The following is a 57,671-nucleotide window of genomic DNA, read 5'->3' on the forward strand; positions in this document are numbered from 1 at the left end:
CAAGAGGGCCACCGAACGCAAGGCAGGCCGGGAGCCTCAGGAGTCGCTGAGCGCTCCAACATCCCGACCTGCCACCACCAAGTCTAGGAGCCCTCAGGCAGCTTGACTTTCCTTAGGAACTCAAAGTAGTGCTTTCTGCCCGGCTGGGCGACGACAGTCGCGAACGAAAACCGCCCAACCAGACCCAGCAGAGCCTGACCCGACCTGATGCGCACACCTCCCGGCCGCCAAGACAACCCCCAACAGGCAACCACACTTGGCCAAGCAACTCAGCGCCATCCCGCCGTGGGGAATACGTGGGGAACAGGCCCCCACGTGGGGAACCAACCCCCCACCCATAGCACCGCTCAGGACCCGGGCCATCCGAGCATTCGCCCTTGCCAGCCGCACGTCACACTACCGGGACAGTGAAAAGGCGAGAGGTTCTTGCCTCCCGCCTTTTCACTGTATAACCCGTAGTCAGGGGAACTTTTTGTGCGCGAGAGAGGAGTTGAAGCTTTCTTCTATCAACCGATAATGGCCCCCTGACAAGGTCTGATGACCGTCGATCGACATTGCGACACCTTGCTGTGGGGAATACGTGGGGAATAGCTCTGCACCTGAGACCCGCGCGGATCTCGCGTCCAGGGCTGCCCCTCAGCATATTCGGCTCGCACCCACGGACCACCGCCGAGAGCCTCACGGTTCACTGCAGCACTGCCAGCACGTCGAGGGAAAGGGCCGCGAGCGTGGGAGCCCCCGCAGCCTCGCCGCCTGCGACCGACGACCCCAGGTCGCGCTCCGGCCACCAAGTGACGTGGCGTGCGGGCCCAGGTGCTCGGTCTCATCGGCAACGTCCGCTGCGTTCCGCGCTCCCCCGCGCCCGGTCCGTCCGAACTGGCCGAAGGAGTCAACCAGCCGCAGCAGCCGGAAGGCGCGCAGGGCATCAATCTCCTTCACGTGGTCGGGCAGGGTGACCGCGACCGAAGAGTCTGCAGTGGCACTTCTCGAACTGCATCGCGGCCTCCCATCACAGGCCCAGACAAGCCAGTCACCCCGCATTACGGGTGCCGACTGCAGCCGGTGGACAGCTCCGGACACCACCGGGTCCTCCGCCCCGCCCTCTTGCCACGCTCAAGATGGCACACCAAGAGCGTTCATGTTTGCTAGGTTTGGCTGTTCGCGTTTGCGTAGTACACAGCGTCACGTCTGCTAGGTTGCGCCCATGGTCCTCGACTCGCTGGTCCCACGAAGGGTGGGTCTACTTCTGACGGGGCTGGTCGCGGAGGAGCCGGTGATCGCTCTGCACGGCCCGCGATCGGTTGGGAAGTCGACAGTGCTGCGCAGGTTCGCTGCCGATGTGGGGGGAACGGTTCTCGACCTGGACGACGTCGAGGTGCGCGAGGCGGTCGTGGGGAATCTGGCCTCGGTCGTCGGTGGTGCGGCGCCGGTGTGTGTCGACGAGTACCAGAGGGTGCCCGACATCTTGGACGCGCTCAAAGCGAGGCTGAACCGCGAGGGCAGCCTGCCCGGAACCGCCGTGATCACGGGATCGACCCGGCAGGACGCCCTGCCCGTCACGGCGCAGGCCCTCACGGGACGGTTGCACTCCCTGACCATCTGGCCGCTGTCCCAAGGTGAGATCGCTCGGGTGAGCGAGAACCTCCTGGAGGTGTTGCCTGTCGACCCCGCGGGTGTGGTCGGCCGGATCCCGTCCTCAACGACCACGCGCCAGGATTACGTGGAGCGTGTCTGCGCCGGAGGGCTACCCCTGGCCCTACGACGTTCCGGCGCGGCCCGAGCACGATGGTTCGATGACTTCGTGCGGGCATCGGTCGAGCGGGATGCTCTGGAACTGGGACGCATCCGGGAACGACAGGCAATGACCGACCTGCTGGGTCTGATTGCGGCACAGACGGGGCAACTGCTGAACGTCTCTGCTGCTGCGGAGAGGCTCGGCGTCAGTCGCGCCACCGTGGAGGGTCACCTTCGGCTACTCGAGGACCTCTTCCTCGTGGTTCGGCTGCCGGCGTGGGGCAAGACCCTGCGCTCACGGGTCAGTGTGAAACCCAAGGTCCATGTTGTCGACTCCGGGCTGGCTGCCCGGCTGCTGCGGCTCACGCCGGACAAGCTCACCCGACTCGACCCGGCATCACTCACCGACTTCGGGCACCTGCTGGAGACCTTCGTCGTCGGGGAGATCCGCAAGCAGGCTTCCTGGCTCGACGAGCCCGTGACTCTGGGCCACTGGAGGACCAGTGACGGCGCAGAAGTCGACGTGGTCATCGAGTACGACGACGGCACCGTCGTTGCGATCGAGGTCAAAGCCAGCGAACGGGCCCCAGGCGGCGACTTCCGCGGTCTCGGTCAACTCCGCGCCGCCCTCGGACCACGGTTCGCCGCCGGGATCATCCTCACCACCGGAACCCGCTCCTACACCTACGCCGACCGTCTCCACGTCATGCCCATCGACCGGCTGTGGACCCCGGTCACACTCGGAGCCCCGCGCTGACCCCGCCACAAGGGAGCTTCCACACGCCGCGCCGGGTGCGTTCCAGCGGGTGACCTACAAATGCGCTCCGGCGGAACGAGGCTCAGGTGGAGGGTCTGATTCAACGGAAGGATGCAGGGTCAGACCATGCCAGCACCGAGGAAGTACCCCCAAGAGTTGCGGGACCGCGCCATTCGTCTGGTGCAAGAGGCGCGCCAGGAGGAGCCGGAGTTGTCGGTCACCGCGGCGGTGACGCGGATCGGCGCCAGGATCGGCGTGAATCCCGACACCCTGCGCGGGTGGGTGAAGCAGGCCGACATCGACGCGGGTAAGCGTCCCGGCACGACCACCGAGGATGGGAAGCGGATCAAGGAACTTGAGCGGGAGGTCCGCGAGTTGAAGCGGGCGAACGAGATCTTGTTGGCGGCGTCGAGTTTCTTCGCGCGGGAGCTCGACCCGCGTTTGCCGTGGTAGTCGGGTTCATCGACGACTACCGGGTCCGGTTCGGGGTCGAGCCGATCTGCCGTGTGCTCAGCGGGCACGGTGTGCAGGTCGCCCCGTCGGGCTACTACGCCTTCAAGGCCCGCACACCATCGAAGCGGGCCTTGTCGGACGCCTATGTGTGGGAACGGATCGAGGCACTGCAGGCCGACAAGACCAAGGGTCGCGGGGTCGCCGGCTACCGCAAGATGTGGCACTTGCTCAAGCGGGACGGCGTCGAGGCACCGCGGTGTCAGGTGGCCCGCCTGACGCGGGCCCGCGGCATGCAGGGCGTTGTCAGGGGCAGGAAGTTCGTCACCACCACGTCGGACTCCTCCGCGCCGCGGCCGCCCGACCTGGTGCAACGCGACTTCACCGCGACCCGAACTGGAGGCCAAGGCCCGCACCCTGGCAGGCTGGAAGGGCTACATCACCAACCTGGCCACCCCGACCCCGGAGTACGTGATCGGGGCCTACCACCAGCTGTGGCAGGTCGAGAAGTCCTTCCGGATGTCCAAGTCGGACCTGAAGGCCCGGCCGGTCTACCACCACCTGAAGGACTCGATCGAAGCCCACCTCACCATCGTGTTCGCCGCCCTCGCCGTCGCCCGATGGCTCGAGAGCACCACCGGCGCCAGCATCAAGGCCCTCGTCAAGACGCTGCGTCGCCACCGCACAATCGACATCCAAGCCGGCGACACCATCGTCACCGCCGAGAACCCCCTACCCGACGACGCCCAAGCCTGGCTGGACGCGATCCACCAAGCGCGCAGGCGACACTAAATGAGCCAAGTCGGGGCACCTCGAATGGGCCTACCGAAGGCTGAATGGCCGGCTGGAACACCTCCGCGGCAGCGCCCTTGGCTTCCGGAACCTCACCCACTACATCGCACGATCGCTGCTCGAGACCGGCGGATTCAGGCCGCGGCTACACGCTCGATTGTGAAGAGCCTCTTATGGAGCTTGAAGCCACTTCGTCACCTTGTGGTGGGGAACGCGTGGGGATTTCGTGGACTGCACCGCCGAGGCGCGTGGAACCGACTTGAGCGTAGCTCAGGCGTACTGGCCGAGCGCCCTCCCTTCCTCACCGGGCCGACTTCCGGGCTGGCGACGATCCAGTTCGTCGATCTGTTAGCCACAACTCCCAGCATGCAACCTTAGACCTCTATCATTACGAGAACCCGGGACGCGCGAAACGAAAGCAGACACATGGCGACATGGGAACAAGACGAATGCGCGTCCTCGATCGAATCAGGTCTCCCCCGGCGAGATCGACGCTCGGGCACGTATCGTCGCTACGTTCCGGACACGCTGCTGGGGAGCCCGCTGCTGCTGCCGCCCGATGTCGACCAGTTGGTGGGCCGAGCCGAGCAGGCGGTCCGGGGCCTGTCCGGAGATGCCCGCGACCTGGCCGGCATTGCCCGCTTCCTGCTGCGTTCCGAAGCCATCGCCTCATCACGGATCGAGGGCATCGCACCGTCGGTCCAGCAGGTGGCCCTGGCCGAACTCGGCGCCCAGGAGGCCGTCCCCGACGTGTCCGCCCAAGCCCAGCTGGTCGCCAACAACATGACGGTCCTGCACGAAGCCCGGACCGTCCTTGTTGCAGCACCACAGGTGACGGTCGAGCACCTGCTTGAACTGCACTCCGCGTTGTTGCCCGACGAGCCGCAGCACCGCGGCGTCCGCACCGTGCAGAACTGGATCGGCGGCTCCGACCACCACCCCCTGGACGCCGACTTCGTCCCCCCCGCCCCGGAACACGTTCCGGCGCTGCTCGATGACCTCGTCGGCTACCTCAACGGAGGTGGGCACTCGCCCATTGTCCAGGCCGGCTTCGCGCACGCCCAGTTCGAAACGATCCATCCGTTCACTGACGGCAACGGACGCGTCGGCCGCGCCCTCATCCACACCGTGCTCACCCGACGCGGGCTCACCACCGAGGCGGTACTGCCGGTCAGCCTGATCCTGTCGACTCTCCGCAACGAGTACGTTGAAGGGCTCACTGCCTACCGGCACCCTGACCCGGTCGGCTCGGACGGGCTCCACACCGCCCAAGCCGCCTGGCTCCGCGTGTTCGCCTCCGCCGTCCTCACCGCCACCGAGCAAGCCGGACGCCTCGCCGCAGACCTGGCCGACCTTCGTACCGACTGGGAAGACAGGCTCAACCGCGCTAGATCCGACCAGGGCAAGGTCCGCGGCGTCCGTAGCGACTCGGCCACCGCACACATCGTGCGCGACCTGCCCGCCACGCCCGTCATCACCAGCGCCACCGTGCAACGCATCCACGGCGTGTCCCACGTCGCCGCCGACCGTGCCCTCGCCGAGTTGGTCGCAGCGGAAATCCTCCACCCCCACGAGCGGCGCGGGGTCCGCTACTACCAGACCCGTGACGTGCTCGACCTTGTCACCGTCACCGAGCGACGCCTGGCCAGCACCAAGTTCGACACCCTGGCCGCGCGCCCATCCGAGCCGTCCCCGCCCGCCCAGACAGCTGAGCCTGCGGGAGACGCCTGCCTTGGCGCGATGGGCATCTGGGCGGTCAACGAACCGCGCTTGGATGAAGGGTTTCCGACCACGAAGCCGCCGTGACATGCGGTGGCATACGCGAGACGTCGGAACACAGGGGACTCGGGGTCGCCGCCGATCGAAGCAGACCACCCAGCATCACCCGTTGCCACCAGCGATCCAGCCCTAGGAACAGGGAATCGGCGAGAGGTTTCACCTCTCGCCGATTCCCTGTATTTGCACTACTCAAAAACACTTTTGTGCGCGAGAGAGGAGTTGAACCTCCACGTCCTTTCGGACACACGGACCTGAACCGTGCGCGTCTGCCATTCCGCCACTCGCGCGTGGCCCCCTCGCGGGGACAGCCTGAGTACCTTAGCACGCACCTTCCCGCAGGTCATATTCGGGACTCACCAGGCGGGAGCCGAGGCATCGAACAGGCGCCCGATGGGAGTCTGGCCGTTCACTTTCTGGTCACCTTGACTCGTCAACCAACTCCGGCGTTGCCCTTTTCGACTAGGGGTGATGCTCCCCACACAATCCACAGCGGTGGACATCCCTGTGGACAACTGCGTGGATGTGAACGCGGGACGACCGCCATGCGAACGGGGAATGGCCCTCCCGGCGGCCGCTCAGAGCAGGACGGCCAGCAGCGCCGAGAGCGTGAAGAACGACACCATCGTCGTGACGAGCAGCACCGCCGGCGGGACGTCGCGCTCACCGTAGCGGGCGGCGAACACGACCGACGAGGTCCAGGCCGGCATCGCGCCGCTCAGGACGATGGCGGCGAACAACTCCCCGTCCAGCGGTGGCATGCCCAGCAGCGCCAGTCCCGTGGCCGACGCCCAGGCCACCGCCGGCATCAGCGCCAGCTTGGCCACCGTGACAGCGATGAGCCGGCGGACGTTGCCCCGGATGGACAGCCCCACCAGCAGCCCTCCGACGGAGAACAGAGCCGCGCCGGTGCTAGCGCGGCCGAGCAGGTCGAAGGACGTCACCAGGACATCGGGGAGCCTGAGTCCCGTCGCCGCGACAACGATGCCGGCGAGGAGCGCGATGAACACCGGCATGCGCAGCATCGACCCCACCGAACGGCGGATGCTCCGGAGCAGGCCGGTGGCGTCCTCGCCTCGCTCGGCCCAGAAGAAGCACAGTGGCACGGTGATCAGGGACTCGACGATCACGTTCATGCCGAACACGACCCCGGCGACGGAGGGCATCACGACCAGCAGCAACGGGAAGCCCACGAACCCGGAGTTCGCCCCGCCTGCCCCGAGCGCATCGAAGGCGGCCGCAGCCCGCGGCGTCCGGTTCATGCGCCGGGACCACAGGTAGGCCGCCACCAAGACGACCACGCTGGTGATCGCGTACGCCAGCAGGTACGTGGGGTTCGCGACCTCGGTGAGCGGTCTCTGGGCGACGGACAGGAACATGAGGGCTGGCAGGGCGATGTTCATGACGAAGCCGCCGATGATGTCCATGTCGGAGCGACGGAACATCCCGAAGCGCGTCGCCGCCCAGCCCGCCAGGATGCACAGGTAGAGGGGCGCGGTGATGACCAGGATGTCGAGCACCGCTCCCCCTTCCTCTGCGACGTCGCGACCAGTGTCGCGCGTCGCCGGGGACTCAGCCGCGCACGACCACGGCCTGGAGTTCGCCGACCGGGAGGTCTCGCCTACCCGACATCTGTGTGGCGAGGGTTCCCGAGTAGCCGCCGGCGGTCCAGTCGACCGACCAGTTCGTCGTCGCCGTCACCGTGTACGTCCCCGGCTGCTGGTGCGCGGAGCTGGCCGCGCCGGGCGACCTAGGCGCCACCTGGTAGGTGTGCCCGCACACGGGCGACGGAGTGCCTGGCGCGACCGCATCGCGCACGTACGGCTTCGTCGTCGCACACGTGACCGTCGTGCCGTCACCCATCTGGAACGTGGTGCTGACGTGCGTGGCGTCGAGCGACACCGCAAGCCCGGCATCGCTGTTGGACGCCGTCAGGTGCGAGTCGCCCTCCACCCACAGCCAGAGCGGGATGCCGATGACCGCCATGTGCCACTCGTTCCAGTCCGGGTCGGGCCCGACCTGCGGGTAGGCCTGCGGCAGTTGCAAGGACGCCGTGACCCTGCGCACGTAGTTCTCGACCGCCTCCCGCGGAGGCCTCTGCGTGCCGCCTGCCTCCGGCGGCGCCCAGGCGCACCACTCCTCCGGTGTGCCCAGCTCAGGATTGCACTCTGGGAACACCCTCACCCGGTCCTCGTGCTCACGGCGCAGTCCGTCCATATAATCCCGGTAGGCGTCACGGCGTGCGGCTAGTTCCGCTGCAGTTGGCTTTCCGTTCTGCTTCTTCTGGCCGGAATCCTTTGCCGACACCTTGACAGTTCCGTCGCCCTCGTCCCAAGCCTCGTCGGCAACGGCCGGCGACGGTGTGATCAGTGCGGCGAGGAGGCTGGCCAGCAGAACCGACCGCAGCTTCAGCACGACTCGACCTCCCGGTTCTGGGCCGCCACGATCTTGAGTCCGTCAGGAGTCTCGCCGAAGAAGTAGCGCTGCTCGGCAAACCTGCCCTGGCCCAACACTTCGCCATCCTTTGTGATGGTGATGGTGGAGGAGTCAGAGCACAGTTCCAACGCCACTACGGATCCGGCGCGCGACTCACCCACGAGTCGTCGGGGAGCAGTAGTCCGGTACGTCCCACCCTCGAACTTGACCCTTTCGGCGAGTTCGTCCTCAGTTGCCTGTGTGTAGGGTCCCGAGGTCATTGACAGAAGTTCTTTCGAAGCTCCAGCACCGGCACGCACTAGACGTTCGTACTCAGTCTTGTACTTCGCGAGCAGCGCCTTCGCCTCGTCGTACAGCTTGTCGCGAGCGATCATCGCGTCGTACTCAGCCTGGGTGCAGGGAGATGCGGTCCCCCCCTCTTCGGGCGTGCACATCAGCTGCAGGGTGGGCGCAGCGACGGTGGGAACCGGGGTGGCGCTGGGCGTCGGCTGCGCAGCCGGAGTGCATCCTGCGACGAGCGCGGGCACGACGGCGGCACAGGCGAACAGGATCCGCCTCATGGGGGGTGCCTCCTTGGGTGGGTGGTGTTCCGAGGGTGCCACAACACGGCGTCGGATGGGGAACCGTCCCAGAGTTGTCCACAGGCTTCCGCCCGCGGCGTCCGAGTTGTGCACCCCGACTGGCACCTGACAAGGGGTGGGAATTTGTCCCCAGCGCCCCTAGGGTGGCCAGATGAGTACTGCAGCGAGCGAGAACCAGTCGCACGAGGACTGGTGGGCGGGCCTCTCCCAGGAGGAGCGGTACATGGCGATCGAGACGGTCCGGCTGGATCAGGACCCCGACTACCCCCTCGGGCAGGTGGGCGAACGCCCCACAGGCGAGCGCGCCGAGTGGCTGCGCCAGCGGCCCGAGTACATGGAGCGCTGGGCGGGTGCCGAGAACATCGCCCAGAAGGACGACATCGGCATCGGCCTCGACCCGGTTCCGGACGCCCACGCCGACACGGAGCCGCTGACCGAGGCCTGAGGGCAGGACAGGCTGTCGGCGCACGGAAGGCGGGCTGTCGGCGGTTCAGGGTAGGTTGGTGGTAGCCACTGCACCCGGACGACAAGGACAACCTTGACCACCACCACCGCAGCGAGCGTGGCGACCCCCCGCCCGCACCTCCCGTCGACCGGACGCCGCACGCCGGTGTCCACGTACCGCCTGCAGCTGGGTCCCGACCTCAGCTTCGACCAGGCGGCAGCCCAGCTCGACTACCTGGAGGACCTGGGGGTCACCGACCTGTACCTCAGCCCGATCCTGCAGGCGGCACCGGGCAGCACCCACGGCTACGACGTGGTCGACCCGACCCGCATCAGCGAGGAGATGGGCGGCCGCGAGGCCTTCGAGCGCCTCGCCACGGCCGCCCATGACCGAAACATGGGCGTGATCGTCGACGTCGTCCCCAACCACATGGGCGTCCCGACGCCGATCCATCACAACACCGCGCTGTGGAGCGTCCTCAAGGAGGGCCCCGACTCCCCCTACGCGAACTGGTTCGACGGCACCGCCGGGGGCGGTGACGGGGACGGCATCCTCATGCCGGTGCTCGGCGCACGCATCGGCACGGTGCTCGCCGACGAGGAGATCACCCTCGAGCGGCGCGTCATCCCCGGCCACGAGGCCGACGGCGAGCAGCCGGTGCTGGTCTACTACGACCACGTGTTCCCGGTGCGGGCGGGCACCGAGAACCTGCCCATGCACCTGTGCGTGAAGGAGCAGTACTACCGGCTCGCCTACTGGAAGGTGGCCGCCGAGGAACTCAACTTCCGCCGCTTCTTCGACGTCGACACGCTCGTCGCCGTCCGCGTCGAGGACCCCGAGGTCTTCGACGCCACCCACGCCCTTCTCCTGGAGCTGTTCCACCAGGGCCACATCGACGCCTTCCGCATCGACCACCCCGACGGCCTGGCCGACCCGCGCGGCTACATGCGCCGGCTGTCGAAGGCCACCGGCGGGGCGTGGATCATCGCCGAGAAGATCCTCGAGGGCGACGAGCACATGCCCGACGACTGGCCCGTCGCCGGTACCACCGGCTACGACGCCAGCTGGCGCATCTCGGCGCTGCAGTGCGACCCGAACGGCTACGGCGACCTCGGCACCGTCGCGCACCTGGTCACGGGTGACATCCCGGGCACCCTGCCCGACGTCATCGACCAGGCCAAGCGCGAGATCACCACGACGAGCCTGTTCGCCGAGGTGCACCGCACCGCCACGCTCGCCAACGACATCTGCCGCGACGACATCATGCTGCGCGACCACACCTTCGGCTGGATCCGCACCTGCCTGACCGAACTCGTCATCGCGTTCGACCGCTACCGCGCCTACGTCGTGCCGGGCGAACCCGCCCCCGACGACGCCGTCGAGCTCGTCCGGCACGCGGCCGAGAAGGCCAACCAGAAGCTGGACGCCGAGCTCCACGACACCATGGACGTCGTCGTCGACCTCATCCTGGGCCGCGAGGTCGGCTCTGAGGGCCGCGCCCAGCGCGCGATGCGCGACGAACTGGTGGTCCGTTTCCAGCAGGTGTGCGGCGCGGTCACCGCGAAGGGTGTCGAGGACACCGCCTTCTACCGCTGGACCCAGCTCGTCGCCCTCAACGAGGTCGGCGGCTCCCCCGCCACGTGGAGCATCAACCCCGACGAGTTCCACCGGTGGTGCGCGAACATGGCCACCCAGTGGCCGGCCACGATGACCTGCGGCACCACCCACGACACCAAGCGCTCGGAGGACGTCCGCAGCCGCATCGGCGTCATCGCCCAGTACGCCCCCGAGTGGCGTGCGCTGGTCGCCAAGCTGCACCCGTACGCCGAGGGCGTCGAGGGCCACACCGAGAACCTGTTCTGGCAGATCCTCGCCGGCACGTGGACGCCCGACGGCCCGATCGAGCGCGAACGGCTCGAGCAGTACATGCTCAAGGCATCCCGCGAGCAGAAGATCTGGACGTCCTGGACGGGGCAGGACGCCGCGGCCGAGGCGTCCCTGCTCGAGTTCATCGGCAGGGTCTACGCCGACGGCGACCTCATGGGCGCCTTCCAGGACTGGTACGACTTCACCGCCGACTCGGTGCGGGTGTCGATCCTGTCGCGCAAGACCATCCAGCTGACCTGTCTCGGCGTCGCCGACCTCTACCAGTCGTGCGAGACCCTGCAGAACTACCTGGTCGACCCCGACAACCGCGCCCCGGCCGACTTCGCGGCGCTGGCCGACCTCGGCAGTTACCTCGACCGGCGCGACCCTCTCACGCTCGCCGAGGAGAAGTTCCACGTCACCCGCGAGATCCTGCGCCTGCGGCGCCGGGTGCCGGACGCCTTCGTGGGCCCGACGGCCGCGTACCGCCCGCTGCCCAGCAGCACCGGCCACGCCCTGTGCTTCGCGCGGGGCGACGACCCGCAGGTCGTCACGATCGCGGCCCGCCTGCACCGCGACCTGGCCAAGCAGGACGGCTTCACCGAGCACATGGTGGTGCTGCCCGAGGGCACATGGCGCGACGTCCTGACCGGCACCGAGCACGCCGGCGGCAGCGTCCTGCTGGCCGACGTGCTGCGCCGCTACCCGTGCGCGGTCCTCGAGAAGACCGCCGGGCCCGACGGCACCGCCCAGGCCGAGCAACTCGCCGATGCACTCGACAACGGCGACCCGATCTTCCGGGCCACGCCGCGCCAGGACCCGTCCGGCCGGCCCGCCCCGGCGTCCGGGTCGACCGACGAGGGCGAGACCGAGACCACCGGCCTGCTCGGCTGGCTGAGCAAGCGCTTCTTCGAGCGCACCAACGGGGAGGGTGGGAATGCCTGACGTCACCGTCTGGGCCCCGCTCGCCGAGTCGGTCGAGGCCGTCCTCGGCGACGAGCGGCGGGCCCTCACCCGCGCCGGGGAGCACTGGACGATCGACCTGCCGGTCGGCACCGACTACCTGCTCAGCGTCGACGGCGGTGAGCCGCGCCCGGACCCGCGCAGCCCGCGCCAGCCGCACGGCGTCCACGGCCCCAGCCGGGTGTGGGACGCCGCGGGCTTCCGCTGGTCCGACACCGAGTGGGCCGGGCGCGAGGTCCTCGGCGGGGTGTTCTACGAGCTGCACGTCGGCACGTTCACCCCCGAGGGCACCCTCGACGGGGCGATCGAACGACTCCCCCACCTGGTCGAGCTGGGCGTCGACACGGTCGAACTGATGCCGGTCGTCCCGTTCCCGGGCGAGCGAGGCTGGGGCTACGACGGGGTCAGCTGGTACGCGGTGCACGAGTCCTACGGCGGCCCCGAGGCGCTGCAGCGGTTCGTCGACGCCGCCCACGGACTGGGGCTGGCGGTCTGCCTCGACGTGGTGCACAACCACTTCGGCCCCGCCGGCAACTATGCCGCGGTGTTCGGCCCCTACTTCACGATCAAGCACCACACCCCGTGGGGCGCGGCGATCAACCTCGACGACGACCACGCCGAGGGCGTCCGGGCGTTCATCGTCGACAACGCGGTCCGCTGGTTGCGCGACTTCCACCTCGATGCGCTCCGGCTCGACGCCGTGCACGCGCTGATCGATGACTCGCCGCGGCACGTCCTGTCCGAGATGGCCGACGCGGTGGCCAGCCTCGGCCGCGAACTCGGGCGTCCCCTCACCCTGATCGCGGAGTCTGACCTCAACGACGTCACGATGTTCACTCCCACCGCCGAGGGCGGCCTGGGCATGGACGGCCAGTGGGCCGACGACGTGCACCACGCCCTGCACAGCTGGCTCACCGGCGAGACGTTCGGCTACTACGTCGACTTCGGCGCACCCGAGACCCTCTCGCACGCGTTCGAGCGGGTGTTCGTGCACGACGGCTCGCACTCGACGTTCCGCGACACGGCCTGGGGCGCCCCCGTCCCCGACGACGTCGACCGCCGCCGGTTCGTCACCTTCACCCAGAACCACGACCAGGTCGGCAACCGCGGCCTGGGCGACCGGCCCGACGAGCGCCTCCCCGCGGGGGCCGTGGCCGGCGGCGCCGCCCTCCTCCTGCTCGGCCCGTTCACGCCGATGCTGTTCCAGGGCCAGGAGTGGGGCACGCTGCGCCCGTTCCGCTTCTTCTCCGACCACGAGCCCGACCTCGGCTCCCTGATCAGCGCGGGCCGTGTGCGCGAGTTCGCCGACCACGGCTGGAGCGAGATCTACGGCCCCGACGCCGACATCCCCGACCCGCAGGACCCGGCCACATTCGAGGCGTCCCGACTCGACTGGGACGAGCCGACGCAGGAGCCGCACGCCGCGATGCTCGCCTGGCACCGCACACTCATCGGCCTGCGCCGCGAACACCTGGGCGCAGGGTTCGACGCCCCGCGGCACCCCGTCTCCACGCGGCACGAGGACGACTGGTTCGCCCTCACCCACGGCCCCCTCACGGTGGTCGCGGCACCGCGCGCCGGCGCCGAGGTCAGCTGTCCGGGGGAACTCGTCGCCCGGTTCGGAGAGGTCGAGCACGCCGCCGACGGCACACTGAGCCTGGACTCCGCATCCGTGGCCGTGGTGCGGAGCGCGTCTGGCACCTAGACTCGAGACGGTTCACCCGCAGGGGGGAGAGGAGATGTCCCCTCCCCTGCGAACACCGGTCACCCGCACGGGGGCGTGCGAGCTACGCTTGTCCCGATCCGCCCCGTGCGCACACGCCCGTAAGGAGGTCACGTGGGAGTCTTCGACAACCTCGAGCGCAAGCTCGAAGGTGTCGTCAACGGTGCCTTCGCGCGTGCCTTCAAGGGCGACGTGCAGCCCGTCGAGATCACCGCGCGCCTGCAGAAGGAGCTGGACGCCGAGGCCCGCCTGCTCTCGCGCGACCGCCGGCTGGTGCCCAACGACTTCACGATCGGGCTCTCGCGGCACGACTACGACCGGCTGGTGCCGTACAGCCGCACGCTGAACTCCGACATCATCCCGCAGCTGCGCGAGTACGCGGCGAACGCGGGCTACGTCTTCAACGGCCCCGTCACCATTGCCTACGAGCTCGAGGCGAACCTGCCGGTGGGCCGCTTCACCGTCGAGAGCCAGGCGGTCGCCGCCGCGGCGACGCCGGCGACGACCACGGCCATCCGGCGGGCGGTGCTGGTGCTGGAGGTCAACGGCATCCGCCACCCGCTCTCCCCGCCCGGGTTCACGCTGGGCCGGGGCACCGACGCCGACGTCCGCATCAACGACCCCGGGATCTCCCGCCTGCACGCCCGCGTGAGCGTGCGCGGCGCCGAGGACGCCCCCCAGGTCACCATCGAGGACATGGGGTCGACCAACGGCATCGTCGTGGACGGGCGCCGCGTGCAGACCGCCACCCTGACCGCAGGGTCGCGGGTCGAGCTCGGCAGTACGCGCATGCTGGTCAGGTCGCCGGTGAGTGATGTCTGAGCTCCTCGTCCTCGCCCTCAAGTTCGCCTTCCTCGCCCTGTTGTGGGTGTTCATCCTGTTCACCGGCGCGGTGATCCGGTCCGACCTGTTCGGCCGGCGGGTCCCCACGGCAGCCGTGCAGGCCGCGCCCGCGGCGTCCGGCACCGCGCAGCCGGCGCGCCGGAACCGCCGCGCCCGCCGCACCCCCACCACGCTGCGCATCACCAAGGGCAAGCAGGCCGGCCTCACGATGGGCCTGGGCGAGCACCTGAAGATCGGGCGCAGCACCGACTGCCAGCTGATCCTCGACGACGACTACGTCTCGACGCGGCACGCCCGCATCTACCGCAGCGGCGAGGGCTACCTGGTCGAGGACCTGGGCTCCACCAACGGCACCTACCTGAACAACGAGCGCCTGAGCTCGCCGGCGCCGTTCACGACCTCCGACACCCTGCGCATCGGTCGGACCCTGCTCGTCGTGGAGGCCTGACCCCATGGCCCTGACGCTCAGCTACGACGCCCACTCCGAGATCGGCCTGGTCCGCAGCAACAACCAGGATTCGGCCTACACCAGCCCGCGCATGCTCATGGTGGCCGACGGCATGGGCGGCGCCGCCGCCGGTGACCTCGCCTCCGCGGTCGCGACATGGGAGCTGCGCCGCACCGACGAGAACCTCGATGACCGCATCGCCACCGCCCGCGCCGAGCGGCTGGGCGACACGGACGCCCCCGTGCCCGCCTCCCACGACGGGGAGGACGACCCCGGCGACCTGGTCGACGTGCTGACCGTGCTGGCCGGAACGCTGGCCCGCGCCAACGAGCGGCTGGTCGAGCTGGTCGAGGACGACCCCGAGCTGTCCGGCATGGGCACCACGGTGTGCGGCTTCGTGCTCGACGACGACCGGCTCGCGGTCGTCAACATCGGCGACTCCCGCGCCTACCTCGTGCGCGACGGCGAGCTGCACCGGGTGACGCGCGACCACAGCTGGGTGCAGACCCTCGTCGACGACGGCCGGCTGACCGAGGAGCAGGCGCTCGAGCACCCCCACCGCTCGCTGGTCCTGCGGGTGCTCAACGGCTCGACCCAATACGAGCCCGACCTGGGCTGGCTCGACATCGTGCCCGGCGACCGGCTGCTGGTGTGCTCCGACGGGCTGTGCGGCCTCATGACGGATGCCGAGATCGCGGCCGTGGCCGCTGCCGGCCTCCCCCGCCAGGAGACCATCGACCGCCTCGTCGACCTCGCCCACGCCGCGGGGGGCCACGACAACATCACCATGGTGCTGGCCGACGTCGAGGCCGACGGCGCCCCCGGCGAGGTCGCCGTCCTCGGTGCCGCCGCCTCGGTGACCGACCCCGGCCGGATCGAGCACACGGCGTCCTTCGCCCCCCTCGAGACCGAGGCGCCGATGGACGAGCTCGAGGCGTCCGAGCGTGCCATCACCGAGGAGGAGCGCTACGCGCTCACCGGGCGCCGGAAGGCGTCCACGTGGGCCAAGATCGCGCTCTCGGTGGTGCTGCCGCTCGCCCTGCTCTGCGGCGGCGCGTTCGGCTGGTACCAGTACACCCAGACGCGGCTGTTCATCGGCCCGGCCGACGCCAATGTCGCGCTCTACCGCGGCATCCCCGACCGGGTGCTCGGCCAGGACCTGTCGACGCTGCTCGAGACCGACACCACGCAGATCGCCGACCTGCCGCCCTACTACGCCGAGAAGGTGCGGGCGAGCATCCCCGTCAACGACATGGCCGCCGCCCGCTCGACCCTGATCGAGCTGCGCGACAAGGCCAACCAGTGCATCGCCCAGCGCAAGGCACGGGCCGAGGCGAGCGCCGCCCCGACGCCCGACCCGTCGACGACCCCGGCTCCGGCCACCCCCGGCGGCACGCCCGCCCCCGTCGACCCGAGCGCCTCGCCGGCGCCGTCGGTGTCGGCGTTCACGCCCGTGGGGACCCCGTCGCCGGGGTTGACCACCCCGGTCACGGCCCCCGAGGAGTGCTGAGCGTGTCGGAGGTGGTGGTCTACCGCCGGCGCACGGTCGTGTCGCTGGTGATGATGCTGTTCGCGCTCGCCCTGGGCGCGGGCGGCTACCTCCTGACGAGCCTGAACCAGAACGGCACCTTCCCGGCCGACTGGCTGATGTCGGCCGGCCCGCTCCAGTTCGGCGGACCCTGGTACCTGGGCCTCGCCGCGTGGTTCGCGCTCGGCCTGGCCTGCTGGGGCGTCACGGCCTGGCGCCTGCCCTACGCCGACCCGCTCATCCTTCCGACGGCCTTCCTGCTGGCCGGGCTCGGGATCTCGATGATCTACCGCCTCGACCAGGCCGACGGCAAGCGCAGCGCCGAGCTCCAGATGCTGTGGCTGTTCCTCGCGGTCGCTGCGTTCATCGCGCTGGTGGTCTGGTTGCGCGACCACCGCCGCCTGCAGCGCTACACCTACCTCTGGTTCCTCGCCGGCTTCCTGCTGCTGCTCGCCCCGCTCGTTCCCGGGCTGGGCAAGGAGAACCACGGCGCGCGCATCTGGATCGAGGTGGGGCCCTTCAGCTTCCAGCCCGCCGAGATCGCCCGCATCGTGCTGTCGATCGCCTTCGCGGCCTACCTCGTCGAGAAGAAGGACGTGCTGGCCCTGGCCGGACGCCGCTTCCTCGGCATCGACTTCCCCCGCGCCCGCGACCTGGGCCCCATCCTCATCGCGTGGGGCTTCTCACTGGTGATCCTGGTCTTCCAGAAGGACCTCGGCACCACCCTGCTGTTCTTCGGCCTGTTCGTCGCGATGCTCTACGTCGCCACCGAGCGGCCCAGCTGGGCGATCCTGGGCACCCTGATGATCCTGGGCCTGGGCGTCCTGGGCTACAACGCCTTCGGCCACGTCCAGACGCGCTTCGAGTCGTGGCTCAACCCCTTCACCGACTACGACCGCAACGGCCAGGTCATCAACGCGCAGTTCGGCTTCGCGTGGGGCGGCCTGTTCGGCTCCGGGTGGGGTGACGGACGCCCCTACCTCACCCCGCTGGCCAAGAACGACTTCATCGGCGCCGCCATCGGCGAGGAGCTCGGCCTGTTCGGCCTGTGCGCCATGGTGCTGCTGTTCGGCGTCATCGTCGCCCGGGTGCTGCGCGCGGCGCTCGGCTCCGCCGAGGGCTTCGGCAAGCTGCTCGCGACCGGCCTCGCGTTCGTGTTCGCCCTGCAGGTGTTCGTCATCCTCGGCGGCATCACCCGCCTGCTGCCCCTGACCGGCCTCACCACCCCGTTCGTCTCGCAGGGCGGCAGCTCGCTGGTCTCGAACTTCCTGCTCCTCGGGCTGATGCTCACCGTCACCCACCAGGTACGCCGCCCGCACGTCGAGCACGCCGGCTCCGGCGAGTACGTGTCGCTGTCCGCCGAGGCGACGCAGGCGCTGCCGGTCGTCGTCGGCCCCCGCACCGGGGCCACCGCGGCTGGGGCCGCAGCCGAGGTGCCCGTGACGCCGGACGAGGCCCCCCTCCCCGCCGGGCCGGCCGCCGAGCCGCGCCCCGACCCGGTCGACTTCGGCGGCGAGGCACCCGAGCCGCTCCCCAGCCACGCGGAGCCCCCGGCCCCCACCGAGGACGGGGAGGAGCCACGATGAACGGGCCCATCCGCCGCGTGTCGGTCGTGATCATGCTGATGTTCCTGGCGCTCATGGTGAACGCCTCCTACGCCTATGTCTTCCGCACCCAGTCGCTCAACAACGACCCGGCCAACCGGCGGGTCCGCGACGCCGAGTTCGGCACCGACCGCGGCGACATCCTCGTCGGCAACACCCCGATCGTGACGTCGACCCCGGTCGACGACCGCTTCGGCTTCCAGCGCAGCTACCTCCAGGCCGAGCTGTACGCCCCGGTCACCGGGTACTACTCGTTCCTCTTTGGCGGCTCGGGCCTGGAGCGGTACTACTCCTCCCAGCTCGCCGGCACGTCCGACGTGCAGTTCCTGCAGAACATCGTCGGCCTGGCCACCGGCAAGCGGCCGCAGGGCGCGAGCCTCGAGACGACCCTGGACGCCCGCGCGCAGCAGGCCGCCGCGAACGCCCTGGGCGACCGGCCCGGTGCCGTCGTCGCGCTGGACTACTCCACCGGCGCCGTCCTCGCGATGGTGACCTCACCCACCTACGACCCCAACCGGCTGGCGTCCCACGACATCGCGGCCACGCAGGAGTACTGGACCGCCCTGAACGACGACCCCGCCAAGCCGCTGGTCAATCGCGCCGCCCGCGAGGTGTACGCGCCGGGGTCGACCTTCAAGCTCGTGGTCAGCGCCGCCGCGCTGGAGTCGGGGATGACGCCCGACACGGTGGTCTCGTCCCCGGCCAGCCTGCGGCTGCCGAACTCGACCTTCGAGATGACCTACAACTGCGGCGGCGAGGAGATCTCGCTGCGTCAGGCGCTGCAGGTCTCCTGCAACACCGCCTACGCGCTGATCGGCGACCAGCTCGGCGACGATGCGCTGCGCGAGCAGGCCCGCAAGTTCGGCTTCGGTTCCCCGCAGCTGCCCGAGCTGGGTGGGGTGGCCTCGAGGTTCCCCGAGGACCCCGACCGCGCGCAGACGATGCTCAGCTCGATCGGTGGCTTCGACGTGGCGGCGTCCCCGCTGCAGATGGCCATGGTCGCCGCAGGCATCGCCAACGACGGGGTCGTGATGACCCCCTACCTCGTCAGCCGCGTGCGCGGGGCCGACCTGAACGTGATCAGCTCCACCTCGCCCCGTCCGCTGTCCACGGCCATGTCCGCCGTGAACGCGCGCGCACTACAGGACATGATGGTGAGCGTGGTGGAGAACGGAACCGGCCGCCGCGCCCAGATCCCCGGGATGCGCGTGGGCGGCAAGACCGGCACGGCGCTCGCCTCGGCGGTCGCCGGTGAGGGCCGCGCGCCCTACGCCTGGTTCGTCGCGTTCTCCGAGGAGCCGAAGGTCGCGGTCGCGGCGTTCGTGCAGGACGCCGGGGTCGACGGGTCCGAGGTGACCGGCGGGCGGTACGCTGCCCCGATCGCCCAAGCCGTGCTGGAGGCGGTGCGATGACAGACGAACACATTCCCCGTCGGGCCAAGCCGGGCCCCGACGACACAGCGCAGGACCGCGGCCCGTACGCCGACGGCCCGCACAACAGGGAGGCAAGGATGTCCGACCAACCCAGGGTCCTGGGTGGCCGCTACGAACTCGGCCGCATCATCGGCCGAGGGGGCATGGCGCTCGTCAGCCAGGCCCGCGACCTCCGGCTGGGCCGCGACGTGGCCGTCAAGGAACTGCGCATCGACCTCGCCACCGACCCGACCTTCCAGGCGCGCTTCCGCCGCGAGGCGCAGGCCGCCGCCGGGCTGAACCACCCCAACATCGTGTCGGTCTACGACACCGGCGAGGAGATGGACCCCGCCAGCCGCACGCCGGTCCCCTACATCGTGATGGAGCTCGTCGAGGGCCGCACCCTGCGCGACATCCTGCGCGAGGGACGCCCCATCCTCCCCCGCCGTGCGCTCGAGTTCACCGTGGGCGTCCTCGAGGCCCTGGCCTACAGCCACAAGGCCGGCATCATCCACCGCGACATCAAGCCCGCCAACGTGATGCTGACGTCGACCGGCATCGTGAAGGTGATGGACTTCGGCATCGCCCGGGCCGTGGCCGACACGAGCTCGACGATGACGCAGACGGCCGCCGTGATCGGCACCGCTCAATACCTCTCCCCCGAGCAGGCCCGCGGCGAGACCGTGGACGCCCGCTCCGACATCTACTCGGCCGGCTGCCTCATGTACGAGCTGCTCGTCGGCCGGCCGCCGTTCCAGGGCGACTCCCCCGTCTCGGTGGCCTACCAGCACGTCCGCGAGCAACCGGTCCCGCCGTCGTCGCTCGACGACGAGATCACCGCGCCCATGGACGCCGTGGTGCTCAAGGCCCTCGCCAAGGACCCCGACGACCGCTACGCCACCGCCGGCGAGATGCGCGACGACGTGCAGCGCATCCTCGGCGGGCAGCGGGTCAACGCGACCCTGCCCCCGCCCGTGCCGCCGCTGGTGGCGGGGGCGTCCGGTGCGGCCGCCGCCTCGGCGGCCACCACCGTGCTGCCCAGCGCGGGCGCGCCCTACGACACCGCCGACCAGACCCTGGGCGGGGTCGGCGCCACGATGGGCGGGACCATGGGCACCGGCCAGATGGCCCCCGTGCCGCCCCCGCGCAAGAGCCGGGCCGGGCTGTGGTGGACGATCGCGATCGTCGCGCTGCTCGCCGTCGGCCTCGTGGCCGGGTGGCAGCTGATGATGTCCCGCGATCAGGAGCCGGCCGTCCGTGAGGTGACGGTTCCCTCCGGCCTGCTGAACAAGACCGAGGCGGTCGCCAGCCAGACGGTGCTCGAGGCGAAGCTGGTGCCCAAGGTCGAGCACGAGCAGACACCGGACACGACCACCGTCGGCCAGGTGATCCGCACCAACCCGGCCGGCGGGGCGCTCGTGCCCGAGGGCTCCGAGGTGGTGCTGACCATCAACGCCGGCCCCGAGATGAAGACCATCCCCGACGACCTCGTCGGGATGGACGCCGACGCGGCGCTGAAGGTGCTCGAGGCGGCGGGGATCACCGGTGCCACCGTCGACGCCACCGACGAACCCGTCGACGCCAAGAAGGGCACCGTCCTGGAGGTAACGCCCCGGGGTGGCACCCAGATCCCGGTGACCGCGACCGTCACGCTGACCGTGGCGACCGGCAAGGGGCGCGTGCCGAGCCTGCTGGGGATGACCAAGGAACAGGCGACCGCAGAGCTCACCCGCCTGGGCTTCACCAACTACTCCTTCCAGGGCCCTGACGACGGCAAGGTGTCGAGCTCGTCCCCGCAGCCCACCGAGAACGTGGACCGCGAGGCCACGATCACCGTCTACCTGCAGGGGCCCGAGACCCCATCGCGACCGCCCACCCTGCCCGTACCGAGGCTGGAGGGCTTGACGCGGGACGACGCCGAGTCGGCCGCCCAGGACGCGGGGTTCACCAACCTCGTCTTCCGGGGTCCGGCCAACGGTGTCGTGGCCCGGACCGACCCCCCGGCCGGGGAGCGCGTCGACCCCGAGAGCCCGTTGACGATCGTGCTCGAGGCGCAGGACCAGCCTTCCCCCGACCCCACCGAAACCCCCGGCGGCTGACCGACGTATGCTGGGGTCCTTCCACCACGAACATGGAGTGAATGCACGTGCCTGAGTCCAAGGGCCGCAAGGAGGCCGCGGCGAAGAAGAAGACCGCCCGCAAGGCGGCGGTCGCCGAGGAGCGGGCCGAGAAGCAGCGCCTCGGCAAGGCCGGCCTGGCCGACAACCGCGCCTGGGTGGTGCCCACGTTCATCACGCTGATGCTGCTCGGCGTGCTGTGGCTCGTGGTCTGGTACCTGACCGCCTCGACCGGCATCGCCGTGCCCGGCATGTCGTCGCTCGGCAACTGGAACCTGCTCATCGCCATGGTCCTCATGGGCGCCTCCTTCGGCGTCGCGACCCTCTGGAAGTAGTGGACGCCGGCCGCACCCCCCGGCCCGCACCCCGGCGCGCCCTGCGCCGTAAGCCCTCCCTGCGGGTCGCCACCGTCATCGTCTGCGTGGTGGCGGGCTTCATGATGGCCACCAGCGCGCTCGCCTCGCGCGGCAACGACCTCCGCCCCGACCGCACCACCGAGCTGGCGTCGCTGGTCCAGGCCGAGGCCGACCGGGTCGACCAGCTGGGGCGCCTGGCGTCCGGCCTGCGGGCCGAGGTGGACGCCCTCAGCGCGCGTGGGCAGGGGGCCGGGTTGCCCGACCTGGGCGCCGCCGCGGAGCGCGCGGACTCGGTGGCCGTGACCGGGCCGGCCGTGACCGTGGTGCTGACCGACGCACCCGCCTCGGTGCAGCCCGCAGGCGTCGACCCCGACCTGCTCGTGGTGCACCAGCAGGACATCCAGGCCGTCGTGAACGCCCTGTGGGCCGCGGGCGCCGAGGCCATGACGATCCAGGGCCAGCGCGTCTCGTCCCGGACGGGGATCAAGTGCGTCGGCAACACGGTCGTGCTGCACGGCGTCCCGTACGCGCCGCCCTACCGGATCACCGCCATCGGCGACGTCCCGGCCCTGGAGCGGGGGCTGCGCGAGAGCGACTACCTGCGCCTCTACCGCACCTACGTGGACGCCTACCGCCTGGGCTATGAGGTCTCCCGGCAGGCCCGCGTCGAGATGCCCGCCTACGCCGGCCCGGCCGAGTTCGAGTTCGCGCGCGTCCCGCGCTGAGCGCCGACCACCTGCCTTCCGGGCGCATCAGGGAGAATGGCCCCATGGCCCGGATCCTCGTCGTCGACAACTACGACTCGTTCGTGTGGAACATCGTCAGCTACCTCGCCCAGATCGGCGCCGAGGTCGAGGTGTGGCGCAACGACGACGAGCGCTTCGGCACCGACGGATGGGCCGACGACTTCGACGGGATCCTGATCTCCCCCGGCCCCGGCACCCCCGAGGCCGCCGGCGTCAGCATCGACGTCGTACGCACGCAGGCGGGCCGCCTGCCGATCTTCGGCGTGTGCCTGGGGCTGCAGTCCATCGGGGTCGCCTACGGCGCGGTCGTCGACCGGGCGCCCGAGCTGCTGCACGGCAAGACCTCGCTGGTGCACCACGACGGTCGCGGCGTGTTCACCGGGCTGCCGAACCCGTTCACCGCGACGCGCTACCACTCGCTGGCGATCGAGCCGGCCACGGTGCCCGACGAGCTCGAGGTGTCGGCCACCACCGAGTCGGGCGTGATCATGGCCGTGCGCCACCGCGACCTGCCCGTCGAGTGCGTGCAGTTCCACCCCGAGTCGGTCCTCACCGAGGGCGGCTACCAGATGCTGGCCAACTGGCTCGCTGCGTGCGGGGACGCCGACGCCCCGGCCCGCGCCGCCGGCCTGGCCCCGCTGATGGCTGCCCCGGACTGAACCCTCGAAAACCCAAGCCCTCGGCGCCCGAAACCCAAGCCCTCGGCGCCCGAAACCCAAGCCCTCGGCGCCCGAAACCCAAGCCCTCGGCGTCAGCCCTGGGGCTTGAGCAGCGGGAAGAGGATCGTCTCGCGGATGCCCTTGTTGGTGAAGAGCATGATCAGGCGGTCGATGCCCAGGCCCAGGCCGCCCATCGGCGGGGCGCCGAACTCGAGGGCGTTGAGGAAGTCCTCGTCGAGCTGCATGGCCTCGGGGTCGCCCTTGGCGGCCAGCAGCGACTGCTCGGTGAACCGCTCGCGCTGGATGACCGGGTCGATGAGCTCCGAGAAGCCGGTGCCGCGCTCCATGCCGCCGATGATGAGGTCCCAGGCCTCGACCAGGCGCGGGTCGTCGCGGTGCGGGCGGGCCAGCGGCTGGGCGATGGCCGGGTAGTCGCACACGAACGTGGGCTGGATCAGCGTGGGCTCGACGACCTCTCCGAACAGCTCCATCGCGAGCTTGCCGTCGGAGAGCTTGGGGTCGAACTCGACCCCGTGCTGCTCGGCGAGCTCCTCCAGCTCGGCGCGGGTGGTGTCGGGCGTGATCTCGCGGCCGAACGCCTCCGACAACCCGGTGTAGAACGGCAGCCAGAGCCACTCGCCGTCCAGGTCGATGACCCCGGCGTCCGTCTCGACCTGGCGCGAGCCGACGGCGTCCGCGGCGTCCACGATCACCTGCTGGATGACCGCGGCGATGCCCTTCTGGTCGATCCAGGCCTCGTAGCACTCCAGCATCGTGAACTCGGCCGAGTGCGAGCTGTCGATGCCCTCGTTGCGGAAGATCCGGCCCATCTCGTAGACCTTCTCGGTGCCGCCGACCATGGCGCGCTTGAGGTACAACTCCAGCGCGATGCGCAGGGTCATGTCGATGTCGAACGCGTTGAGGTGCGTCGTGAACGGGCGCGCCGCGGCGCCGCCGTGGATCAGCTGCAGCGTGGGCGTCTCGACCTCGATGTAGCCCAGCCGGTGCAGCGTCTCGCGGACGCTACGGGTGATCGCCGCGCGCGTGCGCACCATCGCGCGGGCCTCGTCGCGCACGACGAGGTCGGCGTAGCGCTGGCGGACGCGGGTCTCCTCCGACAGCTCGTTGTGCAGCGTCGGCAGCGGGCGCAGCGACTTGGACGCCAGCACCCAGTCGGTCGCCATGATCGACAGCTCACCACGCTTGGACGCGATCACGCGGCCCGTCACCGAGACGAAGTCGCCCAGGTCGGTGTCGGCCTTCCAGGCGTCCAACGACTCCTGGCCCACCTCGGCCAGCGAGAGCATGACCTGCAGGCGGTCGCCGTCGGCGTCCTGGGTGAACTGGTCGGCCAGCGTCGCGAAGCACAGCTTCCCGGTGTTGCGCTGGAACATGATCCGCCCGGCGACGCTGACGACGACGTCGGTCTCCTCGCCCGGCGCGAGGTGGCCCCACTCGGCGCGCACCGCGGCGAGCGCGTGCGTGCGCGGCACCTCGACGGGGTACGGCTGGCGGCCCTCGGCCAGCAGCCGCTCGCGCTTGGCCAGGCGCACCTGGACCTGCTCGGAGACGGACGGCTGGGGGGCGGCGGACGCCGCGCGCTGCTGGGAATCACTCACCGGGACACCCTATCGAGAACCCCCCGCGGCTCCCGAGTCGGGTTGCCACCGCGGCGTACCGTGGGTCCGTGACCTTCTCCCGCCGCACGGGCCTGGCCGGCGGCCTCGCCCTCCTCGCCTCCGCGCTGGCCGGCTGCACCCGGACGCCCCCGCCCGCGTCCCCCTCCCCCCAGCCCCCGTCCCCGGTGCCCACCCCGGCCGCGCCGACGGCGTCCGCGACACCGAGCCCGAGCCCCACGCCGACCTGGACCGACCCGCTGCCCGCCGGTCCGTTCACCGCGCTGCTGCTGGGCACCGACACGTGGGAGGACCCTGCCACGGGCCGGCCCGACGCCATCCTCGTCGCCCAGCTCACCGCGGCCCGCGACCACCTCGCGCTGGTGTCGCTCCCGCGCGACGCCTGGGTGCCCATCGATGGCGGGCGCGAGGGCAAGGTGAACTCGGGCTTCGGCGGGGACGTCGGGCGCATGACGCGGACGGTGTCGTCGGTCCTGGGCGACCTGCCGATCCACGCGACCGCGCTGACCGGCTTCGCCGGGTACACCGCCATCGTGGAGGCGCTCGGCGAGTTCCACGTCGAGAACGCCATCGAGTCGACGTTCATCGACCCCAACAACGGGCGTCCGTCGCACTTCCCGAAGGGCCGCATCACCCTCACCCCCGAGGACTGGCTGGTGTACGCCCGCCAACGCAAGGAACTGCCCCGCGGCGACCTCGACCGCACCGCCCGCCACCGGGCGATCCTGCTCGGCATGCTGGCCCGGGTGCGCGAGCTGGCCACGGGCCCGGACGCCGCGGGCCTGGCCGGGCTCGCTGCCGCGGCCCTGGCCCACGTCCGGGTGACCGGGCAGATCGGGCCGGAGGCCCTGCTGGCGTACGCCCCACGGCTGGCGGGCCTGGGGCTCGATGACGTGACGGCCCTCATGGTCCCGGTGTCAAGCTTCGGCACGAAGTCCGGCCAGTCGGTGACCCTGCTGGACGCCGCCCTGACCGCCGACCTAGCGGCGGCGCTGGCGTCCGGCGACGTGCGCGAGTACGCCGCGCAGACGGCCGGCAACCCCCGGACGCGCTGATCCCCCGCCCCGACCCCGAGGAGTCCCTCGCCTTCGTGGACGCGCTGGCGGATGGGCCCGCCACGGGCGACGGGCGACGGGCCGCCATGGAGGAGTGGGTCTGGCTGCAGCTACGCCACCGCGGGGCGACCGACGTGATGGCCGCCAACCCCCAGCTCGCCACGCTCCTGCTGGAGCGCTTCCCGGGCACCGGGATGGCGGACCTCGGCCCGCGGGCGTCCGACTGGCTGGTGGGGGCGGACGCCGACGACCGCGCCCGGCTGCGCGCACTGGCCGCCCTCAGGATCCTCCACGTCGACTACGTGGTGAAGGTCGGATACGACCACATGGCCCGCGCGACCCTCGTCCGCGAACTCGTGGACGCGGCCGAGGGCGTGCTGGACGGCCTCGCGTAGCCGGGTCGGGGGCGATCCACCCTGACCACCACGGGGATTGACTAGGGTTGACCCGCTGACCACGTAAGGAGCGCCATGTCGGACAACCAGCCCGTGACCCTCGTCATCCTCGGCGCGTCGGGTGACCTCACCCACCGCCTGCTGCTGCCCGGGCTGGGCACGCTGCTGCGGACCCGCCCCGACCTCGACGTGAAGCTGGTCGGCGCAGCCTTTGAGGCGCTCGACGAGGCGGAGTGGCGCAAGCGCGTCAGCGAGGCGCTCGCAGACGGCGGTTGCCGAGTGGAGCGGGCCGAGCGGATGGCGTCCGAGACCCGCTACGCCCAGCTCGACGTCACCGACCCGGCCGCGATGAGCGCGTTCCTGGCCGAGGTCGACGAGGCCGGACGCCCCATCGTGCTGTACTTCGCGCTGCCGCCGGCCATCAGCCAGAAGGCGTGCGGCGTGCTCGCCGGGCTGGACCTGCCTGAGGGGCTGCGCCTCGCGATCGAGAAGCCGTTCGGGTCGAGCCTCGCCTCGGCGCAGGAGTTCAACAAGCTGCTGGCGTCGGTGGTGCCCGAGGACCAGATCTTCCGCGTCGACCACTACCTGGGCAAGGCGACGGTGCTCAACCTGCTGGGCATCCGCTTCGGCAACCGCATCTTCGAGCCGGTGTGGAACGCCAACAACATCGAGCGCGTCGAGATCATCGCCGACGAGCAGCTCGCCCTCGAGGGCCGCGCCGGCTACTACGACGGGGCGGGCGCGCTGAAGGACATGATCCAGTCGCACCTGCTGCTGGTGATGGCGATCTTCGCCATGGAGGAGCCGGCCAACATCGACGCCGTCGAGCTGCGCGACCTCATGGTGCACAGCCTGCGGGCCACCAAGGTGTGGTCGGGCGAGGGCGAGGTGCCGTCGCGGCGCGCGCGCTACACGGCCGGGTCGATCGACGGGCGCGAGGTGCCCGACTACACCGCGGAAGAGGGCGTGGACGCCTCGCGCAACACCGAGACGCTGGCCCAGGTCACAGTGGAGATCTGCAACGCGCGCTGGGCGGGCGTCCCGTTCCGGCTGCGCTCGGGCAAGGCGCTGGGCGACGGCTTCCGCGGGATCGTGGTGAAGTTCAAGCCGGTCGCGCACCTGCCGGGCGGGTTCCACAACGGGGCCGAGCCCAACCTCATGGTCATCGGGTTCGCCCCCGAGACCATCGGGCTGTCGGTCACCACCAACGCCGAGGGCGACCGCTGGGACCTCGAGCAGACCACGCTGGGCACCGAGCTGTCGGAGTCCCCGATCCGGCCCTACGGCGAGATCCTGGACGGCATCCTGTCCGGCGACCCGCTGTTGAGCGTGCGCGGTGACATCGCCGAGGAGTGCTGGCGCATCCTCACCCCGGTGCTGGACTCCTGGGCATCGGGCGAGGTGCCGCTGGACGAGTACACCGCCGGCTCCTACGGCCCGACCGCCTGGAACTGACGCCCCCGAACGCGCTGAGAGCCTGTGTCGACATGCGACACAGGCTCTCAGCGTCCTGACGGCAGGCTCTCGGCGGATCAGCCCTTCACACCACCGGCGGTGAGGCCGGCGACGATGTACTTCTGCAGGTACATGAACAGCAGGACGATCGGGATGGCCGCGACCACCGCGCCCGCCGCGAACAGCGACCACGGGGCGTTGCGCTCGTCGGAGGCCCACACGTACAGGCCGACGGCCAGGGTGTAGTTCTCGGGCCGGGCCAGGATGATCCGGGCCAGGATGAACTCACCGTAGGTGCCGACGAAGGACAGCAGCCCGACGACCGACAGGATCGGCGTGACGAGCGGCATGATCATCCCCCAGAAGATCTGGGCGTGGGTGGCGCCGTCGATCTTGGCGGCCTCGTCCAGGTCGTCCGGGATCGTGTTGAAGAACCCGTACATGAGGAACGTGTTCGCACCCAGCGCGCCGCCCAGGTAGACGGCGATGAGGCCCAGCAGCGACCCGATGCCGAGCACCGGGAAGATGTCGCCGATGGTGAGCAGCAGCAGGAAGATGGCGACGAAGGCCAGCATCTGCGGGAACATCTGGATGATGAGCAGCGCGGTCAGCGACCCGCGGCGTCCCTTGAACCGGAACCGGCTGAAGGCGTAGGCCGCGGCGGCCGCCATCAGCACCGTCCCGATCGCGGTCGCGGTGGCGACGATGAACGAGTGCAGCATCCAGCGCGGGAACAGCGACCCCAGCAGGGTCTGATAGTTCTCGAGCGAGACCTTCTCGAACAGGCGGATCGAGCCGGTCAGCGTGCCGCCCGGGTTGAACGAGGCCGACATCACGTACAGCAGCGGGAACACACAGATCGCGATCATGACGAGGGCGACGATGTGCTTCCAGCCGACCTCCTTCCACCAGCGCAGGCCGCTGACGGGGGACTTGTTGGCGTTCTCGAGCTTGACGGCCATCACATGATCTCCTCGAGCTTGCGGGTCTGGCGGAAGCCCAGCCACGAGATGAAGCCGACGATGAAGAAGATCATGATCGACATCGCGCTGGCGAGGCCGTACTGCTTGACGCCCGACTCGAAGGCCACGGAGTAGACCATCGAGATCAGGATGTCGGTCTCACCCATGATGATCGGCAGGCCCGGGTAGTTGGGACCACCGCCGGTCAGCATGAAGATGAGCGAGAAGTTGTTGAAGTTGAACGCGAACGACGCGATCAGCAGCGGCGCCACCGACACCATCAGCAGCGGCAGGGTGATCGACCAGAACCGGCGCATCGGGCCGGCGCCGTCCACGACGCCCGCCTCGGTGAGCTCGCCGGGGATCGCCTGCAGCGCACCGGTGCAGATCAGGAACATGTAGGGGAAGCCCAGCCACAGGTTCACCAACAGGATCGAGATCTTCGCCAGGTCACCGTCGCCGAGCCAGTTGATGTCGGCACCGCCGAGCAGCATGTTGTTGATGATGCCGAAGTCGCGGTTGAGCATGCCCTTCCACACCAGCGCAGCCAGGAAGCCCGGGAACGCGTACGGGAGGATGAACATGGCCCGGTAGAACGTGCGGCCCTTGACGCGCGGGTCGTTGAAGATGACCGCGAGGGCGAGGCCGAGCGCGAAGGTGGTCAGCACCGACAGGATGGCGAACGCGAACGTCCAGGCCATGACCGACAGGAACGGGCCCTGCAGGCGGCTGTCGGTGAACATGCGGGTGAAGTTGTCGGCACCCACGAAGACGCGCCAGCCGGGGTTCAGCGACGAGCCGTCCTCGGCCACGTAGAGGCCCTGCTTGGGGTCGGCCTTGTAAACCTTGCCCTCGGCGTTGGTGAACGTGTCGGCGGCCTCGTCGTAGTCGAGCAGCGACTTGGCCGTGTAGGCGGTCGAGCCGTTGTCGGTGCGCAGCCAGCCGTCGTCGGGGTTGTCGGAGACGGAGACGCGCAGCCCGAGCACGTCGGCCTGGCGCTGCTGGATCTCGGAGATCGGCAGGATCGTCGCGCCGGGCACCTCGGTGACGCGGTTGTTGTCGGACGCCGCACCGGCCACCTCGGCCAGCGGCTGCTCCGCGGTGCCCGCCTTCACGACGCCGTCGTCGACGATCGCGAAGCCGAGCTGACCGTTCTGCTCGAGGACGGCGACAGGACGGGTCGGCGTGCCCTCGACGCGGCGGTCGGAGGTCTTGAGGATCTGGGTGATGGCCGGGCCTTTGGCGTCGTTGTGGCCGTCACCGTAGTTGGTGAACGCGACGTAGGCGGTGTTGCCCATCACGTAGAGCTGGTACACCAGCAGGAACGCGAGCCCGGGCAGGAGGTACTTGGCCGGGATGGCCCGCTTGCTGAAGTAGACGTAGTTGGCCACCACGAGCAGGGCGGCGAGCGCGGCCAGGACCCAGTACTCACCCTGCGCCCAGGAGGCCATGATCCCGTACACGCCGAAGGCGTTGACGAGGGCCATCAGGACGAGCTTCACGTAGAAGCCGGGGCGGGACAGGTCGCGCGCGTGCGAGAGCTGTGGCTTGGTCGGCGCCGGCGGCGCCTGCTTTGTGTCGAGGGACACGTCGTTCCTTCCCTTCCGGTCGCGTCAGTGCGGCCTGGCAAGCAAAGTGGGCGGGGCGAGAAACCTCACCCCGCCCATCTTGTCACAAGTGGCTCAGAAGCCGGCCTTGATGTTCTCGACCATGGTCTTCCAAGCGGCGACCGGGTCGGCGGCCTGGCCGTTGATGATGCTCACCTGAGTGTTGCCCCAGTGGCTCCACACGGCGCCCATCTCGGGGATGGAGGGCATGGGCTGGCCGTTCTTGCCGGCCTCGGCGAAGCCGGCGAGCAGCTCGTCGGTGATGCCCTCGGCGACCGAGGTGTCGGCCGGGACGCGACCGCCCAGGTCGAACAGCTTCTGCTGGGCCTCGGTGGTGGCCATGTAGTCGAGGAACTGGTTGGCGAGGATGCCGTTCTCGGACTTGGAGGAGAGGTAGACACCCTGGACACCCAGGAACGGGGCGGAGGGCTGGCCACCGGCGGAGGGAACCGCCAGGACGGAGATGTCCATGCCGGCCTCGGTGAAGGCGGCGGTGTTCCACGGACCCGTGATCATGTACGGGCTCTTGCCGTCGAGGAAGGCCTGCTTGGCCTGGTCGCCACCCATGGAGGCGGACACAACCTTCTCGTCGGCCAGCTTCTTCAGGTAGGTCGCGAAGGCCTCGCCCTCAGCACCCTCCATGCCCAGCTCGTTGGTGTAGGAGCCGTCGGCGTTGGACTTGAAGACCGGGGCGCCGAAGGAGGTCTGGATCGGGTACATGTGGTACGCGTCACCCTGGTCGCCGACCTGGATGATGGCCGGGAACTCGGCGCCGGCGCCCTTGGCCTGCTCGATCAGGGCGTCGAACGTGTCCGGGGTGTCCTGGAGGATCTTGTTGTTGCGGACCAGCGCGATGTTCTCGACCGCGTAGGGGACGCCGTACAGGGCGCCGTCGTACTGGAAGGCGGCGATGGTGTTGTCGGCCAGCTTGCCCTTGTCGCCGAGCTCGATCGGGGAGATCAGGCCGTTGGAGACGAGCTCACCGGTCCAGTCGTGCGCGCCGACGATCAGGTCGGGGCCCTCACCGGTCGGGGCCTGGGCCACGAAGTCGGTCTTGATGTCGCCGGTCGGCTTCTGCACGACGTCGAGGGCGACGCCGGAGGCCGAGACGAAGTCCTCGCCCAGCGCCTTGAAGTCGTCGATGCGGGTCTCGTCGACCCAGATGGTCAGCGAGCCGGCGGCCGGGGCAGCGGACTCGGAGGTGGCGGCCGACGTGGGGGCGGCTGCCGGGGTGGTGGCGGGGCTGCCGGTGCCGCCGCAGGCGGCGAGGCTCAGGGCCACGCCAGCGGCGAGCACTGAAACGATGCTCTTGCGCATGTGGTTGTTCTCCTTCGTGGGGGGCGGCTCCCGTGCCGGACCCTTGGATGACCCCAACACTAGCCCATCTCGTTGCAAGCTTCGCCCCCCCGTTTCGTAACGTTTTCATCACCGTGCATGACAAGAGGGACGCCGTGGGGCACAGTAGTGCCCAAGAACAAGGCTGTGACTCCGTTATTAGTCACGACGACCAGCATGCAAGGACCTTGCAAGACTTGCAGTAGGGTGTTCCGCAACGTACCGACGCCGGAGGGAGGACCAGCGACCATGACAACCGTTTCCAAGGCGCGTCTCGCCGACCTGGCCGAGGCCGCCGGCGTCTCCACCGCGACCGTCTCGCGCGTGCTGAACAACCGCCCCGGGGTGAAGGCCGACACCCGCGAGGCCGTCCAGGCCGCGGCGGCGGCGCTCGGCTACGCCGCCGAGAGGCCGGGCCCGCGGCGTCCGGGGCCGGTCGCGATCATGCTGCCCGAGCTGTCGAACCCGTCGTTCACCGCGTTCGCCGAGATCCTCGACTCCTTGCTGTACGCCGCGGGCGTGCGCACGTTCGTGTGCCCCGCCGGCCCCACCGGCATGAGCGAGGACCAGCACCTGGCCGCCCTCGTCGACACCAACCTCGCCGGCATCGTGTCGGTCAGCGGCATCCCCGCCAACAACACCCTGTCGCTCGAGCCGTACGAGAAGATCATCTCCCGCGGCATCCCGATCGTGTTCATCAACGCGCCCACCGACGAGCTCGCGGCCGGCTTCTACTCGTGCTCCGACGCCGAGGCGGTCAACGCGTCCGTCGCGCACCTGCGCACGCTGGGCCACCGCCGGATCGGCCTGGCCGTGGGCCCCGACCGGTTCGTGCCCGCCCGCCGCAAGGCCGCCGCGTTCGAGGCGTTGGGCTTCGGCCCCGAGAGCATCGAGCGCACCACCTACACCGCCGAGGGCGGCCAGGTCGCCGCGGGCCGGCTCATCGAGTCGGGCCACACCGCGATCGTGTGCGGCTCCGACCTGATGGCGCTGGGCGTGATCCGCGAGGCGCGCGTGCGTGGCATGCGCGTGCCCGAGGACCTCTCGGTCGTCGGCTTCGACGACTCCCCCCTGATGGCGTTCACCGACCCGAGCCTCACCACCGTGCGCCAGCCGGTGCGCCCGATCGCCGAGGCCGCGGTCTCCGCGCTGCTGCGCGCGATGGGCGACGGGTCGGAGCTCGACCCGACCGAGGTGCTGTTCCACCCCGACCTGGTCATCCGCCGCTCGACCGGGCCCGCCCCGGCCGGCCGCGCGATCCTGCCCTGACCCCGCCCGAGCCCTACGCCCCCAGCTCGCCCCGCTCGTGGTCGAGCAGCCGGCGCTTGCGCTCCACACCCCCGGCGTAGCCGGTCAGGGACCCCGAGGCCCCGACCAGCCGGTGGCAGGGCACGATGATGCTGATCGGGTTGCGGCCCGTCGCGGCCCCCACCGCCCGGGACGCCCCCGGCCTGCCCAGCTCGCGGGCCAGTTCGCCGTAGGTGCGGGTCTCCCCCGCCGGGATGGCGCGCAGCGCCTCCCACACCTCGGCCTGGAACGCCGTGCCCCGCGGGGCGAGCGTCAGGTCGAAGTCGTCGCGGGTCCCGGCGAAGTACTCCCCCAGCTGGGCGACGGCGTCGTCGGCGATCGTGTCGTCGCGCTCGCCCAGGCCCACGGCGTCCGGGACGTACTTCTGGCCGTCGGTGTAGAGCGCGCAGAGCACGCCGGCGTCGTCGACGACGAGGGTCAGCGGCCCGACGGGCGAGTCGATCACGCGGTGCTTCATGGTGCCTCCAGTGGCAGGTGGTTGATCGGGTGGGGCACGGCGGCCCACAGGTGCTGGGTGGCGTAGGCGCGCCACGGACGCCAGCGCTGCGGCCCGGCGTCGGGGTCGATGCCGAGCGCGGCACAGCCCTTGCGGACGCCGAGGTCGCTGGCCGGGTAGGCGTCGGGGTCGCCGAGGGAGCGCATCGCGACGACCTCGACGGTCCACGGCCCGATGCCCGGCAGGGCGGCCAGCCCGGCGCGCGCGGCGTCCCGGTCGGTGCCGGGCGAGAGGTCGACCGCCCCGGACGCCAGCGCGGCGGCCAGCCCGGTCAGGGTACGCACGCGGGACGCCGGCATGGCCAGGGCGGCCGGGTCCGGGTCGACCAGGGCCTCAGGCGTCGGGAAGAGGTGGGTCAGGCCGCCGACCGGGTCGGTGACCGGGTCGCCGTGCCGGGCGACGAGCCGGGCCGCGTGAGTGCGCGCCGCGGCCGTGGAGACCTGCTGGCCGAGCACCGCCCGGAGCGCGAACTCGTGGGGGTCGACGGTGCGCGGCACCCGGCGGCCCGGGGTCGCCTCGACGAGGGGGGCCAAGGCCGGGTCCGTCGCGAGGGCGGCGTCGACGGCCACGGGGTCGGCGTCCAGGTCGAGAAGCCGGCGGCAGCGGCCGATCGCGGGCGTGAGGTCGCGCGGGTCGGCGAGGTGCAGCGTCGCGGCGACGTGGTCGGGCCGCGGCGCGAGCGCCACGAAGCCGGCGCCGTGTGGCAGCCGCAGGGTGCGGCGGTAGGCGCCGTCGCGCCACTCCTCCACCCCGGGCACCGCGGTCGCGGCCAGGTGGCCGAACACGTTGCCGGGCTCGAAGGGGCGCCGGAACGCCAGGCGCAGGGAGATCTCGAGCAGGCGCCCGGGGGCCTCGGCCCGCGGCCGGCGACGGTCGCCGCGCAGCCCCGACGGGGTGGTCGCGTAGACCTGCTGCACCGTGTCGTTGAACGAGCGGATCGAGCCGAACCCCGCCGCGAACGCGACCTCGGCCAGGGGCAGGTCGGTGGTCTGCAGCAGCACGCGCGCGGTGTGCGCCCGCTGCGCCCGGGCGAGGGACAACGGCGTGGCGCCCAGCTCGTCGAGCGTCAGCCGTTGCACCTGCCGCACCGAGTACCCCAGGCGGGTGGCGAGCCCGTCGACGCCCTCGCGGTCGACGATCCCGTCGACGATGAGGCGCATCGCCCGGGCGGTGGTGTCGGCGCGGACGTCCCACTCCGGCGAGCCGGGCACGGCGTCGGGCCGGCAGCGCTTGCAGGCGCGGAACCCGGCCGCCTGCGCGGCCGCCGCGCTCGGGTGGAAGGTCATGTTCGCGGGCGCGGGCGTGCGCGCCGGGCAGGAGGGGCGGCAGTAGATGCCGGTGCTGGTCACCCCGGTGAAGAACGTGCCGTCGAACCGCGCGTCGCGGCTGGCGACGGCGGCGAGGCAGGCGTCTCGATCGGGGACCACGCCCCCATCCTCACGGACGCCGCGCGCCCCGGTCTAGCAGGAAAGCGACACGGCAGCCGGGATCAGTTCCAGCCCTCGGCCGGAGCGGGCAGGCGGATCGGCAGCCCGGCCTCGTGCACCTCGCACAGCATGGCGCGCACCTGGCCGATGGCGTCGCCGTCGAGCTCGCCCTCGACCGGGCGGCCCAGGTGCACCTCGACCTTCTTGGCCTGCACCCGCTGGACGGCGCTGTGCCCGAAGCGGTGGCGGGTGACCAGGTCGGCCACGACCGCCCCCCAGCCCATCAGCCCGCGCGGGGAGGCGACCATGACGTCGAGCAGGCCGTCGTCGACCTTCGCGTCGGGCATGAGCTGCGCGCCGGCGGTCAGCTCGCCGCAGTTGCCGACGATCACGGTGCGGGCGTGCTGGCTGCGCGCGTGGTGCCCGTCGGCGACCGCGCGCACCCGGAAGCCGCGGTTGAACAGCACCTTCGCCCCGGACATCACGTAGGCGACCCACCCGAGGCGCTTCTTCACGCCCTCGTCGACCTCGGCCATCGCCTCGGCGTCGAGCCCGACGCCCGCCGCGACGAGGAAGACCTCGACGTCGCCGTCGTCGAACGTGACCCGCCCGACGTCGATGCGCTGGGTGGTGCCGGTCAGCACGATCCGCAGGGCCTCGTCGAGGTCGAGCGGCAGCCCGAGGTTGCGGGCCAGCAGGTTGCCGGTGCCAGCCGGCAGCAGGCCCAGCGGCACCTCGGCCTCGTCGTCCGGCGGGCGCTCCTCGAGCAGGCCCTGGACCACCGCGCGCACCGTCCCGTCTCCGCCGAGGGAGCACACGACGCTCGCGCCGTCGCGGACGGCCTGCTTGGCCTGGCCGACGCCCGGGTCCTCGACCGTGGTCTCGTACCAGGCCGGGGCGGGCCGGCCCTCCTCCGCGCAGGTCTCCTCGACCTGCGCGCGCACGGCGTCGGGGTCGTCGAACTTGCTGGGATTGATGACCAACGCGATGCGGCCTGCAGTGGTGTCCACCCATCCAGCCTAGTGGGCGGGTGGGGTGGGAACGGACGCCCCACGGGCTGGGCAGGCGGCGTCAGGACGAGTTGTGAGTGAGCACTCACTCACTTATGCTGGGCCGACGTGAGCAGAGCACGACCCATGCCTCCGGAGGAGCGGCGCGCGGCGCTCGTCGAGGCCACCCTCCCCCTGTTGCTGGAGCACGGCGCCACCGTCTCCACCCGCCAGATAGCCGAGGCCGCCGGCGTGGCCGAGGGCACGATCTTCCGGGTGTTCGAGTCGAAGGACGACCTCGTCCACGCCTGCCTCCACGACGCGCTCACCAACGACGCCCTCGCCGAGCAGCTGGACGCCCTCCCCCGCGACCTCGACCTGCCGGACACCGTGGCCCGCACCGCGGCGATCCTCGCCGAGCGGATCGCGGGGATCCGCATCCTGCTCGGCCTGGTGCACCACCGGCCGCAGCCCGCGGCGTCCGAGGACTGCGCCCGCCCCGACCCGGTCGCCCTGCGGGCACGCGCGGTCGACGCCGTCGCCGGCGTGCTGGCCCGGCACGCCGACCGGCTGCGCGGCACGCCCGAGGCCGCGGCGTCCGCGCTGCTGGCCGTCACGTTCGGCACCACCCACAGCTTCTTCGGCGGCGGCGACCTGGCCGACCCGGACGCACTCGCCGACCTCCTGCTCCACGGAATCTCGAAGGACGCCTGATGCTCCTGGCCACGCTGAGGACCTACCTCAAGCCGTACGCGCGCAACATCGCGCTCGTCATCCTCTTCCAGCTGCTCGCCACCGCGGCGGCGCTCTACCTGCCCACGCTGAACGCGCGGATCATCGACGAGGGCGTCGCCCAGGGTGACACCGCGAAGATCTGGGACCTCGGGCTCATCATGCTCGGCGTCACCGCCGTGCAGATAGTCGGCCAGATGTCGGCGATCTACTTCGGCGCGCGCACCGCGATGGGGTTCGGGCGCGACCTGCGGGCCGCGATCTTCCACAAGGCGCTGTCGTTCAGCACCCGCGAGGTCAACCACTTCGGCGCCCCGAGCCTGATCACGCGCACGACCAACGACGTCCAGCAGGTACAGACGCTGGTGATGATGACGGCGTTCATGATCGTGCAGGCCCCGATCATGATGGTCGGCGGCATCTTCATGGCCCTGCGCGAGGACATCGGCCTGTCGTGGCTGATCGCCGTCGCGGTCATCGTGATGGGCACGATCATCGTGGCGATCCTGCTGCAGGCGCTGCCGTTGTTCCGGCAGATGCAGGTGCGGATCGACACGCTCAACCGGGTGCTGCGCGAGCAGATCGCCGGCCTGCGCGTCATCCGCGCGTTCGTGCGCGAGCCGTGGGAGGCCACCCGCTTCAACCGCGCCAACAGCGAGCTGACCACCACCTCGCTGCGGGTCGGACGCCGCATGCTCACCTTCTTCCCCGTGGTGCAGATGGTGATGGCGGCGTCCTCGGTCGGCGTGATGTGGTTCGGCGGCCTGCGCGTCGAGGCCGGCGAGATGCAGATCGGCCAGCTGACGGCGTTCCTGCAGTACCTCATCCAGATCCTGATGAGCGTGATGATGTCGACGATGATGCTGATGATCGCGCCGCGCGCCCAGGTGTGCGCGGTGCGCATCCAGGAGGTGCTGCGCACCGACTCGTCGGTCGTGCCGCCCGCCTCGCCGGTGCGTGAGGTCGCCGGGCACGGCGAGGTCCGGTTCGAGGACGTCTCCTTCTCCTACCCCGGCGCCGAGGAGCCGGTGCTGAGCGACATCTCGTTCGCCGTCACCCCCGGCCAGACGCTGGCGTTCATCGGCGCGACGGGCTCGGGCAAGTCGACGCTGGTCAACCTGATCCCGCGGCTGTTCGACGCCACGGCCGGCCGCGTGCTGGTCGACGGGGTGGACGTGCGCGACCTCGACCCCGAGGTGCTCTGGGGCTCGATCGGTCTCGTGCCCCAGAAGCCATACCTGTTCAGCGGGACCGTCGCCTCGAACCTGCGCTACGGCAAGCCGGACGCCACGGACGAGGAGCTCTGGCACGCGCTGGAGGTGGCCCAGGCCCGCGACTTCGTCGAGCGGATGGACGGCCAGCTGGACGCCCGGATCGCCCAGGGCGGCACCAACGTCTCCGGCGGCCAGCGCCAGCGGCTCTCGATCGCCCGCGCCCTGGTGGCCAAGCCCGACGTGTACGTGTTCGACGACTCGTTCTCGGCCCTCGACGTCGCGACGGACGCCCGCCTGCGCGCCGCGCTCGTGGACGAGACCCGCGACGCCGCGGTGGTGATCGTCGGCCAGCGGGTCGCGACCATCGCCGGCGCCGACCAGATCATCGTGCTCGACGAGGGCCGGATCGAGGCCGTCGGCACCCACGACCAGTTGCTCGTGACCTCGCCCACCTACGCCGAGATCGTCGAGTCCCAGTTCAAGGCGGAGGAGGCGGCATGAGCGACGCGAAGCAGCCCCCCAAGGTGACCGACGCGCCCGAGCGCCCCAAGCACGGCCCGCAGGTCCGCGGCCACGGGCCCATGGGCGGCATGGGCGTCCAGGAGAAGGCGATCAACTTCGGCCCCTCCCTGCGCCGCCTGCTCGGCACACTGCGCCCCGAGCGGCCCCGGATCATCGCCGTCATGGTGCTCACCTCGATCGCGGTGGTCGCCAACGTGGTGCAGCCGAAGATCCTCGGCTCGATGACCGACCTGCTGTTCACCGGCCTGCTCGGCGCGATGATCGGGCGGGGCGTCCCGGCCGGCACGTCGCTCGAGGCCGTCGTCGCCGGGCTGCGCGCCCGGGGGCAGGACACCTTCGCCGACATGCTGCAGGGCATGTCGGTCGTGCCGGGCGTCGGCGTCGACTGGGACGCCGTCGGCCGCGTCGGCCTCCTGGCCCTCGCGCTGGCCGTGGCCGGCGGACTGCTGATGTGGGCGTCCGGCTGGCTGCTCAACGACGTGGTGAACAAGTCGGTCTACCGCATGCGCGAGCAGGTGCAGGCCAAGCTCGACCGGCTGCCGCTGAGCTACTTCGACCGCCAGCCGCGCGGCGAGCTGCTCTCCCGGGTCACCAACGACATCGACAACATCGCCCAGTCGCTGCAGCAGACGCTGTCGCAGCTGCTGACCAACCTGCTGACGCTCATCGGCGTGCTCGTGATGATGTTCTGGGTCTCGCCGGTGCTCGCGCTGATCGCGATCGTCGCGGTGCCCATCTCGATGGTGGCCGCCATGGTCATCGGCAAGCGCGCCCAGGGACGGTTCGCGGCCATGTGGAAGTCGACCGGTGACCTGAACGCCCAGATCGAGGAGGCCTACACCGGCCACGCGCTGGTCAAGGTGTTCAACCGCTCCGCCGAGGTCGAGCAGGCGTTCGCGCACGACAACGAGAAGCTCTACACCGCGGCCTTCGGGGCGCAGTTCATCTCGGGCCTGATGATGCCGGTGATGTTCTTCATCGGGAACCTCTCCTACGTGGCCGTCGCCGTCGTCGGCGGCCTGCGCGTGGCGACCGGCCAGATGAGCCTTGGCGACGTGCAGGCGTTCATCCAGTACTCGCGCATGTTCACCCAGCCGATCACCCAGGTCGCGTCGATGGCGAACCTGCTGCAGTCGGGCGTGGCGTCGGCCGAGCGCGTCTTCCAGGTGCTGGACGCCGACGAGCAGTCGCCCGAGGCGTCCGGGTCGCTGCCGGTGCCGCTGTCGGGCCGGGTGCGGTTCGAGGACGTCGCGTTCTCCTACACCCCCGACAAGCCGCTCATCGAGGGGCTGTCGTTCGAGGCCTACCCGGGCTCGACCGTCGCGATCGTCGGCCCGACCGGGGCCGGCAAGACCACGCTGGTCAACCTGCTCATGCGGTTCTACGAGCTGGACGCCGGCCGCATCACCCTCGACGGCGTCGACATCGCCTCGGTGCCGCGCTCCGAACTGCGCTCGAAGACCGGCATGGTGCTGCAGGACACGTGGCTGTTCGGCGGGACGATCCGGGAGAACATCGCCTACGGCCGCCCCGACGCCACCGAGGAGGAGATCGTCGCCGCGGCGACGGCCACCTACGTCGACCGGTTCGTGCACACCCTGCCCGACGGCTACGACACGGTGATCGACGAGGAGGGCTCGAACGTCTCGGCCGGCGAGAAGCAGCTGATCACGATCGCCCGGGCGTTCCTGGCCGACCCGTCGCTGCTGATCCTGGACGAGGCCACGTCCTCGGTCGACACCCGGACCGAGCTGCTGCTCCAGCGGGCCATGGCCGCGCTGCGCTCCGACCGCACGTCGTTCGTCATCGCCCACCGGCTCTCGACGATCCGCGACGCGAACGTGATCCTCGTCATGGAGGAGGGCCGCATCGTCGAGCAGGGCAACCATGAGGAGCTGCTCGCCGCCCGGGGCGCGTACTTCCGGCTCTACCAGTCGCAGTTCTCCGGCGCCGCGGAGGACCCGGACGCCGCCTGACCCACCGCGGCGGAGCGGGAGGCAGGCTCTCGGCGCGCGGAAGGCAGGCTGTCGGCGCAGGGTCAGCCGTGGCTGGCCAGCACGGCGTCCACGTCGGCGGCGGTCAGCGGGACGTCGGGGTACTTGGCGAACCGGCGCAGCGGCTGCCCGGCCATCACCGCCATCACCCCGGGGGTGAACTCGATGCTGGCCCCGCCGGGGACGCGCGCCATCAGCGCGGCCCACGCCTCCTCGTCGGCCATCCACTCCGCGATGGTCGACTCGGCGTGCAGGCGGGCGCGGCGCGCGGGCACGTCGAGCCTGAGCTCCTGCACCAGCGGCAGGTCGCGCGAGTTCGGGCCGGCCTCGATCGTGAACAGGCCCGACTCCACCACCCAGCGGCCGTGCACCTGGGACCAGAACGAGAACGCCCGGGCGTCCAGCGGCAGGGTGACGGTGCGCGACTCCCCCGGCTCCAGGCGGAGCTTGGTGAACGCGCGCAGCTCGCGCGGCGGGCGCGGCACTGACGCCGGCGCATTGCCGACGTAGACCTGCACGACCTCGCAGCCGGCCCGGTCCCCGGTGTTCGTCACGGTCACCTGCACGGCCACGCGCAGGTCGCGGGACGCCGGCGTCCCGGTCACCTTCACCACGAGCCGGTCGTAGGAGAACGTCGTGTAGCCGAGGCCGAACCCGAACGGGAAGGCCACCTCGCGGTCGGCGGCGTCGAAGCCCCGGTAGCCCACGAACACGCCCTCGCCGTAGTCGACGAACCCGGTCTCGCCCGGGAACATCAGCGACGACGGGTGGTCCCCCAGGCGGACGGCCAGCGTCTCCGCGAGGCGCCCGGACGGCTCGGCATCGCCGACCAGGACGTCGGCGAGGGCGAGCGCGCCGGCCTGTCCGCCGAGCCAGCCCTCGATGAGGGCGTTCGCGTGCTCGAGCCACGGCGACACCTCGACCGCCGAGCCGTTGCTCAGCACCACGACGATCGGCTTGCCGGCCTCAGCGAGCGCGCCGAGCAGGGCGAGCTGGGCGTCGGGCAGGCGCAGGTGGGTGCGGTCCTGCCCCTCGGTCTCCTCGGCGTCGGGCAGGCCGAGGCAGGCCACCACGACGTCGGACGCCTCGGCCGCGGCCACCGCCTCGTCCACCAGCGGGTCGTCGAACTCACCCGAGAGCAGGAACCCGGGCGCGAACGTCACCCGGCGCCGGGCGGCGAGCGTGTCGACGAGCCGCTCCACCGTCGTGGCGTTCACCTTCGACGACCCGCCGCCCTGGAAGCGCGGGGACCGGGCGAACTCGCCCACCAGCGCCACCTTCGCACGGGGCGCCAGCGGCAGGACGCCGTCGTTGGCCAGCAGCACCATCGACTCCTGGGCGGCCTCGCGGGCGAGCTGGTGGTGCGCCGCGGCGTCCACCGGCCCAGCCGGGCGCACGGCGTCCACGGCCCGCTGGGTGAGCGCGAGGATGCGCGCCGCGCCCAGCTCGAGCAGCTCGCGGGACATCTGGCCCGACTCCACGGCGTCCGCCACCTCGACGTCGGAGTTGCCCAGCTCGTGCGGCATCTCCAGGTCGAGCCCGGCGGCCAGGGACTCGACCCGGTCGAGCACCGCACCCCAGTCGCTGACGACGGCGCCGTCGTAGTCCCAGTCGCCGCGCAGCACGTCGGTGAGCAGCCAGGGGTCCTGCGACACGTGGGTGCCGTTGAGCTTGTTGTAGGAGCACATGACCATCCACGGGTGCGCGCTCAGCACGACCTTCTCGAACGCCGGCAGGTAGATCTCGCGCAGGGCGCGCTCGCTGACGCGCACGTCGACGCGCATGCGGTCGGTCTCCTGGTTGTTGGCCGCGAAGTGCTTCACGCACGCGCCGACGCCCTCGGCCTGCAGGCCGTACACGAGCGCGGACGCCAGCGTCCCGGCCAGGAGCGGGTCCTCACTGAAGTACTCGAAGTTGCGCCCGCCCAGCGGGGAGCGCTTGATGTTCACGCCCGGGCCGAGCACGACGTCGACGCCCTGCTCGGACGCCTCGCGGCCCAGCGCCTGCCCCACCCTCTTGAGCAGGGCGGGGTTCCAGGAGGAGGCCAGCCCCACCGCGGGCGGGAAGCAGGTCGCCGGCCGGGACTCCCCCAGCGACGCGCCGAGCTCGACGCGCAGGCCGTGGGGCCCGTCAGCCACCCGCACCCGGCGGACGCCCAGCCGCTCGATGCCGCTGGTGTGCCAGGTGCCGTCGCCGCACACCAGGCGCGCGAGTTCGTCGGTGGTGGCCTGGGTGAGGATGTCGTCAACGTCGAAGGACATGCCTCATGGTCCCACGCCCGGGGGCATGCTCACCCGATCTGGGTGCCCACCAGGGTGCCGATCGCGAAGGTGATGCCCATGGCCAGGACGCCGCCGATCACGTTCCGCACGATCGCGCGCGCCACGGGGGCGTCCCCGGCGCGGGCGGAGAGGAAGCCGGTGAGGAACAGCGCCAGCAGGACGGCCACCACCGTGACCACGACGCGGGTGCTCGGCGGGCTCAGGACCATGGCCAGGAGCGGGATGAGCGCGCCGAGGGCGAAGGCGATCAGGGAGGAGACCGCCGCGTGCGTCGGCGAGGTCAGGTCGTCGGGGTCGAGGCGCAGTTCGATGTCGGCGTGCGCGGCCAGCGCGTCGTGGGCGGTGAGCTCGCGGGCGGCCTCGCGCGCGACGGCGTCTGACATGCCCTTCTCCTGCAGCAGGCGGGTGAGCTCCTCGAGCTCCTCCTCGGGCATGGTCCGGAGCTCGTGCTCCTCCTTGGCCAGGAGCGCGCGCTCCGAGTCGCGCTGGGCCGAGACCGAGACGTACTCGCCGACGGCCATGGAGAGCGCGCCGGCGACCAGGCCGGCGATGCCCGCGGTGGCGAGGGCGGCGGTGTTGGTGGTGGCGCCCGCCACGCCCATGACGAGGCCGGCGGTGGAGATGACGCCGTCGTTGGCCCCGAGCACGGCGGCCCGGAGCTTGTTCAGCATGCTGGCGTGGGTTCCGGTGTCCTGGTCGAACCGGTGCACGAGGGCGCGGACGTCGGTCATGACAGCATCGTGCGCCCCTGTTCGGGGGCCCTCAAGCTAGGAGAGGCTCCCCTACACCACCGGGGAGGCGGCGGACACGCGGCCCAGCACCTCGGTGCGCTCCTCCTCGGTGAGCCCCTCGAGCGCGTCGGTGATCGTGGCCACGTACAGGTCGAGGCGCGAGCGCGCCGGCCGGTACAGCCAGGCGCGTCCGTCCAGCTCGCGGGCGACCACGCCCTTCTTCGCGAGGCGGTCCAACACCGTCATCACCGTCGTGTAGGCGATCTCCCGGCCCCGCGCGAGCTCCTCGTGAACGTCGCGCACCGGGGTGGGTGCAGGCCGAGCCCACAACACGTCCATCACCGCGTGTTCGAGGTCTCCGAGGATCGGCATGGGCCCCATCCTAACCACACGGACCAGCATCTACGACAATCGGTAGTACTTTCTCGACACGCGAAACACGCGTCCCGTCAGGCGGCCGCACGCAGGGCGCGGTCCACCGCGTGTCACCAGCGCGGGCGACAACCGCGCATAACGCCGTTTGGAACTTGGCCCCCTACGACGGCAGGTAGTACATTCCGGGTCATGAGTCCGGAAACGATTGCCCGCTGGCAATTTGGCATCACCACGGTCTACCACTACTTCTTCGTGCCCGTGACCATCGCACTGTCGCTGTTGGTCGCCGTCATGCAGACGATGTGGTATCGCTCGGGCGACGAGAAGTTCCTCCGCCTGACCAAGTTCTACGGCAAGCTCTTCCTCATCAACTTCGCCATGGGTGTCGTCACCGGCATCGTGCAGGAGTTCCAGTTCGGCATGAACTGGTCGGAGTACTCGCGCTTCGTGGGCGACATCTTCGGGGCGCCGCTGGCGCTGGAGGCACTGCTGGCGTTCTTCCTCGAGTCCACCTTCCTCGGCCTGTGGATCTTCGGTTGGGACAAGCTGCCCAAGAAGCTCCACCTGATGACCATCTGGCTGGCCGCCATCGGCACCATGCTGAGCGCGATCTTCATCCTCGCGGCCAACAGCTTCATGCAGAACCCGGTCGGGGCCGTCTACAACCCCATCACCGACCGCGCCGAGATGGCCGATTTCATGGCGCTGCTCACCAACCCGGTGTTCCTCGCCACGTTCCCGCACACGCTGGCTGCGGCCTACATGGCCGCGGGCGGCTTCATCCTGGCGATCGCGGTGTGGCACCTGGCCCGCCTGAACAAGGCCGACCGCACCGAGCTGGAGGACGCCGACGTCGCCGCCTACCGCTGGGCAGCCAAGTTCAGCGCCTGGGTGCTCATCGTGGCCGGCTTCGGCACGATCCTCTCCGGTGACTTCCAGGGCAAGATCATGTACCAGGTCCAGCCCATGAAGATGGCCGCCGCCGAGGCCCTCTACGAGACCGCGGGCGGCAACGGCGAGATGGCCCCCTTCTCGCTGCTCACCATCGGCACGCTGGACGGTTCGCGTCCGGTCTTCTAGCTGCACGTGCCCGGCGTCCTGGGCCTGCTCGCCAAGGGTGACCCGTACGCCGAGATCCCCGGCATCCGGAACCTGGAGGAGATCTACAACGAGCGCCTCGCGAACGCGGAGTTCAACCTCCCGGTCGACGCGGCCGAGAACAGCCTGCAGGCGGCGTACGCCGACAAGCTGCGCACGGTGGGCGTGACGAACTTCGTCCCGAACATCCCGGTCAGCTACTGGACGTTCCGCATCATGATGACGCTCGGCTTCATCGCGATGGCCGTCGGCGCCTGGACCCTGTGGGCCCTGCGCAAGGACAAGCTGCCCCAGTCCGGCGCCCTGCTGAACCTGGCGCTGCTCGCGGTCGTGCTCGGCCCGCTGTTCGCCAACTCGGCCGGCTGGATCTTCACCGAGATGGGGCGCCAGCCCTGGATCGTCGCCGGCGTGCTGCCCACCGCGTCCGCGGTCTCGCCGGGCGTCGGCGCGGGCACGGTGTTCGCCTCCATGATCGGCTTCACGCTCCTCTACGGCGCCCTCGCGGTCGTCGAGGTCGGGCTCATGGTCCACTACGCCAAGGCCGGCCTGCCGGCCGAGGTGCCCCCGGTCGAGATCAAGGGTGAGGACGACGTCCTCTCCTTCGCGTACTGAGAAGGAGTGAGCTGCCATGCTGTTGCCCCTCGCCGCTGAACCCAGCACCCTCCAGGTGGTCTGGTACGTGCTCATCGCCGTCCTGTGGATCGGCTACCTCGTCCTCGAAGGCTTCGACTACGGCGTCGGGATGCTCATCCCCTTCCTCGGCAAGACCGAGAAGGAGCGTCGCGTCATCGTGAACACCGTCGGCCCGCTCTGGGACGGCAACGAGGTCTGGCTGCTCACCGCCGGTGGCGCCACCTTCGCGGCCTTCCCCGGCTGGTACGCGACGCTGTTCTCGGGCCTCTACGTCCCGTTCTTCCTCATCCTCGTCGGCCTCATCATCCGGGGCGTGGCCTTCGAGTACCGGGCCAAGCACCCGGACGCCCGTTGGCGCAACACCTTCGACTGGATGGCCGCCACGGGCTCGTTCGTCGTGTCGCTCGTGTTCGGCGTCGGCTTCGCCAACTTCATCATCGGCATGCCGGTCGCCCTCGCCGAGGGTTCGCAGCACCTGCACGTGTTCACCGGTGGCTTCTGGAGCCTGTTCAGCCCGTTCGCCCTGCTGGGCGGCGTGGTGCTCGTGGTCCTGTTCCTGTTCCACGGCGCGAACTTCCTGGCCCTGAAGACCAAGGGTGTCGTCCACGACCGCGCCGAGGCGTTCTCCGGCAAGGTCGGCCTGGTCGCCATCGTCGGCGGCGCCATCTACCTGGTGTGGGCGAACCTGGCCTACGGCTGGGGCATCGTCGGCTGGCTGCTGACCGTGCTCGCCGCCGTCGGCCTGATCGCCTCGTGGCTGGCCATCCGCCAGGGCCGTGACGGCTGGGCGTTCGCCGCCACCACCGTGGCGATCCTGCTGGTCGCGGTCTGGATCTTCGGTCGCATGTGGCCGAACTTGGGCTTCGACAACTCCGCCGCCGCCGTCCCGCTGGACCGCGTCACCGCGGCCTCCACCGAGCTCACCCTGACGATCATGACGGGTGCCGCGGTGGTGTTCGTCCCGATCGTGCTGGCCTACCAGGCCTGGTCGATCTGGATCTTCCGCAAGCGGATCAGCACCAAGAACATCCCGGACGACGTGGCGGTCGCCGCCTAGTCTGTGGGGGTGCCCAGCAACGACAACGCGAGGGGCGGCGTCCGACCGGACGACGTCCCTTCCGTTGCGCCCCCGGCCGCTCCCCCGGCCCCGAAGGGACCGATCGATCCGCGCCTGCTGAGGCGGGGCCGGGCGACGCGCTGGTACATCGCCGGGGGCGTCCTGATCGGGACCCTCACCGCGGTGCTCACGGTGACCCAGGCGTGGGTGCTGTCCCGCGCGATCGCGGGCGTGTTCGAGGCCGCCCCCGGGGTCGAGTACGTCACCCCCGTGCCCGGCACGGGCCAGTGGCCGGCGCTGGGCGCGATCATCGCCGTGCTCGCCGCAATCTTCGGCGGCAAGGCGCTGCTGGCGTGGCTCAACACCCTGCTGGCGCACCGGGCGGCGGCGGCGGTCAAGTCACAGCTGCGCCGGGACGTGATGGCCGCACGGTTGGCGTCCCCGTTGGACGACCGCACGTCGACCGCCGGGTTGGTCAACCTGCTCACCGTCGGGCTGGACGCCCTGGACGGCTTCTACTCCAAGTACCTCCCCCAGCTGCTGCTCGCCGTGACGGTGCCGGTCGTCGTGGGCGTCGCGATCCTGACCGCCGACCTCACCTCGGCGGTGATCGTGGCGCTGACGATCCCGCTCATCCCGGTGTTCATGGCCCTCGTCGGCTGGACGACCGAGGCCCGCACCGCCAAGCGCTGGCGCACGCAGCAGCGGCTGGCCCGCCACTTCGCCGACCTCGTCGCCGGCCTCCCGACCCTGCAGGTGTTCGGCCGGGCCAAGGCGCAGGCGATCGGACTGCGCAAGACCGAGGACGCCCACCGCGCCGAGACCATGGGCACGCTGCGGATCTCGTTCCTGTCCGCCCTCGTGCTGGAACTGCTGGCGACGCTCTCGGTGGCGGTGGTCGCCGTGACCGTCGGCTTCCGGGTGGTGCACTTCGAGATCGACCTCGCCACCGCCCTGTTCGTGCTGATCCTCGCGCCAGAGGCCTACCTGCCCGTGCGTCAGGTGGGCGTCCACTACCACGACGCCGCCGACGGCATGGCCGCGGCGCAGCAGGCGTTCGCGGTGATCGAGGGCGACCAGGCGGACAGGACCGAGGCGCGACACTCACCTTCCGGACACCAGAGCACCGAAATCACGCGCGATGGTGTCACCTCGGTGAGTGTCGGCGCACCCGTGGTCGCCGTCCGCGACCTCGCCCACACCTATCCGGGGGCGGCCGGCCCCGCTGTCGAGGGGGTCTCCTTCGATGTGGCCCCCGGCGAATTCGTCGTGCTCACCGGCCCGTCGGGCGGGGGCAAGACGACCGTGCTGAACGTGCTGGTCGGGTTCCTCTCCCCCACCGCCGGGTCGGTCACCGTGCCGTCCCGGGACGCCCTCGCCTTCGTCGGCCAGGACCCCGGCATGGTCGCGGGCACGATCGCCGACAACGTGCGGCTCGGCGACCCGGAGGCGTCCGACGCCGCGGTCGCCGACGCACTCGCCCGCGCCGGCGCGCCCGGCATGGACGCGACCCGGACGATCGGCGACGACGCCGAGGGCCTGTCGGCCGGGGAGCGCCGCCGCATCGCCACCGCCCGCGCCCTGGTCCGCATCGACGCCGGGGCGACGCTCCTGCTGCTCGACGAGCCCACGGCAGGGCTCGACGCCGACGCCGAGGCGTCCCTGCTGCGCAGCCTGCGCGGCACCGGGGTGGCCGCGGTCGTCGTCTCGCACCGCCCCGCCGTGCTCGCCGAGGCCGACCGCGTGGTCACGATCGGGGGCCCGGCGTGATCGACCTCCTCACCCGCCTGCTGCGCGCCACCCCGTCGGGCGGCCCCCGCATCGCGCTCGCCGTGCTGCTCGCCTTCCTGGCGTCGTTCTCGTCGGTCGCGCTCATGGGCGTCTCGGGATGGCTGCTGTCGCGGGCCGCCGAGCACCCGCCGGTGATGTACCTCACCGCGGCGGCCGTCATGGTGCGCGCCTTCGGCATCTCGCGCGGCGTCTTCCGCTACCTCGAACGGCTGGTCGGCCACGACGTCGGCCTGCGCCTGCAGTCGGCCCTGCGCCTCGACACCTACGCCACACTCGCCCGCACCACCCTCCTGGGCCGCCGCCGCGGCGACCTGCTCACCCGCGTCGTCGCCGACGTGGACGCCGTGCTCGACCTCGTCGTCCGGGTGCTGCTCCCCTTCCTCTCGGGGCTGTTCGTGATCCTGGCCACGACGGTGGTCATCGGCGTGTTCGCGTGGCCGGCGGCGGTCGCGCTGCTGCTGTCCGCGCTCGTGGCCGGCGCCCTGGCCCCGTGGCTGGCCGCACGCCTGTCCGCGCGGGCCGACGCGGCGTCCCTGCCCGCCCGCGGCGAGCTGGCCAACGTCGTCCACGAGCTGGCCCGCACCGCGCCCGACCTGGTCGCCTACGGCGCCGACACCGCCGCGCTCGACCGCCTGACCATCGCCGACGCCCGCCTGCGCGACATCGACGCCCGCGCGGCCTGGACGCGCGGACTCGCCACGGCCGTGCAGACCCTCGCCGCCGGCCTCGCGGTCGTCACCGGCCTGTGGTTCGGCACCCAGGCGGTCCGCGCCGGCACCCTCGACCACACGATGCTGGCGGTGCTGACGCTCGTGCCGCTGGCCCTGCACGAGGTGTTCAACGACTTCACCAAGGCCGCCCAGACGGCCACCCGGGCACGGGTCGCGCTCGCCCGCGTCCGCGAGGTGCTGGACGCCCCGCCCGTCGGCTCGGGCGACCGGGCCACGGCCGAGCGCTCAGACGCCCCGCGCCTGGCCGTCCGCGACCTGGCGATCGGCTGGCCGGGGGCCGCCCCCCTGGCCTCGGGCATCGACCTCGAGGTGGGCCCGGGCAAGTCCGTGGCCCTCGTGGGGCCGTCGGGCGTGGGCAAGACCACGCTCGCGGCCACGGTGCTCGGACTGATCCCCGCGGTCGCGGGGACCGTCGAGGTCGAGGGCCGGGTGGGCTACCTCGCCCAGGACGCCCACGTCTTCAGCACCTCGGTGGCGGAGAACGTGAAGATCGGCAACCGCGACGCGACGGGTGACGACGTGGCCGCCGCGCTGGACCGCGTGCGGCTCGACCTCTCCCCCGACCGGCTCGTCGGTGAACTCGGCACCGCTCTGTCGGGCGGCGAGCAGCGCCGCCTGGCCCTCGCGCGGCTCGTGGTCGGCGAGTACCAGGTGCTCGTGCTCGACGAACCGAGCGAGCACCTCGACCCCGAGACCGCCGACGCGCTGCTCGACGACGTCTGGGCGTCGGCGTCCGGGTTGCCGCTGCTGGTGATCACCCACGACCCAGCCGTGGTCGCGCGCTGCGACCGGGTCGTGCACCTGGGCTGAGGCGCCCGGGCCCGCCGGCGTCCCTGATTTACGCAACGGACAAGTCTCAATATTCGGTCGCGAATTTGTCGCGCGCCCGCGTGCCGTGGTTAGGTAAGCCTTAGTTAGGCAAACCTAACCTCACCCGACCTCGTCTGGAGCCCCATGAACCGCCTCCTCGCCCGTGTGGCCGTGCCCGCCGTCGCAGCATCCGTCGCCCTCGTCGGCTGCTCCGCCCCCGCAGGCACCCCGGCCCCGGCGAACGCCGCGCCCGCGGGCTCCGGCACCGTGACGATCACCCACAAGCAGGGCACCGCCGAGGTCACGAAGAACCCGGCCAAGGTCGTCGTGCTCGACTTCGCCAGCCTCGACACCCTCGACGCCCTCGACCTCGAGGACCGCGTCATCGGCACCGCCGAGGCGACTCTGCCCTCCTCGCTGGACGAGTACGCCGACGTCGAGCGCGTCGGCACCGCCCAGGAGCCCGACCTCGAGGCCATCGCGCGGCTCGCCCCCGACGCGATCATCATCTCCGGCCGCTCGGCCGCCAAGTTCGCCGAGCTGAACCAGGTCGCCCCGACGATCGACCTGAGCTCCGACAACGCCAAGCCGATCGAGTCGCTCACCACGGGCGCGCAGACGCTGGGCGACCTGTTCGACGTCCGCCCGAAGGTTGACGAGGAGCTCGCCGAGCTGAACGCGAAGATCGAGGACGCCAAGAAGTCCGTCCCCGCCGACACCAACGCGCTGATCCTGCTCACCTCCGGTGGCAAGGTCTCGGCCTTCGGCCCCGGCGCGCGCTTCGGCGGCCTCATCCACGACGTGCTCGGGGTGCCCGCCGCGGCGACCGACCTCGAGGCGTCCCAGCACGGCCAGGCGGTCAGCTTCGAGTTCATCGCCGAGACCAACCCCGAGACGCTCTTCGTCGTCGACCGCGACGCCGCGATCGGCCAGCAGGGCCAGGCGGCCGAGCAGGTGCTCGACAACCCGCTCGTCGCCCGCACGCCGGCCTGGACCAACGACAAGGTCACCTACCTCGACGGGGCCGACTGGTACCTGATCGGGTTCGGCCTCGACTCCACCGAGCGCATGGTCGAGGCGGTCAAGGACGCCGTCAGCTGATGTCCGTCGCCACGCCCGAGCGCGCCGACGCCCGTCACGGGGCCGTCGCCACCGCCGCTCCCGCCCGCACCTGGGGTGCGCTGGCGGGGGGCGTCGTGGGGGTGCTGCTCCTGGCGGGCGTCTCGCTGTTCGTCGGCGTGGCCGACGTGTCGGTCGCCGACGTCCTGACGGGCCGGGCCGACTACGAGCTGATCGCGGTCAGCCGCGTCCCGCGCACGGTGGCGCTGATCCTGGCCGGGGCGGGCCTGGCGGTGTCGGGCCTGATCATGCAGTTGCTCACCCGCAACGTGTTCGTCGAGCCGTCGACGGCCGGCACGCTCGACTTCGCCACCCTGGGCCTGCTCGCGTGCGCGCTGCTGTGGCCGGGCGCCCCGATCATCGTGAAGATGGTGCTCGCCACGGCGTTCGCCCTGGCCGGCACCGCGCTGTTCCTGCGCATCCTCAAGGTCGTGCCGCTCAAGGACGTGCTGATCGTGCCGCTCGTCGGGCTCATGCTCGGCGGGGTCATCGGCGCGTTCGCGACGTTCGTGGCCTACCGCGCCGACCTGGTCCAGAGCCTGAACGCCTGGACGACCGGCGACTTCTCCGCCGTCGTCGCCGGGCGGTTCGAGCTGCTCTGGGTGGCCGGCCTGCTGGTCGTCGTGGCCGCCGTGACCGCCGACCGGTTCACCGTCGCCGGCCTGGGCGAGGCCTTCACCACCAACCTCGGGCTGGACTACCGCCGCACGATGGCCGTCGGCATGACCGTCGTGGCCGTCACGTCGGCCACCGTCGTCATCACCGTCGGGGCCCTGCCGTTCCTGGGCCTGGTGGTGCCGAACGTGGTGCGCGCGGTGATCGGCGACAACGCCCGCCGCTCGGTGCCGTGGGTCGCGCTGCTCGGCGCGGCCCTCGTGCTGGTGTGCGACCTGATCGCCCGCCTGGTGATCCACCCCTTCGAGATGCCGATCGCCACCGTGCTCGGCGTCGTCGGCGCGGTGGCGTTCCTCGCCCTGCTCGCCAAGGGGCGACGTGTCTGAGCGGGGCGCGGCGGCCCCCGCCGAGGGCTTGGGTTTTCGGCGTCCAGGGCTTGAGTTTCCGGCCGGGGCGGGAGACAACCCGAGCCCTGGGCGTCCGAAGGGCAAGCCCTCGGCGCGGAAAACCCAAGCCCTCGGCAGGCCCGGCACCCGTCTGGCGATCCTCGGCGGGCTGGCCCTGGCCTGCATCGCGGTCTACCTGCTCGGCGACCTCAGCGGCAACCTGAACTACATCCTCGGACGCCGCGCGATCACCCTGGCCACCCTCGTCGTCGTCGCGGCCGCCATCGGGGTCTCGACGGTGCTGTTCCACACGGTCACGGCCAACCGGATCCTGACGCCCTCGATCATGGGTCTGGACTCCCTCTACATGGCCCTGCAGACCGTCGCCGTGTTCACCCTCGGCGCGTTCGGGGCCTCCAGCCTGCCCGCGCCGATCATGTTCGGCGTCGAGCTCGGCGCGATGGTGCTGTTCTCGCTGATCCTGTTCTCGGTCGTCATGGGGCGCTACAGCAGCAGCCTGACGATGATGCTGCTGGTCGGCGTCCTCATCGGGGGGCTGTTCCGAGGGCTCAGTTCCTTCCTGCAGCGCCTGATGAGTCCCGAGGACTTCCAAGTCCTCTCCGACCGCTTCTTCGCCGACTTCACCGGCGCCGACCCCGCCCTGCTCGGCCTGAGCTCGGCGATCGTCGTGACGCTCACCGCGGCGGCGTGGTGGTTCCGCCACGAGCTCGACGTGGTCGGGCTGGGCCGCGACTTGGCCATCTGCCTGGGGATCAACCACCGCCGGGTCACGATGATCGTGCTCGTCGGCGTCGCCCTCCTCGTCGGCACCTCGACCGCCCTGGTCGGGCCCACGATGTTCTTCGGCCTCCTCGCCAGCCACCTCGCCTACCGGGCGCTCGGCACCCAGCGCCACGCCTGGACGATCCCCGGCACGATCCTCGCCGGCACCATCGCCCTCGTCGGTGGGCAGTGGGCCTTCGAGCGCGTGCTCGGCCTGGCCGGAAGCCTCTCGATGATCGTCGAGTTCGTCGGCGGCATCACGTTCATCATCCTGCTCCTGGCCGGAGGTCGCCGCCGTTGATCATCAGCACCCACGTCAGCGCCGCGTACGGCGAGACCGTCGTCGTCGATGACGTCAGCATCCTGGTGCCCAAGGGCGGCGTCACCGCGCTCGTCGGCCCCAACGGCGCCGGCAAGTCCACCCTGCTCGCGGTCATGGCCCGCCTCATGGGCGCCAAGGCCGGCACCGTGTCGGTGGACGGGCTCGACGTCGCGACCACGCCGTCCGACGTGCTGGCCAAGCGGCTGGCGATCCTCAAGCAGGACAACCACCCCGGCATCCGCCTCACCGTCCGCGACCTGGTCGGCTTCGGGCGCTACCCGCACTCCCGTGGCCGGCTGACCGACGCCGACCGCGCCCACGTCGAGCAGGCCATGGGCTGGCTCGACCTCGAGGGGCTGGGCGACCGGTTCCTCGACGAGCTCTCCGGCGGCCAGCGGCAGCGCGCGTTCGTCGCGATGGTGCTCGCCCAGGACACCGACTACATCCTGCTCGACGAGCCCCTCAACAACCTCGACATGGCCCACGCGGTCGCGATGATGAAGCTGCTGCGCCGCGCCGCCGACGAGCTCGACCGCACGTTCGTGGTGGTGCTGCACGACCTCAACGCCGCGGCGGTGTACTCCGACCACATGGTCGCCATGGCCGACGGCAAGGTCGTGGCGGCGGGCAAGACCCACGAGCTGATGAACGATGACCTGCTGTCGCGCGTGTTCGGGCTGCCGATCTCCGTCCAGGACGTGGCGGGTCGCCGCCAGGCGGTCTTCTACACGCGCTGAGCCTGCGCAAGCAGCGACCGGGGCGCCTCATACGAGCCCCGGTCACACCCATCCAAGGGCACCGGACGCCGTGGGTCCGGGAGGCGCGCCGACGGCGTCCGGGCCTGAACCCGTGCCCCGGCGACGGGACCGCCGGCGCCGACCGGGGGAAGCCCCGGTTCCCCGCCCTGACTTGGGCGTTCACAATGGAACCCATGAGCACACGCCCGAGCCGCGCCACCGAGACCCAGCGCGTCTACCCCGAGATCGCGACGAGCCGCACCCTGGCGCGGTTCTCCGACGACCTGGTGAAGATCCCGGGCACCGACATCGGCATCGGCGCCGACGCCCTCGTCGGGCTCATCCCCGGCATCGGCGACATCGTCGGCACGGGCCTGTCCAGCGCGATCATGGTGGACGCCGTGCGCCAGCGCGTGCCGATCCCCGTCCTGGCGCGCATGGGCTGGAACCTGCTCGTCGACACCGGGTTGGGTTTCGTCCCGGTCGTGGGCGACGCCGCCGACGTCATGCACCGGGCCAACCGCAAGAACTACCGCCTGCTCGAGAAGTGCGTGGCCGAGGGACGCCACGTCGACGTCTCGGCCAAGGGCTACCTCGGGCTCGCCGTCGCCACCGTCGTGGGCTTCGTGCTCGTGTCGCTGGTGCTGGTCGGGCTGCTGATCTGGGGCATCGTCTCCGGCATCGGGGCGATCGTCACCTGAGGCCAGGACAGACAGCAGGGGCGGACGCCGTCGGCGTCCGCCCCTGCTGGGTCTCGTGGATCAGAACTTGCCCTGCTCGATGAGCGCGGTGCGCTCGGCCTGGAGGTTCACGTCCTTCTCGTAGTTCTTGTAGAACACGAAGAAGTAGATCGCGTTGATGAAGTACGGGATGGACACACCGATCAGGATGGTCAGCGGTAGCGATCCGATGGCATCGGCGACGACACCGACCAGCAGCGCGTAGACGGTGTTGATGCCGCCCTGGACCAGCGAGAACAGCAGCGCGAACGACGTCGCGGAGAGCTGCTTCGGGGTGACCGAGGAGACCATCGGGAGCACACAGCCCGAGAAGCCGATCGAGAAGACCAGGCCCATGAGGAACACCAGGCCGTAGTAGACCAGGCTCGGGTCGCTCGTCTTGAGCAGTTCCTTCGGGGCGTCCTTCGGGATGGCGACGACGCTGGAGTCGAACTGCGCGTAGAAGTACATCGTCAGGGCGATGACCGCACCGAACAGCACGGCGTAGATCTGGAACAGCATGATGCGGCCCTTGTGGCCGAACCGGCGCACGAAGCCGTCGGCGACGAAGCCACCCATGAGCGCGGAGATCGTGGCACCGATCTGGAACACCGTGTACAGGTACGAGCTGTTCGTGACGCCGTAGCCCATGTCCTTGGCCCAGACCTGGCCCATGAAGCCGAACAGCACCAGCGAGGTGACCAGGAACAGCATCGGGACGATCAGGGAGATCGTGGGGATCTTGAACAGCTTGGCGGCGTCGGACCACTTGAACATGCCGGCGTCGCTCTTGAGGTCCTCGCTGTCGGCGGCCGAGGTCCGCTTCGGCTCCTTGACGAACACCAGGATCAGCACACCGGAGACCAGCGACAGGATGCCCATCGTGATGAAGGCCTTGCGCCACCCGTCGGGGTCGCCACCGAACTGGCCCAGCAGGGGCGTCATCACGAAGCCGAGGGCCGAGGAGACCGACCGCACGGTGCCGAACGCCTTGCCCCGCTCGGAGCGCTTGTACAGCGAACCCAGCAGGCCGTTGAGGATCGGCTCGGAGGCGACCGTGCCGACCAGCGAGATGCCGTAGATCAGCAGCAGCATGTTCCAGCTGTTGGTGAAGGCGGCGCCGATCGTCCAGAAGCCCCACAGGCCGGTGACCACGAAGAGGATCAGCTTGCGGCCGAACTTGTCGGCCAGCAACGCCCAGACGGGGCCGAAGATCATGCGGGCCGCGTTGCCGAGCGCGACCAACAGACCGAGCTCGGTGTTGCCGAGGCCGAAGGCGGTCATGATCTGCGGGAAGAACGTCTTCGAGACGCCACCCTCGGAGTTGTCGATGGACTGCGACACGCCCAGGGCGATCGTCGCGCCGAGGCGTCCCTTCGGGGGTACGAAGTCGCGCTCGTCGTCGGTCTCGTCGCCGTCGACGACGGTCACACCGACGGGGGTCACGGCAGCCATGTCATCGGTGCCGGGCACCTGCGTCGACCCGCCGAGGGGGTCTCCCTCGGGACGATAGTTGTTGTCAGGCATTGGCCCTCGACCTCTCTCTTCCTTGAACCAGGTACCCGAGCCGAATTTCTTGCTGTCTCCTGGGGTGATCAGGGGTCGCAATCGGCGTTGCTGTCCTGCTCGGTTGACAGCAGTATCACCCGTTGTTCCACCGCGATGTGGGGAAGCCGGGAAGTTGCCATCGGTTGACATGCAGGTGAATCGCTGGCGATGCAATTCGGGGCAACAGCGCCCACCTACGATGGGGATCATGCTTGTTGCCTTCTGCGGAGCCCCGTCCGGCGAGCGGCTGGAGCGCCACCTGTGAGCCTCATCACGCCCGTCGGCCACGACGACGTCGACGACGTCGTCCGCGCCCACATCGCCCAACAGCACGTCGCCTACGCGCACATCGCCGACGGCGGGCACGCACGCGCCCTGTGGTCCTCCTTCGACCGGCGGGTCGCGCAGATGCACGACGAGGTGGACGCCGCGGCCGCCGCCACGGCGTCCGGTGGGGAACCTGACGTGGTGCACCTCGTCGCCCGCGGGGAGCGCGGGGCGGTCGTGGGCGTCGCGGCCGCGTTCCGCGGCGTGGGCCAGTGGGAGCGCGAGCTGTTCGGGGAGACCTGGGAGCACCCCGGCCCGGCCTGGTGCCTGGACACCCTCTACGTGATGCCCGGCGTGCGGGGGTCGGGGCTGGGCCTGCGCCTCATGGACGTCGCCCTCCCCCACCGGCGGGCCGCCTACCTGTGGGTGATCAGCGACAACGTCGGCGCGATCCGCTTCTACGAGCGCAACGGGTTCCACCCCGACGGGTTCGCCGGCCGCTCGGGGCCCAGTTGGGGCGACATGGACATGCTGCGCATGGTCCGCCCCGAGCCCGCCGCCTGACGACGCAGGTCGACCGCTCCGGCGGGGAGGCGAAGTTCTACTACACGCGGTAGTGTCTGGGGGACAACTGTGACCACCGGAGGTCTCCCATGCAACAGCCGACGCCGCGCAACCTGACGCCCCTGCCCGACCTGGGCGGCTCCCAGGGCCGAGTGGGCCCGACCCGCGTCAGGATGCCCATCTACGTCGACCTCCTGCCCCCCTGCAACCAGGCCTGCCCGGCCGGCGAGAACATCCAGGAGTGGCTGCGCCTGGTCAAGGCCAAGGAGGATCACGCGGCCTGGCTGGAGCTCACGCGGAACAACCCGTTCCCGGCGATCCACGGGCGCGTCTGCTACCACCCGTGCGAGACCTCCTGCAACCGGGTCGAGCTCGACGGCGCCGTCAGCATCCACTCGGTCGAGCGCTACCTGGGCGACCTCGCGATCGCCAACAACTGGCAGTTCCAGGGGCCCGCGCGCACGAGCGGCCGCAAGGTGCTGGTCATCGGCTCGGGCCCCTCGGGCCTGAGCGCCGCCTACCACCTGGCCATGCTGGGCCACGAGGTCGAGGTGCACGACTCCTCCGACCTGCCCGGCGGCATGATGCGCTACGGCATCCCCGAGTACCGGCTGCCGCGTGACGTCCTCGACGCCGAGGTCGACCGCATCCGCGCCCTGGGCGTCCGGTTCGTGCAGAACCACACGGTCACCGACCTGCTCGCCGAGCAGGCCGAGGGCCACTTCGACGCCGTGTTCGT

45 protein-coding genes, 1 tRNA gene, 6 pseudogenes and 1 other annotated feature (1 of these 53 running past the window's edge) are annotated in these 57,671 nt (G+C 70.8%); of the genes and pseudogenes, 37 read left to right on the forward strand and 15 right to left on the reverse strand.

Annotated features, from left to right (window positions below):
• Positions 1-1,204 precede the first annotated feature (1,204 nt).
• The 6 genes and pseudogenes from H5397_RS10255 to H5397_RS10280 all read left to right on the forward strand — a co-directional run bounded on the left by H5397_RS10255 (position 1,205) and on the right by H5397_RS10280 (position 5,539).
• On the forward strand, positions 1,205-2,491 hold the full coding sequence (locus tag H5397_RS10255) for an ATP-binding protein (RefSeq protein ID WP_182817181.1): 1,287 nt from the start codon (positions 1,205-1,207) through the stop codon (positions 2,489-2,491).
• A 126-nt stretch (positions 2,492-2,617) separates the two neighbouring features.
• The gene (locus tag H5397_RS10260; RefSeq protein ID WP_182817184.1) at positions 2,618-2,944 is read left to right on the forward strand and encodes a transposase; all 327 of its coding nucleotides are present in this window, start codon (positions 2,618-2,620) and stop codon (positions 2,942-2,944) included.
• Positions 2,903-3,030, forward strand: a sequence feature (AL1L pseudoknot). (Overlaps the previous gene by 42 nt.)
• Before the next feature lie 60 nt (positions 3,031-3,090).
• Positions 3,091-3,249 (forward strand): annotated as a pseudogene (locus H5397_RS19160) (IS3 family transposase); the annotation flags it as partial.
• An 88-nt stretch (positions 3,250-3,337) separates the two neighbouring features.
• Positions 3,338-3,733 (forward strand): annotated as a pseudogene (locus tag H5397_RS10270) (IS1634 family transposase); the annotation flags it as partial.
• Positions 3,734-3,747: 14 nt separating this feature from the next.
• Positions 3,748-3,896 (forward strand): annotated as a pseudogene (locus H5397_RS10275) (transposase); the annotation flags it as partial.
• Positions 3,897-4,159: 263 nt separating this feature from the next.
• On the forward strand, positions 4,160-5,539 hold the full coding sequence (locus H5397_RS10280; protein ID WP_182817186.1) for a Fic family protein: 1,380 nt from the start codon (positions 4,160-4,162) through the stop codon (positions 5,537-5,539).
• Between the two features lie 177 nt (positions 5,540-5,716).
• On the opposite strand, the gene H5397_RS10285 is transcribed toward H5397_RS10280, so the two are convergent.
• The 4 genes from H5397_RS10285 to H5397_RS10300 all read right to left on the reverse strand — a co-directional run bounded on the left by H5397_RS10285 (position 5,717) and on the right by H5397_RS10300 (position 8,505).
• A tRNA-Leu gene (locus tag H5397_RS10285) sits at positions 5,717-5,799 on the reverse strand.
• Positions 5,800-6,087: 288 nt separating this feature from the next.
• Entirely contained in the window at positions 6,088-7,029 is a 942-nt protein-coding gene (locus tag H5397_RS10290) for an AEC family transporter (RefSeq protein WP_182817188.1), read from the reverse strand.
• A 52-nt stretch (positions 7,030-7,081) separates the two neighbouring features.
• Positions 7,082-7,924: a hypothetical protein gene (locus tag H5397_RS10295; protein ID WP_182817190.1), complete on the reverse strand. Its 843-nt coding sequence runs from the start codon at positions 7,922-7,924 to the stop codon at positions 7,082-7,084.
• Complete coding sequence (locus tag H5397_RS10300) at positions 7,918-8,505, reverse strand: hypothetical protein (RefSeq protein ID WP_182817192.1); 588 nt, start codon at positions 8,503-8,505, stop codon at positions 7,918-7,920. Before H5397_RS10300 ends, H5397_RS10295 begins: the two co-directional genes overlap by 7 nt.
• 172 nt (positions 8,506-8,677) lie before the next feature.
• On the opposite strand from H5397_RS10300, the gene H5397_RS10305 reads away from it, so the two are divergent.
• From H5397_RS10305 to H5397_RS10360, 13 genes and pseudogenes are all read left to right on the forward strand, one after another.
• Positions 8,678-8,971 carry a hypothetical protein gene (locus H5397_RS10305; RefSeq protein WP_182817194.1) on the forward strand — a complete coding sequence of 98 codons (294 nt, stop codon included), beginning with the start codon at positions 8,678-8,680 and terminating at the stop codon, positions 8,969-8,971.
• Between the two features lie 93 nt (positions 8,972-9,064).
• A complete protein-coding gene (gene treY / locus H5397_RS10310) occupies positions 9,065-11,782 on the forward strand; it encodes a malto-oligosyltrehalose synthase (protein ID WP_220492181.1) in 2,718 nt (905 codons plus the stop codon).
• Positions 11,775-13,505 (forward strand): malto-oligosyltrehalose trehalohydrolase, encoded by a 1,731-nt coding sequence (gene treZ, locus H5397_RS10315; protein ID WP_182817196.1) that lies wholly within the window; start codon positions 11,775-11,777, stop codon positions 13,503-13,505. Before treY ends, treZ begins: the two co-directional genes overlap by 8 nt.
• A 132-nt stretch (positions 13,506-13,637) precedes the next feature.
• On the forward strand, positions 13,638-14,345 hold the full coding sequence (locus H5397_RS10320) for a DUF3662 and FHA domain-containing protein (protein WP_182817198.1): 708 nt from the start codon (positions 13,638-13,640) through the stop codon (positions 14,343-14,345).
• On the forward strand, positions 14,338-14,814 hold the full coding sequence (locus tag H5397_RS10325) for an FHA domain-containing protein (RefSeq protein WP_182817199.1): 477 nt from the start codon (positions 14,338-14,340) through the stop codon (positions 14,812-14,814). Before H5397_RS10320 ends, H5397_RS10325 begins: the two co-directional genes overlap by 8 nt.
• A 4-nt stretch (positions 14,815-14,818) precedes the next feature.
• On the forward strand, positions 14,819-16,324 hold the full coding sequence (locus tag H5397_RS18665; RefSeq protein ID WP_182817201.1) for a PP2C family serine/threonine-protein phosphatase: 1,506 nt from the start codon (positions 14,819-14,821) through the stop codon (positions 16,322-16,324).
• A 50-nt stretch (positions 16,325-16,374) separates the two neighbouring features.
• On the forward strand, positions 16,375-17,928 hold the full coding sequence (locus tag H5397_RS10335) for an FtsW/RodA/SpoVE family cell cycle protein (protein ID WP_208091197.1): 1,554 nt from the start codon (positions 16,375-16,377) through the stop codon (positions 17,926-17,928).
• Entirely contained in the window at positions 17,925-19,358 is a 1,434-nt protein-coding gene (locus H5397_RS10340) for a penicillin-binding protein 2 (protein ID WP_182817205.1), read from the forward strand. The genes H5397_RS10335 and H5397_RS10340 overlap by 4 nt, the downstream gene beginning before the upstream one ends.
• Before the next feature lie 98 nt (positions 19,359-19,456).
• Positions 19,457-21,320, forward strand: a pseudogene (gene pknB, locus H5397_RS10345) (Stk1 family PASTA domain-containing Ser/Thr kinase); the annotation flags it as partial.
• Positions 21,302-21,457 (forward strand): annotated as a pseudogene (locus H5397_RS19165) (hypothetical protein); the annotation flags it as partial. The pseudogenes pknB and H5397_RS19165, both read left to right, overlap by 19 nt.
• A gap of 47 nt (positions 21,458-21,504) precedes the next feature.
• Positions 21,505-21,810: a cell division protein CrgA gene (locus H5397_RS10350; RefSeq protein ID WP_182817207.1), complete on the forward strand. Its 306-nt coding sequence runs from the start codon at positions 21,505-21,507 to the stop codon at positions 21,808-21,810.
• Positions 21,810-22,556, forward strand: coding sequence for a DUF881 domain-containing protein (locus H5397_RS10355; protein ID WP_309224332.1), 747 nt, complete (start codon positions 21,810-21,812; stop codon positions 22,554-22,556). Before H5397_RS10350 ends, H5397_RS10355 begins: the two co-directional genes overlap by 1 nt.
• 44 nt (positions 22,557-22,600) lie before the next feature.
• Positions 22,601-23,236, forward strand: a complete 636-nt coding sequence (locus H5397_RS10360) for an aminodeoxychorismate/anthranilate synthase component II (protein ID WP_182817209.1) — start codon at positions 22,601-22,603, stop codon at positions 23,234-23,236.
• A gap of 92 nt (positions 23,237-23,328) precedes the next feature.
• Here the strand turns inward: H5397_RS10360 and lysS are convergent, their stop codons facing one another.
• Complete coding sequence (gene lysS / locus H5397_RS10365; RefSeq protein WP_182817211.1) at positions 23,329-24,855, reverse strand: lysine--tRNA ligase; 1,527 nt, start codon at positions 24,853-24,855, stop codon at positions 23,329-23,331.
• A 68-nt stretch (positions 24,856-24,923) separates the two neighbouring features.
• Here lysS and H5397_RS10370 point away from each other — a divergent pair, with 68 nt between their 5' ends.
• The 3 genes from H5397_RS10370 to H5397_RS10380 all read left to right on the forward strand — a co-directional run bounded on the left by H5397_RS10370 (position 24,924) and on the right by H5397_RS10380 (position 27,778).
• On the forward strand, positions 24,924-25,928 hold the full coding sequence (locus H5397_RS10370) for an LCP family protein (protein ID WP_182817213.1): 1,005 nt from the start codon (positions 24,924-24,926) through the stop codon (positions 25,926-25,928).
• Between the two features lie 35 nt (positions 25,929-25,963).
• Entirely contained in the window at positions 25,964-26,323 is a 360-nt protein-coding gene (locus tag H5397_RS10375) for a hypothetical protein (RefSeq protein WP_182817215.1), read from the forward strand.
• A gap of 75 nt (positions 26,324-26,398) precedes the next feature.
• On the forward strand, positions 26,399-27,778 hold the full coding sequence (locus tag H5397_RS10380) for a glucose-6-phosphate dehydrogenase (protein WP_182817217.1): 1,380 nt from the start codon (positions 26,399-26,401) through the stop codon (positions 27,776-27,778).
• 77 nt (positions 27,779-27,855) lie between these two features.
• Here the strand turns inward: H5397_RS10380 and H5397_RS10385 are convergent, their stop codons facing one another.
• The 3 genes from H5397_RS10385 to H5397_RS10395 form a co-directional block, all read right to left on the reverse strand.
• A complete protein-coding gene (locus H5397_RS10385; RefSeq protein ID WP_182817219.1) occupies positions 27,856-28,740 on the reverse strand; it encodes a sugar ABC transporter permease in 885 nt (294 codons plus the stop codon).
• The gene (locus H5397_RS10390; protein WP_309224333.1) at positions 28,740-30,329 is read right to left on the reverse strand and encodes an ABC transporter permease subunit; all 1,590 of its coding nucleotides are present in this window, start codon (positions 30,327-30,329) and stop codon (positions 28,740-28,742) included. The genes H5397_RS10385 and H5397_RS10390 overlap by 1 nt, the downstream gene beginning before the upstream one ends.
• Positions 30,330-30,422: 93 nt before the next feature.
• Entirely contained in the window at positions 30,423-31,664 is a 1,242-nt protein-coding gene (locus H5397_RS10395; protein WP_182817221.1) for a maltose ABC transporter substrate-binding protein, read from the reverse strand.
• 267 nt (positions 31,665-31,931) lie between these two features.
• Here H5397_RS10395 and H5397_RS10400 point away from each other — a divergent pair, with 267 nt between their 5' ends.
• Positions 31,932-32,951 carry a LacI family DNA-binding transcriptional regulator gene (locus H5397_RS10400; protein ID WP_182817223.1) on the forward strand — a complete coding sequence of 340 codons (1,020 nt, stop codon included), beginning with the start codon at positions 31,932-31,934 and terminating at the stop codon, positions 32,949-32,951.
• 13 nt (positions 32,952-32,964) lie between these two features.
• Here the strand turns inward: H5397_RS10400 and H5397_RS10405 are convergent, their stop codons facing one another.
• The 3 genes from H5397_RS10405 to H5397_RS10415 form a co-directional block, all read right to left on the reverse strand.
• The gene (locus H5397_RS10405) at positions 32,965-33,447 is read right to left on the reverse strand and encodes a methylated-DNA--[protein]-cysteine S-methyltransferase (protein ID WP_182817225.1); all 483 of its coding nucleotides are present in this window, start codon (positions 33,445-33,447) and stop codon (positions 32,965-32,967) included.
• Complete coding sequence (locus tag H5397_RS10410; RefSeq protein ID WP_182817227.1) at positions 33,444-34,913, reverse strand: AlkA N-terminal domain-containing protein; 1,470 nt, start codon at positions 34,911-34,913, stop codon at positions 33,444-33,446. Before H5397_RS10410 ends, H5397_RS10405 begins: the two co-directional genes overlap by 4 nt.
• Before the next feature lie 62 nt (positions 34,914-34,975).
• Positions 34,976-35,923, reverse strand: a complete 948-nt coding sequence (locus H5397_RS10415; RefSeq protein WP_182817229.1) for a diacylglycerol kinase family protein — start codon at positions 35,921-35,923, stop codon at positions 34,976-34,978.
• A 108-nt stretch (positions 35,924-36,031) separates the two neighbouring features.
• Between H5397_RS10415 and H5397_RS10420 the strand changes: the two genes are divergently transcribed.
• From H5397_RS10420 to H5397_RS10430, 3 genes are read left to right on the forward strand one after another with little or no spacing between them, the layout of a single operon-like run.
• Positions 36,032-36,616, forward strand: a complete 585-nt coding sequence (locus H5397_RS10420) for a TetR/AcrR family transcriptional regulator (RefSeq protein ID WP_309224334.1) — start codon at positions 36,032-36,034, stop codon at positions 36,614-36,616.
• Positions 36,616-38,349, forward strand: a complete 1,734-nt coding sequence (locus tag H5397_RS10425; RefSeq protein ID WP_182817231.1) for an ABC transporter ATP-binding protein — start codon at positions 36,616-36,618, stop codon at positions 38,347-38,349. Before H5397_RS10420 ends, H5397_RS10425 begins: the two co-directional genes overlap by 1 nt.
• Positions 38,346-40,346: an ABC transporter ATP-binding protein gene (locus H5397_RS10430; RefSeq protein WP_375539431.1), complete on the forward strand. Its 2,001-nt coding sequence runs from the start codon at positions 38,346-38,348 to the stop codon at positions 40,344-40,346. Before H5397_RS10425 ends, H5397_RS10430 begins: the two co-directional genes overlap by 4 nt.
• A 62-nt stretch (positions 40,347-40,408) precedes the next feature.
• Here H5397_RS10430 and H5397_RS10435 read toward each other — a convergent pair whose 3' ends face one another.
• Genes H5397_RS10435 through H5397_RS10445 form a run of 3 tightly spaced genes read right to left on the reverse strand, consistent with a single transcriptional unit; the run spans position 40,409 to position 43,749 of the window.
• Positions 40,409-42,625, reverse strand: a complete 2,217-nt coding sequence (locus H5397_RS10435) for a glycoside hydrolase family 3 C-terminal domain-containing protein (protein ID WP_182817232.1) — start codon at positions 42,623-42,625, stop codon at positions 40,409-40,411.
• Between the two features lie 29 nt (positions 42,626-42,654).
• A complete protein-coding gene (locus H5397_RS10440; protein ID WP_182817234.1) occupies positions 42,655-43,377 on the reverse strand; it encodes a VIT family protein in 723 nt (240 codons plus the stop codon).
• Between the two features lie 51 nt (positions 43,378-43,428).
• The gene (locus tag H5397_RS10445) at positions 43,429-43,749 is read right to left on the reverse strand and encodes a BlaI/MecI/CopY family transcriptional regulator (protein WP_182817236.1); all 321 of its coding nucleotides are present in this window, start codon (positions 43,747-43,749) and stop codon (positions 43,429-43,431) included.
• Between the two features lie 192 nt (positions 43,750-43,941).
• On the opposite strand from H5397_RS10445, the pseudogene H5397_RS10450 reads away from it, so the two are divergent.
• From H5397_RS10450 to H5397_RS10490, 9 genes and pseudogenes are all read left to right on the forward strand, one after another.
• Positions 43,942-45,462 (forward strand): annotated as a pseudogene (locus tag H5397_RS10450) (cytochrome ubiquinol oxidase subunit I).
• A gap of 19 nt (positions 45,463-45,481) precedes the next feature.
• Positions 45,482-46,540 (forward strand): cytochrome d ubiquinol oxidase subunit II, encoded by a 1,059-nt coding sequence (gene cydB, locus H5397_RS10455; RefSeq protein WP_375539432.1) that lies wholly within the window; start codon positions 45,482-45,484, stop codon positions 46,538-46,540.
• Between the two features lie 147 nt (positions 46,541-46,687).
• Positions 46,688-48,310, forward strand: coding sequence for a thiol reductant ABC exporter subunit CydD (gene cydD, locus H5397_RS10460; RefSeq protein WP_182817281.1), 1,623 nt, complete (start codon positions 46,688-46,690; stop codon positions 48,308-48,310).
• The gene (cydC, locus tag H5397_RS10465) at positions 48,307-49,872 is read left to right on the forward strand and encodes a thiol reductant ABC exporter subunit CydC (RefSeq protein ID WP_182817239.1); all 1,566 of its coding nucleotides are present in this window, start codon (positions 48,307-48,309) and stop codon (positions 49,870-49,872) included. Before cydD ends, cydC begins: the two co-directional genes overlap by 4 nt.
• A gap of 144 nt (positions 49,873-50,016) precedes the next feature.
• Complete coding sequence (locus tag H5397_RS10470) at positions 50,017-50,973, forward strand: siderophore ABC transporter substrate-binding protein (RefSeq protein WP_182817241.1); 957 nt, start codon at positions 50,017-50,019, stop codon at positions 50,971-50,973.
• Complete coding sequence (locus H5397_RS10475; RefSeq protein WP_182817243.1) at positions 50,973-51,992, forward strand: ABC transporter permease; 1,020 nt, start codon at positions 50,973-50,975, stop codon at positions 51,990-51,992. The genes H5397_RS10470 and H5397_RS10475 overlap by 1 nt, the downstream gene beginning before the upstream one ends.
• Positions 51,985-53,076 carry an iron chelate uptake ABC transporter family permease subunit gene (locus H5397_RS10480; protein WP_208091094.1) on the forward strand — a complete coding sequence of 364 codons (1,092 nt, stop codon included), beginning with the start codon at positions 51,985-51,987 and terminating at the stop codon, positions 53,074-53,076. Before H5397_RS10475 ends, H5397_RS10480 begins: the two co-directional genes overlap by 8 nt.
• Positions 53,073-53,834: an ABC transporter ATP-binding protein gene (locus tag H5397_RS10485; protein WP_182817245.1), complete on the forward strand. Its 762-nt coding sequence runs from the start codon at positions 53,073-53,075 to the stop codon at positions 53,832-53,834. Before H5397_RS10480 ends, H5397_RS10485 begins: the two co-directional genes overlap by 4 nt.
• A 194-nt stretch (positions 53,835-54,028) precedes the next feature.
• Entirely contained in the window at positions 54,029-54,535 is a 507-nt protein-coding gene (locus H5397_RS10490; protein ID WP_182817247.1) for a DUF4112 domain-containing protein, read from the forward strand.
• A gap of 60 nt (positions 54,536-54,595) precedes the next feature.
• Here H5397_RS10490 and H5397_RS10495 read toward each other — a convergent pair whose 3' ends face one another.
• The gene (locus H5397_RS10495) at positions 54,596-56,080 is read right to left on the reverse strand and encodes an MFS transporter (protein WP_182817249.1); all 1,485 of its coding nucleotides are present in this window, start codon (positions 56,078-56,080) and stop codon (positions 54,596-54,598) included.
• A 282-nt stretch (positions 56,081-56,362) separates the two neighbouring features.
• Here H5397_RS10495 and H5397_RS10500 point away from each other — a divergent pair, with 282 nt between their 5' ends.
• Together H5397_RS10500 and H5397_RS10505 are read left to right on the forward strand one after the other, a co-directional pair.
• On the forward strand, positions 56,363-56,932 hold the full coding sequence (locus H5397_RS10500; protein ID WP_182817251.1) for a GNAT family N-acetyltransferase: 570 nt from the start codon (positions 56,363-56,365) through the stop codon (positions 56,930-56,932).
• Between the two features lie 89 nt (positions 56,933-57,021).
• Positions 57,022-57,671 carry the 5' end (the start) of an NAD(P)-binding protein gene (locus H5397_RS10505; RefSeq protein ID WP_182817252.1) on the forward strand. Its footprint extends 982 nt past the window's final position, so only the first 650 of its 1,632 coding nucleotides appear in the window; it begins with the start codon at positions 57,022-57,024; its stop codon lies off the right edge, out of view.

It is taken from the genome of Propioniciclava sp. MC1683 (assembly GCF_014164675.1).
Taxonomy (GTDB): domain Bacteria; phylum Actinomycetota; class Actinomycetes; order Propionibacteriales; family Propionibacteriaceae; genus Propioniciclava.

Excerpts from the sequence above, each read along its gene's own strand:
- H5397_RS10255 (WP_182817181.1), top strand. The coding sequence starts at position 1,205 with ATGGTCCTCGACTCGCTGGTCCCACGAAGGGTGGGTCTACTTCTGACG.
- H5397_RS10260 (WP_182817184.1), top strand. The coding sequence starts at position 2,618 with ATGCCAGCACCGAGGAAGTACCCCCAAGAGTTGCGGGACCGCGCCATT.
- H5397_RS10280 (WP_182817186.1), top strand. The coding sequence starts at position 4,160 with ATGGCGACATGGGAACAAGACGAATGCGCGTCCTCGATCGAATCAGGT.
- H5397_RS10300 (WP_182817192.1), bottom strand. The coding sequence starts at position 8,505 with ATGAGGCGGATCCTGTTCGCCTGTGCCGCCGTCGTGCCCGCGCTCGTC.
- H5397_RS10305 (WP_182817194.1), top strand. The coding sequence starts at position 8,678 with ATGAGTACTGCAGCGAGCGAGAACCAGTCGCACGAGGACTGGTGGGCG.
- treZ (WP_182817196.1), top strand. The coding sequence starts at position 11,775 with ATGCCTGACGTCACCGTCTGGGCCCCGCTCGCCGAGTCGGTCGAGGCC.
- H5397_RS10325 (WP_182817199.1), top strand. The coding sequence starts at position 14,338 with ATGTCTGAGCTCCTCGTCCTCGCCCTCAAGTTCGCCTTCCTCGCCCTG.
- H5397_RS18665 (WP_182817201.1), top strand. The coding sequence starts at position 14,819 with ATGGCCCTGACGCTCAGCTACGACGCCCACTCCGAGATCGGCCTGGTC.
- H5397_RS10335 (WP_208091197.1), top strand. The coding sequence starts at position 16,375 with ATGATGCTGTTCGCGCTCGCCCTGGGCGCGGGCGGCTACCTCCTGACG.
- H5397_RS10340 (WP_182817205.1), top strand. The coding sequence starts at position 17,925 with ATGAACGGGCCCATCCGCCGCGTGTCGGTCGTGATCATGCTGATGTTC.
- H5397_RS10360 (WP_182817209.1), top strand. The coding sequence starts at position 22,601 with ATGGCCCGGATCCTCGTCGTCGACAACTACGACTCGTTCGTGTGGAAC.
- H5397_RS10380 (WP_182817217.1), top strand. The coding sequence starts at position 26,399 with ATGTCGGACAACCAGCCCGTGACCCTCGTCATCCTCGGCGCGTCGGGT.
- H5397_RS10385 (WP_182817219.1), bottom strand. The coding sequence starts at position 28,740 with ATGGCCGTCAAGCTCGAGAACGCCAACAAGTCCCCCGTCAGCGGCCTG.
- H5397_RS10395 (WP_182817221.1), bottom strand. The coding sequence starts at position 31,664 with ATGCGCAAGAGCATCGTTTCAGTGCTCGCCGCTGGCGTGGCCCTGAGC.
- H5397_RS10400 (WP_182817223.1), top strand. The coding sequence starts at position 31,932 with ATGACAACCGTTTCCAAGGCGCGTCTCGCCGACCTGGCCGAGGCCGCC.
- H5397_RS10405 (WP_182817225.1), bottom strand. The coding sequence starts at position 33,447 with ATGAAGCACCGCGTGATCGACTCGCCCGTCGGGCCGCTGACCCTCGTC.
- H5397_RS10425 (WP_182817231.1), top strand. The coding sequence starts at position 36,616 with ATGCTCCTGGCCACGCTGAGGACCTACCTCAAGCCGTACGCGCGCAAC.
- H5397_RS10430 (WP_375539431.1), top strand. The coding sequence starts at position 38,346 with ATGAGCGACGCGAAGCAGCCCCCCAAGGTGACCGACGCGCCCGAGCGC.
- H5397_RS10435 (WP_182817232.1), bottom strand. The coding sequence starts at position 42,625 with ATGTCCTTCGACGTTGACGACATCCTCACCCAGGCCACCACCGACGAA.
- H5397_RS10440 (WP_182817234.1), bottom strand. The coding sequence starts at position 43,377 with ATGACCGACGTCCGCGCCCTCGTGCACCGGTTCGACCAGGACACCGGA.
- H5397_RS10445 (WP_182817236.1), bottom strand. The coding sequence starts at position 43,749 with ATGCCGATCCTCGGAGACCTCGAACACGCGGTGATGGACGTGTTGTGG.
- H5397_RS10470 (WP_182817241.1), top strand. The coding sequence starts at position 50,017 with ATGAACCGCCTCCTCGCCCGTGTGGCCGTGCCCGCCGTCGCAGCATCC.
- H5397_RS10475 (WP_182817243.1), top strand. The coding sequence starts at position 50,973 with ATGTCCGTCGCCACGCCCGAGCGCGCCGACGCCCGTCACGGGGCCGTC.
- H5397_RS10490 (WP_182817247.1), top strand. The coding sequence starts at position 54,029 with ATGAGCACACGCCCGAGCCGCGCCACCGAGACCCAGCGCGTCTACCCC.
- H5397_RS10495 (WP_182817249.1), bottom strand. The coding sequence starts at position 56,080 with ATGCCTGACAACAACTATCGTCCCGAGGGAGACCCCCTCGGCGGGTCG.